We start from the raw sequence: 56840 nt of genomic DNA, 5'->3' as shown, positions 1-56840 counted from the left end.
ACGCACGGAGGCGATGGTCGAGCCCTTCTGGCCGATGGCGACGTAGATGCAGCGGACCTGCTTCTTCGGGTCGCCGGAGCGCCAGTTGTCGCGCTGGTTGATGATCGTGTCGACGGCCAGGGCGGTCTTGCCGGTCTGGCGGTCACCGATGATCAGCTGACGCTGGCCGCGGCCGATCGGGGTCATCGTGTCGACGGCCTTGTAGCCGGTCTCCATCGGCTCGTGCACCGACTTACGGGCCATGACGCCCGGAGCCTGAAGCTCGAGGGCGCGGCGGCCGGACGTCTCGATCTCGCCGAGGCCGTCGATCGGGTTGCCGAGCGGGTCGACGACGCGGCCGAGGTAGCCCTCGCCGACGGCCACGGAGAGGACCTCGCCGGTACGGGAGACCGGCTGACCCTCCTCGATGCCGCTGAACTCACCGAGGACGACGCAGCCGATCTCGCGCTCCTCGAGGTTGAGGGCGAGACCGAGGGTGCCGTCCTCGAACTTCAGCAGTTCGTTGGCCATGGCCGAGGGCAGACCCTCGACCTTCGCGATGCCGTCGCCGGCAAGGGTGACCGTACCGACCTCCTCGCGCGAGGCCGCGTCCGGCTTGTACGACTGGACGAAGTTCTCCAGCGCGTCCCGGATCTCCTCCGGCCGGATCGTGAGCTCCGCCATCTGGGTTCCCTGCTCTCCTTGTTGGGCCCGAAGTTTCAACTTGGGGGTCTGGGGGCGACCCCCAGGAATCCTCTGCACGACCCAACCGGGCCGTAGGTACACGTACTGCTTTGCTTATGAAGTTTGCTGCTAGCTCGCCATGCGGCGGCCGGCGTCCTCGATGCGGTCCGCGATCGAGCCGTTGATGACCTCGTCACCGACCTGCACCCGGATACCGCCGACGACCTCGGGGTCCACGTCCAGATTGAGGTGCATCGGACGGCCGTAGAGCTTCGCCAGGGCGGCACCCAGGCGCTGCTTCTGCGGGTCGCTCAGCGGTACCGCCGTGGTGACCACGGCCACCATGCGATCCCGGCGCTCGGCGGCGAGCTTGGACAGGGACTCCAGTCCCGCTTCCAGGCTACGTCCCCGGGGACGGGTCACAAGGCGCGTCACCAGACGCTCGGTGGTCGCGGCGGACCGGCCGCCGAGCAGGCTGCGCAGCAGCTCGCCCTTGGCGGACACCGTCGCGGCCCGGTTGGTGAGCGCGGCGCGCAGCTCGGTGTTCGAGGAGACGATCCGGCCGAACCGGAACAGCTCGTCCTCGACGTCGTCGAGCGTGCCCGCCTTCTGCGCGGCGGTGTAGTCGGCGACGTTGGCCAGCTGCTCCAGCGCGTCCACCAGGTCGCGCGACTGCGACCAGCGGGAACGCACCATGCCGGACAGCAGGTCGGCGGTGGCCCCGCTGACCTGGCCGCCGATGAGGCGCTGGGCCAGGTCGGCCTTGGCCTCACCGGACTGCGCCGGGTCGGTCAGGACCCGACGCAGCGACACCTCGCGGTCGAGCAGCGCGGTGACGGAGGCCAGCTCGTCGGCGAGCGAGCCGGCGTCCACGGACGTGGAGTCCGTCAGCGCGTCGAGACGCTCGCGTGCGGCCGCCAGGGCCTCGCGGCTCGCTCCGTGCAGCGCTGTCACCGGGCTGCCTCGGCCTTCTCGTCGAGCTCGTCGAGGAAGCGGTCGATCACACGGCTCTGCCGGGCGTGGTCCTCGAGGGACTCACCGACGAGCTTGCCGGCCAGGTCGGTGGCGAGCTTGCCGACGTCCTGGCGCAGCGCGGACGAGGCGGCCTTGCGATCGGCCTCGATCTGCGCGTGACCGGCGGCGATGATCTCCTCACGCTGCCGCTGGCCTTCCGCACGCATCTCGGCGATGAGCGTGGCGCCCTGCTCCTGCGCCTCCTGGCGCAGACGCGCGGCCTCGTGCCGGGCCTCGGCGAGCTGGGCCTTGTACTGCTCAAGGACGCTCTGGGCCTCGGTCTGCGCGGCCTCGGCCTTCTCGATACCGCCCTCGATGGCCTCGCGACGCTCTTCCAGAACCTTGTTGATGGTCGGGAGGAGCTTCTTGGCGAGGAAGCCGAAGACGATGACGAAAGCGATGAGGCCGATGACAACTTCCGGCCACGGCGGGATGAGGGGGTTCTCCTTCTCACCCTCAGCCGCCAGCAAAACCAGGGCGGAGTTCACATCAGTGCCTTTCGTCGACAGGTTCGGTCAGGGCTCGTCTTAGTAGACGAACGGCATGACGAGACCGATCAGGGCGAGCGCCTCACAGAAGGCGAAGCCGAGGATCTGGTTGGCGCGGATCAGGCCGGCCGCCTCGGGCTGGCGGGCAAGGGCCTGGGTGCCGTTACCGAAGATGATGCCAACGCCGACGCCGGGGCCGATGGCCGCAAGACCGTAACCGACGGAACCGAGGTCACCGGTGACAGCAGCAAGGTTGGACATGCCAGTTCTTCCTTCTCTTTACGGACCGGTGGGGGTTGGCCACCGGACGACTTTGGGGTTCTGAAGCGGGGGTGCTCAGTGGTGCTCGGCGAGCGCGCCCTGGATGAAGGTGCAGGTCAGGAGGACGAAGACGTACGCCTGAACTGCCTGGATGAAGAGCTCGAAGGCGGTCATCACGATGACCATCACGAACGAGACGCCGGAGTAGGCGATACCGATGCCGTTCAGCATGTACCAGCTGGCGATGGTGAACAGCAGCAGCAGCGTGTGACCGGCGAACATGTTCGCGAAGAGTCGCACCGCGTGCGTGAACGGGCGGACCAGCAGGTTCGAGAAGAACTCGATGGTCATGGCCAGCGGGAGCACCGGGCCGAGCGACTTGTCGTAGCCGGTGAAGTTCTTGAAGGCACCGACGAAACCGTGCCGCTTGAACGTGAGCGAGACCCAGGTGATGTAGACGATCAGGGCCAGGATCGCGGGGTAGGCGATGATCGACGTCACCGGGAATGCGGCGACCGGAACGATCGACCAGAGGTTCATCATCCAGATGAAGAAGAACAGGGAGACGGCGAGCGGAACGTACTTCTCGCCCTCCTTCTTGCCGATCGTCTCGTAGACGATGCCGCGGCGTACGAAGTCGTAGCCGGCCTCGGCAACCATCTGGAGCTTGCCGGGGACCACCTTCGGCTTGGCGAACGCGGCCCAGAAGAAGCCCACCACGATGATGGAGCCCAGAAGGGCCAGCAGCATCGGCTTGTTGAAGTAGATGCCGTTGCCGTCGGCGTCACCCAAGAGCGGCTCGAACAGGAACGAGTGCAGGCCCGGAGCCGGGAAGCCACACCCGTCGAACAGGTGGCAGTCGGTCTCGAAGGCGAGCACCTGCGTCGGGTCAGCACTCACCGCGGGCTCCTTCGTCGTGGCGCATAGGTACGGCAACCTCGTTGTGTCGGCGCGGCATGCAGCCGCGGTTCGGCACGGGACTGGTGTTACGGATGTGGGGGCGGCTGTGGGGCATCACGCCCTGCGTGTGAGCAGGCGTCAGCTCAGATGCCCGCGCCCGCGATGCCGCAGTTGGCACCGGACGATAGCAGGGTCTCTCATGCGCCTTTATCCCGGCCCTACCTCTCACGACGAGTGCCCCGTCTTTTCGGGCTTGTCGCCGTTCTTGGGGGCGGACGAGTCCGGTTCGACGTAGAGAATCTTGGACTTCATATGGGCACGCGTCTGCGCGGCGATCCAGGCGAGGGTGCCGGCGACGAGCGTGAGAGCGAAGGCCTTGGGGTCGAACAGGGTGGTGTTCTTGAACGCGGCGACGAAGATGAACAGCAGAAGAATCTGTGCCGCGTAGAGCATCAGGCCCATCGCCTGGAACAAGTGCGGAAGCGATTTGGCAGTGCGCTGCAGAACGTAGAGACCGATCCCCATGAAGAGGATCACCACCAGCGTCGCGACGACCGCCCCGACCGCCCCGTCGCCACCGGCGACCACAGCACTGACGACGGCGGCAACAGCGCCGACGGCAGCTGTGGGCACAGCAGCCTGGAGCAGGATCCGGACGTCATTGGACGGCATGGCGGCAACTCCGCTTTCGCAGGGGGGCAGGGGTGTCGTCATGGACGAGCGTAGCCCCGGGTTGAGAGTGATCCTCACGCCAATGGACCGTCGCACCACGGTCCTTCGGCTCTGCCCCGGGTTCTCGTGAACCGTATCACAAACTATTTGATGAGGTCTTTACCTAGATGCTGTGCTCGGTGTCACACATGAGAGTGACAGTGCGCGTCTGTGCAGAAACAGCGCCGCTTTGTCTGGTATTGGGGCGCTTCGCTCCCCCACGACTTGGCAATGCTCTAGTCAGATTCTTACCTTGAGCGTCAGCGCGACGATCCGGCTTTGCGCCGATCCAGGAAGCGCGAACGGGCGCCGAGAGCGGTCGCGCCGTTGACTCCGTTGACCCGGGCTACTCCGGCGGCGACCGGAGTGCGGGGCTCCTCGACGACCGGGACGGCCACCTCGGCCTCCGCCGGCACCGGCTCCGGCTCCCCCACCGCCCTGCGGCGGTAGCGCGGCGGCACGAAGGCCTCGGCCCAGCGCGGGGCGCGCGGGGTGAACCTCGGCAGCAGGAGCAGGGCCAGCCCGATGGCGCTGAGGAAGACGACGCCGAGCACGATCCACATCGACGCCGAGTTCACCGAGTAGGCGAGCGCACCGAACGCGATCAGCGCCGACCAGAAGTACATGATCAGCACCGCGCGGCTGTGCGAGTGCCCGATCTCCAGCAGCCGGTGGTGCAGATGCCCTCGGTCGGCGGCGAACGGCGACTGGCCGCGCCAGGTCCGGCGCACGATGGCCAGGACCAGGTCTGCGGCCGGGATCGCGATGATGGTCAGCGGCATCAGGAGCGGAATATAGGCGGGCACCATCTGGTGCACGGTGGCGCGCTCCGAACCGGAGAACAGGTTCATCCTGTCCGGGTCGATCTGGCCGGTGATGGAGATGGCCGAGGCCGCCAGCACCAGGCCGATGAGCATGGAGCCGGAGTCGCCCATGAAGATCCGCGCCGGGTGCATGTTGTGCGGCAGGAAGCCGATGCACATGCCGATCAGGATCGTCGCGAACAGCGTTGCGGGGGCGGCTTCCTCGATGCCGTAGCCGTACCAGACGCGGTAGGCGTACATGAAGAAGGCCGCGGACGCGATGCACACCATGCCCGCCGCGAGTCCGTCGAGTCCGTCGACGAAGTTGACCGCGTTGATGGTGATGACGACGAGCGCCACCGTCAGCAGGGTGCCCTGCCACTGGGTGAGCGCCACGGTCCCGACGCCCGGGATGGGCAGCCACAGGATCGTCAGACCCTGCATGACCATGACGCCGGCGGCGATCATCTGGCCGCCCAGCTTGATCAGGGCGTCGATCTCGAACTTGTCGTCCAGGACGCCGATCAGCCAGATGAGGGCCGCGCCGGAGAGCAGTGCCCGCGGCTCGTTCGACTTCTCGAAGACCTCGCTGAGATTGCTCAGGTGGTCGGCGACCAGCAAGCCCGCGCACAGGCCGAAGAACATCGCGATCCCGCCGAGCCGCGGAGTGGGCTCCCGGTGCACGTCACGTGCCCGGATCTCCGGCATCGCTCCGGCCACGATCGCGAACTTCCGTACCGGCCCTGTCAGCAGGTACGTCACCGCGGCCGTGATGCAGAGCGTCAGCAGGTATTCACGCACGGGCTTCCCCACAGGTCTCGCTGGCCATCTCAGCCCCACACCCTAGCGACCGTCTCATACGCGACGCATATGTGTGAGGACTTCCGGGTAGCGACGATGGTTGCACGCCTGGCTGTGCACCCGGGTGCGCGTACCCCCGCTCAGCCGGGATACGGCGGAAATCTACCGGCCAGCTCCCGCACTTCTTCACGTGCCTGCTGGTTCTCGACCGCGCCGCGCAGCACCCCCGCGAGCAGGGCGGCGATGTGACCCATCTCCTCTTCTCCCATGCCTTGGGTGGTCACCGCCGCCGTGCCCAGCCTCAGGCCCCGGGCGTCGCCGTGCGGCAGCGCACAGCAGTCCAGGACCATCCCGGCGGCGGCGAGCCGGCCCCGTGCGGTCCGTCCGTCGACGCCGAGCGGCACCGGGTCGGCGGTGATGAGATGCGTGTCCGTGCCGCCCGTGGTGACGACGAGCCCCTCGTCGGCCAGCGCGGCCGCGAGGACCCGCGCATTGGCGACGACCTGATGGGCGTACACGGTGAACGCGGGCGTCGCCGCCTCGCCGAAGGCGACCGCCTTGGCGGCGATGGTGTGCATCTGGGCGCCGCCCTGGGTGAAGGGGAACACGGCCCGGTCGACCCGCTCGGCCAGCTCGTGCCCGCACAGGATCATGCCGCCGCGCGGGCCCCGCAGCACCTTGTGCGTGGTGGCGCAGACGACATCGGCATACGGCACCGGACTGGGCGCCGCTCCCCCGGCGACCAGTCCGATCGGGTGCGCGGCGTCGGCGATCAGATAGGCGCCCACCTCGTCGGCGACGTCGCGGAAGAGGGCGTAGTCGATGTGCCGCGGGTAGGCGATCGACCCGCACACGATCGCCTTGGGCCGGTGCGCACGGGCCATGGCCCGCACCTGGTCGTAGTCGATGAGGCCGGTCTCCGCGTCCACCCCGTAGCCGACGAAGTCGAACCAGCGGCCGGAGAAGTTCGCGGGCGAGCCGTGCGTGAGATGGCCGCCGTGCGGCAGGCCCAGCGCGAGGACCGTGTCGCCGGGCCGCAGCAGGGCCGCGTACGCGGCGAGAACGGCCGAGGACCCCGAGTGGGACTGCACGTTGGCGTGCTCCGCACCGAACAGCGCCTTGGCCCGGTCCACGGCGATCCGCTCGGCGACATCGACGATCTCGCAGCCCCCGTGGTGCCGGGCCCCCGGATAGCCCTCCGCGTACTTGTTGGCGAGCGGCGACCCGAGCGCGGCCAGCACCGCCGCCGACGTGAAGTTCTCGGCGGCGATCAACTGCAACGTCGTCGACTGCCGCTCCAGCTCCCCGAGCAGAATCCCGGCCAGCTCGGGGTCCTGACGGCGCAGGACATCGACCTCTTGGGTAGGGGTGACCGTCATGATGGGCTCCGGGGCGTCGACGGTGACGTAGCACCAATGTAGGCCCGGGACCCCGGAGGCGCTCGGTTGTCACATCCTGGCGGGTACGCCAGTGAGAGCTGTGACCTCGCGTCACGTCCGCGCAGGAACCCCGGTCAAGGCGGTCACCACCGGATCCAGCGCCTGATTTATCTCGTCCCCGATCGACCGGAAGAACGTCAGTGGGGCGCCGTACGGGTCGTAGACCTCGTCCGCCTCGGCCGTGGGGGCCAGGAGCCACCCGCGTAGAGCTGCCGCGGCTCGTACCAACGCCCGTGCACGGGCGACCATCCCGTCCTCCAGGGGAGGCAGGGTCGCCGGGTCGATCGCCTTCACCAGACGGGTGAACTCCTTCAGGGTGAAGGTGCGCAGCCCGGCGGAGTGGCCCATGGAGATGACCTGGGCGCGATGGTCCCGGGTTGCCGTCAGGACCAGGTCGGCGCGGATCACATGGTCGTCGAGCAGTTCCCGGCCGACGAAGCCGGAGGGGTCCGCCCCGAAGTCGGCCAGGACCGCTTCCGCGTTGGCCTCCATGGGCGCGCCCTCATGGCCCCAGGTGCCCGCGCTCTCCACGATCAGCCCGCCCCACAGCGGATCGCCGAGCCGGTCCGCCAGGGCATGACGGGTCAGCCGCTCGGTGATCGGCGAGCGGCACACGTTGCCGGTGCTGACGTGGAGGATGCGGAAGCTGTCCAGTGGAAGCCCGAAGGTCCCCGTCTCTTCCCCGTTCCATATGCCACGCCCCGCGTCAGGGGCTGTCAATTGGCCACCTCGAGGTCGGGTACGACCTTTCGCAGCTCCTCGGCCGAGAGGGCGCCCGCACGCAGGAGCAGCGGCACCTCGCGGGTGACGTCGACGATGGAGGAGGGCACGTTGCCGGGCGTGGGCCCGCCGTCGAGGTAGACGGAGACCGAGTCGCCCAGCATGCCCTGCGCGGCGTCACAGTCCTCCGGCGCCGGGTGGCCGGTGAGGTTCGCCGAGGAGACGGCCATCGGGCCGACCTCGGTGAGCAGTTCGATGGCGACCGGGTGCAACGGCATGCGTACGGCGACCGTGCCCCGGGTGTCCCCGAGGTCCCACTGGAGGGACGGCTGGTGCTTGGCTACCAGCGTCAGCGCGCCCGGCCAGAAGGCGTCGACCAGCTCCCAGGCCATCTCGGAGAAGTCCGTGACGAGGCCGTGCAGGGTGTTCGGGGAGCCGATGAGGACAGGGGTGGGCATGTTGCGGCCCCGCCCCTTGGCCTCGAGCAGGTCGTTGACGGCTTCCGAGGTGAACGCGTCGGCGCCGATGCCGTACACCGTGTCGGTGGGGAGGACCACTAGCTCGCCACGGCGGACGGCGGACGCGGCTTCGCGCAGACCGGTCGTACGGTCCGTCGCGTCGTTGGTGTCGTATCGCCGTGCCATATCTAGCGGGCCTCCTCGTACACGTGCTTCACGTACTTCGGGACAACAGTCTGGGGGGTGGTCACGGCATCGCCTTGCGGGCGGTCGCGAACCGGGGGCGGTTGTTGAGGTCGGGGTGGTCGGCCGCGTCGGCCCAGCCCCGCTCCTCGGTGAAGATCCACGGCACCTGGCCGCCCTGGGTGTCCGCGTGCTCGATGACGACGACGCCACCGGGACGCAGCAGACGGTGGGCCGTGCGCTCGATGCCCCGGATCAGGTCCAGGCCGTCCTCCCCTGAGAACAGGGCGAGTTCGGGATCGTAGTCCCGCGCCTCGGGAGCGACGTACTCCCATTCGGTGAGCGGGATGTACGGCGGGTTGGAGATGACCAGGTCGACCTGGCCGTCGAGGTCCGTGAAGGCGGTCAGGGCGTCGCCCTGGCGCAGGTCGACCCTGGACCCCTGCATGTTCTTGCGGGTCCACTGGAGCGCGTCCTCGGACAGCTCCACGGCGTGCACACGGGAGCGCGGGACCTCCTGGGCGAGGGCGAGCGCGATGGCGCCGGAGCCGGTGCACAGGTCGACGATGAGCGGCTCCACGACATCCATCGCCCGCACTGCGTCTATGGCCCAGCCGACCACCGACTCGGTCTCGGGGCGCGGGACGAACACCCCCGGACCGACCTGGAGTTCCAGATACCGGAAGAAGGCGCGGCCGGTGATGTGCTGGAGCGGTTCGCGGGCCTCGCGGCGGGCGATGACCTCCCAGTACCGGGCGTCGAAGTCGGCGTCCTTCACGGAGTGCAGCTCCCCCCGCTTCACGCCGTGCACGAACGCGGCGAGCTCCTCCGCGTCGTTGCGCGGCGAGGGCACGCCGGCGTCGGCCAGCCGCTGGGTGGCCTGAGCTACCTCAGCGAGCAGCACGCTGCGGGGACTTGAGGGTCGCCCCCCAAATGATGGCTGCACGCATGTCCTCCGGTACTGGTCTTTCTCGTACGTCCTTACGCGGCTGCGAGCTTGGCGGCCGAGTCCGCGTCGACGCAGGCCTGGATCACCGCGTCGAGGTCGCCGTCCAGGACCTGGTCCAGGTTGTAGGCCTTGAAGCCGACGCGGTGGTCCGAGAGACGATTCTCCGGGAAGTTGTACGTACGGATCTTCTCGGAGCGGTCGACGGTGCGGACCTGGCTGCGGCGGGCGTCGGCGGCCTCCTTCTCCGCCTCCTCCTGCGCCGCGGCGAGCAGCCTGGAGCGCAGGATACGCAGTGCCTGCTCCTTGTTCTGAAGCTGGCTCTTCTCGTTCTGGCAGGAGGCGACCACTCCGGTCGGAATGTGCGTGATGCGCACCGCGGAGTCGGTCGTGTTGACGGACTGGCCGCCGGGGCCGGAGGAGCGGTAGACGTCGATGCGGAGGTCGTTCGGGTTGATCTCGACGTCGACCTCCTCGGCCTCGGGCGTCACCAGGACACCGGCGGCCGAGGTGTGGATACGGCCCTGGGACTCGGTGGCGGGCACGCGCTGCACACGGTGCACCCCGCCCTCGTACTTCAGCCGCGCCCAGACACCCTGGCCGGGCTCGGTGGCGCCCTGGCCGCCCTTGGTCTTCACGGCGACCTGGACGTCCTTGTAGCCGCCCAGTTCGGACTCGGTGGCGTCGATGATCTCGGTCTTCCAGCCGATGCGTTCCGCGTACCGCAGGTACATGCGCAGCAGGTCCCCGGCGAACAGGGCCGACTCGTCGCCGCCCGCGCCCGCCTTGATCTCGAGGATCACGTCCTTGTCGTCGCTGGGGTCACGCGGGACGAGGAGGAGCCGCAGCTTCTCCGTCAGTTCCTCGCGCTGCTTCTCCAGCTCCTTGACCTCGGCGGCGAACTCCGGGTCGTCGGCGCCGAGTTCACGGGCCGTCTCGATGTCGTCGCCCATCTGCTTCCAGGAGCGGTACGTGGCGACGATCGGGGTGAGCTCGGCGTAGCGCTTGTTCAGCTTGCGCGCGTTGGCCTGGTCGGCGTGGACCGACGGGTCGGCGAGCCTCGTCTCCAGGTCGGCGTGCTCTGCGACCAGTTCCTCGACGGCCTCGAACATCTTGGGGCTCCTGAATTGCGTACGAAGGGAAGGGCGGGCGACCAAAAACGCCGGTCCCGGCGCGCCGAAGGAAGGGCGCGGCCGTGGACCGGCGAAATGGGGCTCGCTACTTCTTGGAGCCGGCAGCCTTGCCGAAGCGGGCCTCGAAGCGGGCCACACGGCCACCGGTGTCGAGGATCTTCTGCTTGCCCGTGTAGAACGGGTGGCACTCGGAGCAGACCTCGGCACGGACGGTGCCGCTGGAGATCGTGCTGCGGGTGGTGAACGACGCGCCACAGGTGCAGCTGACCTGCGTCTCGACGTACTCGGGGTGGATGTCGCGCTTCAAGGGGGTCTCCTAGTTTCGGGAGGGCGCCGGGTCGCTTCCGCGGGATGCGGGGGCGTGAACCGGGGCCGACGTACCAGTCTGCCAGGACTGGGGCCATCCCCCAAAACGAGGGGTCATGGTGATCTATTCCCGGCAGAGCGCTACGACGTCACCACACCGTTGGCCTGACCCGTTGCCGTGCCCGTCGTCGCCGACTTCGGGATCGGCTTGTCGTTCTTCAAGGCCGTCCACACCTGCCGGGCCTTGGTGTCGTCGACGAGGACGCGGTTGGCGTCGGCCGGGTCGTACTGCACCGGCATCGTGACCATGTTCATGTGCTTCGGGCCGATGCCCTTGAGGCCGTTCGCGAAGGACATGAGGGAGTTCACCGAGCCCAGGTCGGAGTCGGTGGTGACGGCCTTGGTGGCGGTGTCGGCGAGGTCGTACAGCTTCTTCGGGTTGGTGAAGACGCCGACGTCCTTGATCTGCTCGACCAACGCCTTGATGAAGGCCTGCTGGAGCTGGATGCGGCCGAGGTCGGAGCCGTCGCCGACGCCGTGCCGGGTGCGGACCAGGCCGAGTGCCTGCTCGCCGGTGAGTTTGTGGGTGCCGGCCGTCAGCTCCAGGTGGCTCTCGGGGTCGTTGATGGCCTGGCTGGTGGTGACCTTGACGCCGCCGAGCTCGTCGATGAGCTTCTGGAAGCCGCTGAAGTCGACCTCGAGGTAGTGGTCCATGCGGAGGTCGGTGATCGACTCGACGGTCTTCACCGCGCAGGCCGCCCCGCCGGTGGTGTACGCCGAGTTGAACATGACGTCGGTCGCGGCGTCGTGGGTGTCGCCGTCGGTCTCGGTGCACTCGGGGCGGTCGATGAGGGTGTCGCGGGGGATGGACACCACGCTGGCCTTCTTGTGGCCCTTGTAGACGTGCACGATCATCGCGGTGTCGGAGCGGGCGCTGCCGTCGTCGGCACCGCCGCCGAGCTTCTGGTTGCTGCCGGAGCGGGTGTCGGAGCCCAGGACCAGGATGTTCTCGGAGCCGTTGTCGGCCTTGGTGGGCCGGTCGGTGCCGAGGGCCTGGTCGATGTCGACGCTCTTGAGGTTGCCGTTGAGCTTGAAGTACACGTAACCGGCGCCCGTGCCGCCCAGCACCAGGATGCCCCCGGCCACCCAGGCCGTGACGAGCAGTCCCTTGCGGCGGTTGCCACGGGGCTTGCGGCGGCGGCCCTTGGCGCTGTGGCGCGGGCCCGTGCTGCCGGTGCCACCCGGTATACCGGGCTCCGGTGTGCTCTCGGCGGACATGTGCTCCTCGGTTCTTGACGGGTCGGTTACCCCGCGCGTTCAGGGTCAGGCCCGGTCGAAGCGACATGTATCGCTCCATCTTCGCTCCGACCGGTCAGACGGGGAAACCCGGGAAAGGGTTGCACAACGCACTGTGCCCACCGCGTGGTGCGGTGGGCACAGAGTGTGACCGGCAGGGGCTGGACACGCCCCGTTCACCTGCTGTTTCAGCCGAAGACGTCGTACTGCTTGAAGTCCGTCCCGACCGAGACCGGTGTGGCAAAGATCTCGGTGGTCGCCTTGCCGGTTCCCTTGTAGAGATAGAGCTTGCCGCCGGGTGTGCGGGCCAGGAAGTCGGCCTTGCCGTCGCCGTTGACGTCACCGACCGCGTCGAAGGCGTTGTAGCCGCTCCAGGTGCGGACCTTGACCCGGCTGGAGAAGGCGCCCGTGCCGGACTTGCCGGTCCCCTTGTACAGGTACACGTAGCTGTTGCTCTTGCCGCGCGCGATCAGGTCCGTCTTGCCGTCGCCGGTGAAGTCGCCCTGTCCGCGCAGGAAGTTGTACTGGTTCCAGCCGGAGCCGACCTTCACCCGGGCGGCGAAGGTGCCGTTGCCCTTGCCCGGGTAGATCCACAGCACGCCGGCCGAGTCCACCGAGAGCAGGTCGGGCAGGTAGTCGCCGGTGACATCACCGGGGACGACGATGCGGGTGCGGGTCTTCCAGTTGTCGGCGATCTGCTTGGTCGCCCAGGTGCCGCTGGCCTGCACATAGTGCGTCCAGTAGACGTCGCCGGTGCTCGCGACGCGGTACACGAGGTCCTCGTAGCCGTCCCGGTTGAGGTCGGTCTGGAGGACGACGTTGACGCCGGTCCAGTTGCCCCAGGACTGGCGGGCGCCGAACGCCGAGCCGGTGGAGTCCTTCTCATAGCCGGTCCTGGTGGACGAGTTGCGCACCCACAGGTCGGCCTTGTGGTCGCCGCTGAGGTTGCTGTCGTCGACGCGCGGGTAGGCGGCGCCGACGTAGCTGCTGACCTTCGAGAAGACGCTGTACGCGCCCTCGGCCACGCAGTTCGTCACGCCCCAGGAGACGACGCCGACGATGCGGTTGTTCACCACCAGCGGGCCACCGGAGTCGCCGTTGCAGGCGGAGGTGGTGCCGGTGTCGCTGCCGGTGGCGGAGTTGCCCGCGCAGACCATGTGGCCCTTGACGAAGTCGGAGCCGTAGTAGCCGGCGCAGGTGCTGTCGGCCTTGATGGGCAGCGTGGCCGTCTTCAGCGTCTCGGAGATGTCCTCGCTGGTGGAGCTGGTACGGCCCCAGCCGTAGACCTTGGCGCTGGTGCCGGAGGCGTACGAGGCCGTGTCACCGGAGGTCGTCATGCGGATCGGCGTGGCCTTGACCGCGGCCGGCAGCGTGATGACGGCGATGTCGTTGTCGATCGTCGTCGCGTTGTACGACGGGTGGTTCCACTGCCGCCAGGCGGCGCTGACGGTGCCGCCGTGCAGGTCGGTGTTGCCGGCGCTGTCGGTGGTGGGCAGCTGTGCGGTGCCGGTGACGACGGCGCCGTACGCCTTCCAGTTGTAGTTCTTGACGCAGTGCGCCGCCGTGAGGATCTTCGTCGGCGCGACGACGGCCCCGCCGCAGAAGAAGCCGAGGTCGTCGGCCTCACTGGCGGTGCCCTTGTCGTCGTAGTACCAGAGCTGCGCCATCCACGGCGCTGAGGTGATGCTGGTCGTCGTGCCGCCGATGACCTTCGCGTCGACGGTTCCGCTGCCGGTGCTCGCGCTGAGGGACGACTTGCTGGTCGTCCGGCCCGCGGTGTCGTCACCGGCGAGCGCGCCCGCGACACGCTTCTCCAGCTCGGCGAGCGAGGTCGAGGTGGTGGCGGGCTTGACGGTCGGCGTCGGCAGCGCGGTGGCCGCCCCGGCCGTCGAGGTCAGCAGAGCGGTGGCAACGGCGGCGGCCACACCGGCGGCCGCGACGGGAAGGGCGATACGTATACGACGTCTGCGACGGCCGCTTCCGGACAAGGGTGTGGGCAAGGAAGTCCCCCCATAGGACGTGAGCTTGGAAGAGGCACTCGATGCGCCCCTCCCTCTCTGCGCCAAAAGGCCGCCCCCCGTCACTCATGTGACGGGGGGCGGCCTGTGTGACTCGTTTGGCTCAGTCTCCGTTGCCAGGCGTCGGCGTCGTCTTCTGGATCTGCATCAGGAACTCGGCGTTCGACTTCGTCTGCTTCATCTTGTCGAGGAGCAGTTCGACCGCCTGCTGCTGGTCGAGGGCGTGCAGCACCCGGCGCAGCTTCCAGACGATGGCGAGCTCGTCGGGGGCGAGCAGGATCTCTTCCTTACGCGTGCCGGACGCGTCGACGTCCACCGCCGGGAAGATGCGCTTGTCGGCGAGCTTCCGGTCGAGCTTGAGCTCGGCGTTACCCGTGCCCTTGAACTCCTCGAAGATCACCTCGTCCATGCGGGACCCGGTGTCGACGAGCGCGGTGGCCAGGATGGTGAGCGAGCCACCGTCCTCGATGTTCCGCGCCGCACCGAAGAAGCGCTTCGGCGGGTACAGCGCGGTCGAGTCGACACCACCGGACAGGATGCGACCGGAGGCGGGCGCGGCCAGGTTGTACGCACGGCCCAGACGCGTGATCGAGTCGAGCAGCACGACCACGTCGTGGCCCAGCTCGACCAGGCGCTTGGCGCGCTCGATGGCGAGCTCGGCGACCGTGGTGTGGTCCTCGGCGGGGCGGTCGAAGGTCGAGGAGATGACCTCGCCCTTCACCGACCGCTGCATGTCGGTGACCTCTTCCGGACGCTCGTCGACCAGGACGACCATCAGGTGGCACTCGGGGTTGTTGTGCGTGATCGCGTTGGCGATCGCCTGCATGATCATGGTCTTGCCGGTCTTCGGCGGGGCCACGATCAGACCGCGCTGGCCCTTACCGATAGGCGCGACGAGGTCGATGATGCGGGTGGTGAGGATGCCCGGGTCCGTCTCCAGACGGAGGCGGTCCTGCGGGTACAGCGGCGTCAGCTTGTTGAACTCCGGGCGGCCACGCCCGGATTCGGGCGCCATGCCGTTGACGGAGTCGAGACGGACCAGCGCGTTGAACTTCTCGCGGCGCTCGCCGTCCTTGGGCTGACGGACCGCGCCGGTGACGTGGTCGCCCTTGCGCAGGCCGTTCTTGCGGACCTGGGCGAGGGAGACGTACACGTCGTTCGGACCCGGCAGGTAACCCGACGTACGGATGAAGGCGTAGTTGTCGAGGATGTCCAGGATGCCCGCGACGGGGATCAGGACGTCGTCCTCGGCGAGCTGCGGCTCCTGGCCCATTTCGTCGCGGCCACGCCGGCCACGCCGGTCGCGGTAGCGGCCGCGACGGCCACGCCGGCCACCCTCGAAGTCGTCGTCGTCCTGCGGGCCGTTGTCCCGCTGGTCGCGCTGGTCGCGCTGGTCCCGCTGGTCCCGCTGCTGCTGGCGGTCCTGACGGCCGCCGCTCTGCTGCTGGCCCTGCTGCCGCTGGCCGCCCTGGCCCTGCTGGTCGTCGCCCTTGCCGCGGCGGTCGCGGTCACGGCCGCGGTCCCGGCGGTCGCGGCGGCGGCCCTCGCCACCGTCGGCGTCGGACTTGGCGTCGCCCTGCGCCTGCGGGGCGGGCGTCTCGGCCTTGGGCTCGCTCTTCGCCTCGGCGGTGACCGTCTCGGGGCTGCCCGCCTCGGCGGTGGCGCGGCGACGACGGCGCTCGGGCGCATCGTCTCCCCCACGCTCGGCTTCGCTCGTGCGAGCGGGGCCACCGGCCGGCTGGCCGGGAATCTCGATCTGCTGCTGGGCCACGGCCTGCTCGGCCGGAGCCTGGGCCTTCTTCTCGGCCTTCTCGGCGGGAGCGGACTCCTCGCCGGTACGCGCCTTCGAGGTGGCGCGGCGCTTGGGCTTGGTCTCAGTGGCTGCCTCGGCGGACTTGGCCGGGGCACCCCCACCCGCCTGCGCCTCCTTGATGACCTCGATCAGCTGGCTCTTGCGCATACGCGCGGTGCCCTTGATGCCGAGGCCGGATGCGACCTGCTGCAACTCGGCCAGCACCATGCCCTCGAGGCCGGTACCGCGGCGCCGCCGGGAGCCTGCACCGGTGGCAGGCGCGGAGGCGTCCGTGGCGGGCGCGGCAGCGGTCTCCTCGACACGTGCGCCCATCAGATCGGTGGTGTCGCTCACGAAGGGTCCTTCCCTGGAGCGGACGTCGGCCTGTCTGGCTCGGCGACCGGTTGTGCTGTCCGGCTTCGGTCCTTGCTGTGTGGACCGTGCCGGGGCGGTGGTCCGCCAAAGAGGCGGAGGAAATGGGTGATGGCGCTTCCCGGAGCCGTGGCACTGAGTGTCGGTGTCACGAAGCTTGGTCGCACCGATTCCGGAGCGTGCCCGGCCAACCGCTCAATGTCGGCGTACGGCGTACTGCCCGCGTACGACGTACGAAACACAGTGCGGCTTGGGAGGCTCCCGGAAGAATGTCTGTCCCGGACGGGGACACAAAGCACCTCGCCATGGTGGGGTCGGGTGCAGACTTGAGGTTAACACTACCGGATCCAACAAACATTCCCCCTCTCGAAATCCGGCAACCGTGTGTCAGGTCGCAAGCGGCAGCACGCTCGCTCCCTGGGCGTCGAGCTCCAGCCGGTTCGCGGCCCAGCCCTCGCCTGCCAGATCGGCGACCTTGTCGGCGCTGTCGTCATCGGCCAGCGCCAGTACGGTGGGGCCCGCTCCGGAGATCACCGCAGGGATCCCGTCGGCCCTCAGCCGCTCCACCAGCGCCGCGCTCTCCGGCATGGCCGGTGCGCGGTACTCCTGGTGGAGACGGTCCTCGGTGGCGGGCAGCAGCAGCTCGGGGCGCCTGGTGAGGGCCTCGACGAGCAGGGCCGCCCGGCCCGCGTTGGTGGCGGCGTCGACGTGCGGCACGGAGCGCGGGAGGAGGCCGCGCGCGGTCTCGGTGAGCACTGGCTTACCGGGCACGAAAACCACCGGAACGATGGAATCGGCTGGTTCCATCCTGATCGCACGCGCGGAACCCGCCTCCAGCCAGGAGAGCGTGAATCCGCCGAGCAGACAGGCGGCCACGTTGTCGGGGTGACCCTCGATCTCGGTGGCGAGTTCCAGCAGGGCCGGGTCGTCGAGCTTGGAGTCCCCGCCTATGGTCACGGCGCGCGCGGCGACGATACCGGCGCAGATGGCTGCCGACGAGGAGCCGAGGCCGCGGCCGTGCGGAATGCGGTTGGCGCAGACGATCTCAAGTCCGCGCGGCTGGCCGCCGAGCAGATCGAAGGCGGTGCGCAGCGACCGTACGAGAAGGTGGTTTTCGTCACGTGGGAGCGTCTCACCGCCCTCACCCGCGATGTCGATGTGCAGCCCGGAGTCGGCCACCCGGACGACGACGTCGTCGTAGAGCCCCAGCGACAGGCCGAAGGCGTCGAAGCCCGGGCCGAGGTTGGCGCTGGTGGCGGGGACGCGCACCCTGACGGCGGCGGCGCGGAAGGCTGGACCGGCCATCGCTCGATGACTCTCCTTGAGCTGCGTGATTCGTGTTTGTCGAAGACATTCGATGACGTACGAGGAACCCTGCGGGCTGCTCCCGGCCTGGCGGCCGAACGCTTCCGACGCCGTTGTCGGGCCACGGAGACGGCGCGGCACCGTGCCGGTGGCAGGCATATGCGGCGGGCGGGTTCGGTACAGCCTATCGAAGGAAGGTTCTGTGGCGGCATAGGGCGCACAGGAGGCGCACGATGCGTGTCGTAAGCCCCTTGTGCACCCCCTGTCGGGTTCCCCCTTCGGGCCGCTGATCAGGCGAGTGTTGAGGCTCGTGATCAGGGTCGTGATCAAGCTCGCGATCAGGCGAGACCGAGGCGCTCGGCCGCGGTCGCCGCGTCGACCGGAACGGTGACCGGCTGCGGGGCGCCGGCGACGGCCCAGTCGGGGTCCTTCAGACCGTTGCCGGTGACCGTGCAGACGATCCGCTGGCCCGGGTCGACCTTGCCCTGCTCGGCGGCCTTCAGCAGACCGGCCACCGACGCGGCGGACGCGGGCTCGACGAAAACGCCCTCCTGGGCGGCCAACAGCCGGTAGGCGCGCAGGATTTCACGGTCCGTCACCTCGTCGATGAAGCCGCCCGACTCGTCCCGCGCGGCCAGGGCGAACTGCCAGGACGCGGGGTTGCCGATACGGATCGCGGTCGCGATGGTCGACGGGTCCTTGACCACTTCGCCGCGCACGATGGGCGCGGAACCGGAGGCCTGGAAACCCCACATGCGCGGGGTCCGCTTCGAGACTCCGTCGGCGGCGTACTCCTTGTAGCCCTTCCAGTACGCGGTGATGTTGCCCGCGTTGCCCACCGGCAGGACGTGGATGTCGGGGGCGTCGCCCAACATGTCCACGATCTCGAACGCGGCCGTCTTCTGGCCCTCGATCCGCACCGGGTTGACCGAATTGACCAGCGCCACCGGGTAGTTCTCGCTCAGCGCTCGAGCGAGCGTCAAGCAGTCGTCGAAGTTGCCGTCGACCTGGAGGATCTTCGCGCCGTGCACCAGGGCCTGGCCCATCTTGCCGAGCGCGATCTTGCCCTGCGGGACGAGGACGGCCGACACCATGCCCGCCCGTACGGCGTAGGCGGCCGCGGAGGCCGACGTGTTGCCGGTGGAGGCGCAGATGACCGCCTTCGCGCCCTCCTCCTTGGCCTTGGTGATGGCCATGGTCATACCGCGGTCCTTGAAGGACCCGGTGGGGTTCGCGCCCTCCACCTTGAGGTGGACCTCGCAGCCCGTGCGCTCGGAGAGCACCTGCGCGGGCACGAGGGGCGTTCCGCCCTCGCGGAGGGAGACGACCTCCGTGCTGTCGGACACCGGAAGCCGGTCCCGGTACTCCTCGATGATTCCGCGCCACTGGTGGGTCATTGCTGGTTACTCTCCTTCAACCCGCATGATGCTGGCGACACCCCGCACGGTGTCGAGCTTGCGCAACGCCTCGACGGTCCCGCCGAGGGCGGCGTCGGACGCACGATGGGTGACGACGACGAGAGAGGCCTCGCCGTCTCCTTCTTGCCGCCCCTGCTGCCGCACCGTATCGATCGACACCCCGTGCTCGGCGAACACGGTGGCCACCTGGGCGAGAACACCCGGTTTATCGGCGACGTCAAGGCTGATGTGGTAGCGCGTGACGACATCGCCCATGGGCGACACGGGCAGTGCGGCATACGCCGACTCGCCGGGCCCGGTGGCGCCGTTGAGCCGGTTGCGACAGACGGCGACGAGGTCGCCGAGGACGGCGGAGGCGGTCGGGGAACCGCCGGCGCCGGGGCCGTAGAACATCAGCTGCCCGGCGGCGTCCGACTCGACGAACACGGCGTTGTACGCGCCGCGCACGGAGGCGAGCGGGTGGGTCAGCGGAATCATCGCGGGGTGCACGCGCGCGGTGACGGAACCACCGTCCGCGGCCCGCTCGCAGATGGCGAGCAGCTTGATGGTGCAGCCGATCCGCTTGGCCGCGGCGAAGTCGGCGGCGGTGACCTCGGTCATGCCCTCGCGGTGTACGTCGTCGAGACGCACGCGCGTGTGGAAGGCGATTCCGGCGAGGATGGCGGCCTTGGCGGCGGCGTCGAAGCCCTCGACGTCGGCGGTCGGGTCGGCCTCGGCGTATCCCAGGGCGGTGGCCTCGTCGAGGGCCTCCTGGTAGCCGGCGCCCGTGGAGTCCATCTTGTCGAGGATGAAGTTGGTCGTGCCGTTGACGATCCCGAGCACGCGGTTGACCTTGTCGCCGGCGAGGGATTCGCGCAGCGGGCGGATCAGCGGGATGGCACCGGCGACGGCGGCCTCGTAGTAGAGGTCGGCGTCGTGGTCCTCGGCCGCCGCGTGCAGCGCGGCCCCGTCCTGGGCGAGGAGGGCCTTGTTGGCGGAGACGACGGAGGCGCCGTACTCGAAGGCCGTGGTGATGAGCGAACGGGCAGGCTCGATACCGCCGATGACCTCGACGACGACGTCGATGTCTCCGCGCTTCACGAGGGCGGTGGCGTCGGTGGTGACGAGGGCGGGATCGATGCCCTCCCTGACCCTGTCGGGACGGCGGACCGCGACACCCGCAAGCTCCACCGGGGCTCCGATACGGGCGGCGAGGTCGGTGGCGTGCGTCGTCATGATGCGCGCCACCTCTGAGCCGACCACTCCACAGCCCAGCAGCGCCACCTTCAGCGGACGCGTACGCATCATCCGACCTCGTTTCCTCATACCGTCTTCGGTTGGACCAGTCTCACTCACCGGACTGGAGTTTCTATCCATAGTCCGGATCGTGAGACGTCTATTTCATTTTCGCGGGGCCGGATGACAGGAGATCTTCCGTCCCGGCGGCTGTGCCGTTCTACGGTTCTACGGTTCTGCCGATCAGCCGACGTCGAGACGCAGGAGGTCCTCCTCCGTCTCGCGGCGGACGATCACCCGGGCCTCGCCGTCGTTCACGGCGACGACGGGCGGGCGGAGCACGTGGTTGTAGTTGCTGGCCATGGAACGGCAGTACGCGCCGGTCGCCGGCACCGCGATCAGGTCACCCGGTGCCAGGTCGGACGGCAGGAACGCGTCCTTCACGACGATGTCGCCGCTCTCGCAGTGCTTGCCGACGACGCGGGCGAGCATGGGCTCGGCGTCGCTCGTGCGGGAGACCAGGGCGACGCTGTACTCGGCGTCGTACAGGGCCGTGCGGATGTTGTCGGACATGCCGCCGTCGACGGAGACGTAGGTCCGCAGCCCGTCCAGGGGCTTGATGGTGCCGACCTCGTAGAGCGTGAAGGCGGTGGGCCCGACGATGGCGCGCCCGGGCTCGACGGAGATGCGGGGCGTACGCAGCTTGGCGCCCTCGCACTCGCGGGTGACGATCTCGGTAAGGGCCTTGGCGATCTCGTGCGGCTCACGGGGATCGTCGTCACTCGTGTACGCGATACCGAGCCCGCCGCCCAGGTCGATCTCGGGCAGCTCGACACCGTGCTCGTCACGGATGTCCTTGAGCAGCCCGACGACGCGGTGCGCGGCGACCTCGAACCCGGACATGTCGAAGATCTGCGACCCGATGTGCGAGTGGATCCCGATGAGTTCGAGCCCGTCGAGCTGAAGGGCGCGCCGGACGGCCTCGGCGGCCTGACCGCCGGCGAGCGGAATGCCGAACTTCTGGTCCTCGTGGGCGGTGGCGATGAACTCGTGCGTGTGTGCTTCGACGCCGACCGTGATACGGATCTGCACGCGCTGCCGCTTGCCGAGTTCCTGGGCGACATGGGCGACGCGGACGATCTCCTGGAAGGAGTCGAGGACGATACGTCCGACGCCGGCTTCCACGGACCGTCGGATCTCGTCGGTGGACTTGTTGTTGCCGTGGAAGGCGATGCGCTCGGCGGGCATGCCGGCGGAGAGCGCGGTGGCGAGCTCGCCGCCGGAGCAGACGTCGAGGTTGAGCCCCTCCTCGTGCAGCCAGCGCACGATCGCCCGGGACAGGAACGCCTTGCCCGCGTAGAAGACGTCGGCGTCGGCCCCGAAGGCACTGCGCCAGGCACGCGCCCGCGCCCGGAAATCGGCCTCGTCGAGGACGTAGGCGGGGGTGCCGTGCTCTTCGGCGAGGGTCTTCACGTCGACACCCCCGACGGTGACGACGCCGTCGGCGTCACGCCCGACGGTCTGCGCCCACACCTTCGAGTCCAGGGCGTTGAGGTCGGTGGGCGGCGCGGAGTAGTGGCCCTCGGGGAGCACGTCGGCGTGACGGGGCCCGGCGGGATGTGCGGAACGGCTCATTTCGCGTGTTCTTTCAGAGGTATCGGAGGCATGGGAGCTGCCTGAGTGTCAGAGGTGGTCGGGTGCGTCGATACCGAGCAGGGAGAGGCCGCCGGCCAGCACCGCCCCGGCCGCTTCGGCAAGCGCGAGCCGGGCACGATGGGCGGCCGAGGGTTTCTCCTCGCCTACCGGCAGCACGGTGGGCACAAAGGCGAGAACGGCATCGGCGACGGTGACGAGGTGCCGGGCGAGACGGTCGGGGGCGCGGTGATCGGCGGCCGCGGCGAGGATGCGGGGGTGGTCCGCGAGGGCCGCAAGGAGGGGGGCGCCGAAGGGAGGGGCGCCGTCGAGGGTCGGCCCGGGTTCGGCGGTGAACCCGAGATCGGCGGCGTTACGGCTGAGGGCCCTGGTGCGGGCGTACGCATAACGGACACGGAAGAGGGGGTTGTCCTCGCGCTGGACGAGATGCTCGTCGGTGATCCGGGGCCGGTCGTGGGCGGCGGGGTGGAGCAGCGCCCAACGGGCGGCGTCGCGGCCGAGTGGGAGGGGGTTGGTGGGGGCGGGGGCCGGGCGTACGGCGAAGGCAGGCGCTTCGGAGATGCCGAGGGCGTCGACGCGTACGCCGAGGATGTCGGCCCACTCGGGGTCGGGGCGGCTCTCGCATACCGTGCGGACGGAGGCGCCCTGCGAGCGGAGGATGCGGGCGGTGGCGTCCATGACGACGAGGGCGCGGACTTCGTGGGGGGCGTGCAGGTGCAGGAGGGCCCCCGGGTCGGCTGCTCCCCGCTCCCCCTCCACGTACCCATACCGCTTACCGCGCCGCAGGATCTCGTCGACGAGCGCCAAGGATGCGGTGCCCTGCAAGCTGACGTTGAGGAATCCGGGCCCGGTGACGAAAACATCGCTGATGGCGGCCGTGTCGATGAGGTACGGCCGGAGGATCTCGGCGACCCGCAGGGGCGGCTGCCCGGCCGGGCGGGCCAGTTGCAGCGCGATGTTGGTGGCGTAGTCACCACGACCACCAGGACCGGGCGCCGTCACGACCGCCCGCTCCGGCACGGTCACCCTCAGCTCCCCCTCATCGACAGCACGACGCACCGCGCGCAGCACGGTACGTGAGAGCTCGACGGGGGTCACGGGACAAGCGTATGGGAGGAGGGGGGTGGGTATGCGAGCCGGTTTGGGGGAGGGTCCGGGATGTGGACCGGAGTGGGGGTGCGTACGGGGGAAGTGCGGGGCGGGAGTCAGGCACAGCGGGTTACCGTCTCCGCGATCAGCCGCCGGCCCGCCCGGCCCGCTCGGTCTCCCCCACACCGAGGACGTGCCCGAACAGGGTCCCACCCTCCCCCTGCCCTCGCCCGCTCCGCTTCCGCTCGACCAACTGCCGTACGAGCGCTACGAGTTCGGCGGGCTCGAAGGGCTTGGCGAGGAAGGCGTCGACGCCGACGTCAAGGCCGCTTTCGATCTCGTACTGCGTACATGCGCTGATGATGGCGAGCGGCAGATCACGGGTCCGTGGATCGGCACGCAGCCGGGCGGCGGTGCGCAGCCCGTCAAGCCGCGGCATGACGACATCCAGGGTGACCACATCGGGCCTCACCTGATGAACGACATCCAGACACTCGGCACCGTCGGCCGCGGTCACGACCTCGAGACCCTCCAGCTCGAGATTGACCCTGATCAACTGCCGGATGACCTTGTTGTCGTCGACAACAAGCACCCGGCCCGAGGCGCCTGGCACAAGTCGAGAGTAGGTCCGGACCGGCCACCGCGTCCGGGTTTTCCCCACTTCCACCCCCGTCCGGGCGACCTCCACCCCCACGAAAACCGTTCATGAACACCCCGAACAAGCTGGTAGGGTTCTACCCGTCGCCGCGCAACGCGCCCGACACGCCCCCGTAGCTCAGGGGATAGAGCAACGGCCTCCGGAGCCGTGTGCGCAGGTTCGAATCCTGCCGGGGGCACCCTGTATGAGGTGCCCGAAGACCCCGTCATCAGCGGAGACGCTGAGTGCGGGGTCTTCGCGTGTGTGCAGCCGGAAGTCGTTGAAAGCAGCTCCATGACAGTGATCACGTAATGGCGACGTAATGATCTCGACGGGCTTTTGGGCAGGTCACCGGCCACTTTCAGGCTCCCCGAAGGCGACCTTCTAGAGACTCGAGGCAGCAACGAAGGCAGAGAACGTGGGCGTCACGACGCGCCACTTGTACACCACGAGGTTCGTCGAGACATAGCTGCCCACGACCCGGGGATCCGCGGGGTCGGTGCGGTAGTCGAGAGCGAGGGCGACATCATCGCCCAGCACGCGGTTCACCGCGATGAAGAATGCCTGCTCGACGTCCAGCCAGGGCAGTTCGACCGGCGTCTCCCGACTGCTGCCCCACGCCACGTGCAGAAAGGCGGAGTACGGCTCGTCGTCGAAGGTGTCCAGTGACCTGGACTCCCGTTCCATCTGGTCCGTGTTTGCAAGAAGGTCGAGCGGACTCTCGAACCACGGGATCAGCCTCGCCATCCCGGCGTCGCCTGGATGGCGCCACCGGCCCTGATCGAGCAGGGTCATCAGCCGTGCGGGCAAGGTAAGCCCCCGGACCATCACGTGCTCCATGACGGACAGCGTGGCATAGCCGGTGTCGATCTCGACGGCCCTCGGCCAGCCACAACCGATCAGGTACTCAACGCACTTGAGAGCCATGAACTACCTGTCCGGACATGACGAGAGCCCCGGATCTCTCCGGGGCTCGCGTCCATCGACCATGTGGACCATTTCACGTCTCGGGGCGTGGATTACCGAAGCGGGTAGCGCCCACGATCAGCCAGTGAGGCACACGCCGCAGGTCGAGCACCCACGCGGCCCCGGTCTCCAGCGCACCCACGGTCACCCGGAGCAGATGGCCAGGGCCCCGCTGCTTCGGCACCCGAGGAGCGGCCAACGGGTCCCTCGCCGAGGCGACGATCCGTACGACTCCCGGCTTCCAGGAGTTCACGCGCACCGCGTGAACCTGCCAGTCCTCTGCCATGGCAGGGGCAGCCTTGACGAAGTCCTCCGGCACCTGGCCCGGCAGCAGCCGTACCAGCAGCACGAAGCCACCGGAGGTCGGGCGTATGAGACCGCGACGCGGTACCCGCGGCTGAGGCGGAGGAGCCCCGTTGCCGACGAGCCCGGGCACGCCAATCAGCGCCGGCCGACGACTCACGGCGAGCCCGCACCCGGCCATCAACGGCCGCCAGGTCTGCATGACGCGGAAGGCGGTGACCGGGAAGCCGATTAACAGCCACCAGGTCACGCAGTAGCGGCGGCGCAGGGCCGGGCCCGCCAGGAGCAGGCCCGACACCAGCACTACGGCCACCACCAGAACCCAACTCGGCCCGGACTCACCGGCCGAAGTGGTGGAGGCCAGGTTCATCACTGCGCGGCCCCCTTACCCGCCGGGTGATTGGTGGGTTGAGAGGGGCCGACGCCGACCTGTCTCGCTGTCGGCGGTCAACAGCAGTGCAGGTACCTTTGGCCACCGGCCGAAGGAGAAACGTGAAGTACGCAGTCGTGGAGAAGCAGGAGCACGGCACCTACTGGCATGACCCGAGCCCCTACATCGCCAAGCTGTCCGAGATCCTTCCGGCGCTGCCTCCCGGGGCACGAGCCTTTGTTTCGCACCCCGAGCACTACGACTTCTCGGCACCACGCTGCGTGAAGGACCTGAGGCCTCAAGAGCTACCTTCAGCTGCTGATGCCCTGGGCCAGTACGAGCTTCGGTTCACCCGGGCAGGGGATGGGAGCGACGTGCTCACCATCCGCTACAGGGGAGTCAGCAGCGTTCAAGTCACGTCTGACGACGGTGGTCCTGTTGAACTGTCCGACTACAACACCGTGCGCCTGGACGAAGTCCTCCCGCACGAGGCCGGATGCAGCCACAAGCTGAGGCTGACGACCGGAACCGTGCGGATCGAGTGCGCGGACCTCACAGCGAGCTGGGCGCCGATCAGCAGCTAACGGGGCGTGCCCCTTCCGTGCCCGATCGAGTGGGCAACCCCGGGGAACAGCGGTCATTCACAAGCGGAGACCACAGGAACGACCCCCGACCGATTCACCTGGTCAGGGGCCGTTCGTCTGCGGTGGGTGTGGGATTTGAACCCACGGTGACATCGCTGCCACGACGGTTTTCAAGATCGCTCATGGGCTTGACTCGCCCATTGAGATTCCGCCGACCTCGGGGTATGGAGCGCGTCGATCTGGTGAGGATGCCCCTGGTCTTCAAGTCGGCGAAGCTGTGCTCGATCGCCGCGCGCTGGTGGCTGACCAGCCGGTTTGCCTACCTCTGGGCGGTGGTGAGCGGCATGGCACGGGCCGCCTTGCGCCTTGTGATGATCACGGCGGCGACTCAGCGCACCGCCCGACCGGCGAACACGCCCCGAACTCCGCGCTCAGATAGGGCACAACTTCCCAGCACCGAGGGCTGCGCCTAGGCGAGTGGGGCGACCAGCGCGTCGGATTGATTTGCCCGCCGAAGTGCGTCGGCAACGAATCCGCTGGCTTTCAGGTCTTCGACGAGGTCCCGGAGGAACTGGACGGTCTCCGGCTGTCGGGTCGTGGTCGTGCCCACTGCCTGCTGGATCTGCATAAACCGACTCTCGATCAGTCGGACTTCGGGATGCGCCGCGACGAACTTGGTCATGGGCTGCCTGATGCCGGCCGCGACCTCCAGGCCCTGAGCGAGGAACGCGTCGACTCCTTCCTCTCCCCGCACGATGGTCGCGTGCTGAAGAGTACGGGAGAGGAAGAGGTCGTAGGCAGACCCTCGCTTCACGCCGATACGCACCCCCGCGCAGTCAACGTCAGCGGTCGTGGCGAAAGCTGAGTCCTGGCGTACGGCGAACACGCCCTCGATCACGACGTACGGTGCAGTGAAGGCAACTTCGGCCTCACGTGCGGGCTCGATGGCCAGGAAGCACATGTCGGCCTGGCCTGCCGCCATCGCCTCGTACGACTTTCGCGCCGCGTCAAAGCACACGAGTTCCACCGGCATGTCCAGCCGCGTGCCGACCTCACGCGCAATGTCGACGGTAACGCCGGTCGGCGCCGTCGGCGTGCCCTGAGCCAGCACCGGATTCCCCAGATTGATTGAGACCCGCAACGCGCCACTCGGCGCCAGATCCTTGCTGATGGCGGCAGTCACAGTCATGGAGCGGAGTGTAGGACACTCCTTGCGGCCGGATATCGGCGCGTCGGCCGCCACACCCCTGCCACCCAGTGCAAGTCGGTGCCGTTCACTGCTCGCCCAGCTCTCGACAAGGTCCGCATGAATGCTGAGCGCGCCACCTTGGGCGCCTCCAGGGACACGGCCAGCGGGAGCCGGTCGGGGGACGTGGGCGGCGATGGCGACCGAATCGGGTATTTCCGGTCGGCCGGGAACGAGAACGAGAGGCATGCTGAGGTCGGCTGCCGCGTGGGAGGTGCGGCCTGCGCTCGGGCACGTCGGGCTTGCGCAAGCGCTCCTGCAAACGCGAATCCCCCACTGATCGCGGCCCCTGCTTTAACCCCGCCATGACCTCGCTTATGTTGAACGAGGTTGCCGCATCCAGTGCCACAAGGAGCACGATTCGCCGAGAGTCATCCCGACGCCGCCCTCTGCGGTGAGTGGGGCTGGCCTACGGTGGAGCGATGTCTCTCCAATCCGGCGCTTTCGTGCTCAGCTTCCCAAGCTGATGGTTTGGTACCGGCCTCGCCCCGACCGATCGGCGCTGATCGACTGAGCTCATGGCCACAGACCCCAGCGCATACGACAAAGCGATGCCGATCGTGGCAGCCCATCTTGCGAAGATCGAGCGAGCGGTCGACCGGGCCCGTGCCTCACATGCGGGGCAACCGTTCTCGGCAGTCCATCAGGCACTTGCCGAGGCACTGCAAGACGAGGACGCTCAACGTGTCGTGCCCCAGGTCGTAGAGGGGTTGGCGCGCCGGATCTCTGGAGCAGCGACCGAGCCAAGAGGAGCGGCGGGGTGAGTGCCTCACTGCGTGACAACGCCCACGGCCAACGGCGGAAAAGCGCGGACGTCTGCGGATCATCAGAGCAGGCGAGACCTACACCAGCCCGGGCAGCACCCCGCCCAAGTTGCTTCGGCATGAAGAGGTCGTAGGTTTGCCAGCTAGTACGGACGCGAGATCTCATGCTCCTGCAATGCATCGGCGTACCGCGTCAGTAGGCCGTCGAGGCCTGCTGGAAGGAGGGAAGCGGAATCCCGGGCTTCGGCCACATAGCCACGCTCGCACGCCTCCAGCACCTCGGCCAGGCCGCTGCGAAGGATGTGACGGGAGTCGCCCTGTATCAACACCCCGGGGAACTTCCGACCAGGTAGGCGGACCACTGCGCCGTTGCCACCGTCAGTGAACAGATCTGCCTCAACGCGCTCCATCAGACCATCCCACCTGACGTCACCAGCTGACATCAACAACAGCGTACACAGGCGGCCTTGAGCGACCGAGAGCGCAGGAACTGCACGAGCGCCAACGCTCCAGGACGCCGAATGATCGGCGAATGATCGGCGAATTCGCGTACCCGATCTGAGTGACGGGACGACCTGACCGACCGGCACCTCGCCCTGCCCTGCGGGGACTCGGGCTACCGCTTCCCGACGGTGTACGTCAGGTGGGTCACCCGGGGCGATGCGACCGTACGGGACTGGTTCAGGGCGAGGTGAGCAGGGTTCACGTGGTCGAAGAGGCGGATGCCGGTGCCGAGCAGTACGGGGGCGAGGGTGATTGAGAACTCGTCGATCAGGGCGCTGTCCAGGTACTCCTGGATCGTCTCGGCGCCGCCGGCGATGCGGACGTCGCGGTTGCCGGCGGCATCGCGGGCCTGGAGCAGGGCGCTTTCGATGCCGTCGTTGATGAAGTGGAAAGTGGTGCCGCCCGGGCGCTGCCATGGGTCGCGCTTGGTGTGGGTGAGGACGAAGACGGGGGTGTGGAAGGGAGCCTCATCCGGCCATGTCGGCTCGCCGAGGTCGAACATGCGCTTGCCCATGATGCTCGCGCCGGTGCGCTCGTGCGTCGCCCGTGCGATGTCGTTGTCGATGCCTTCCTCGCCGCCCTCGCCGAGCTTGAGGTTCTCGCGGAACCAGCGCTGCGGGAACGCCCACGCCTGTAGTTCAGACCACTGCGTCATCCAGCGCCTGACGCCCGGGTCGTCCTGCTTCTCGGGTGAGAGGGCGTCCTCGGCCGGCACGGGTTCGGGGGCCATGAAGCCGTCGAGCGACATCGTCACGCTGAAGAACACCTTCCCGGGCATCAGGTCTCCGCTCCCCTGGAAGTTGTGTCGTTCCGGCTGGTGTCGTTCCAGCCGGTGTCGTTCCGGGTGAGTTCGGCTACGTACGCCGCCAGGTTGCGCAGCGTTTGCTTGCCGCCCTCGATCGCGTGGTATTTCTCCACGGCCTCGTCTCGGAGTTCCTTGGTGGGGAACACCGTGCGCATCATGATCCGGGTCTCGTCGCCGGTCGGCTCGAAGGTCAGGACCGACTCGAAGGCGTTGGGGTCGTCGCGGGACTCGCCGTGCAGGAGTGCGATCCGCTCCGGTGGGACGATCTCCCGCCAGGTGATCCACTCCTGGTAGTCGGTTCCGTCCGGCCCGTGCATCACGAAGTCCCAGGCCCCGCCGACGCGGAACTCGAAGGACCGCGTGGTGGTGGTGAAGCCGTCCGGTCCCCACCACCGCGACAGGTGGCGGACTTGCGTGAACGCCTCGAACACCAGCTCCCGTGGTGCGCTGATGACCCGGGACATCTCGATCTCGCGGTCCGCGGGCGCGTGGTCGGGCTCGCCGCCGCTACTGGTCGTCGTCATCAGGTGGTTCCTCCTGCCTTGCCTGCTTCAACTCCTGCACGTACTCGTCCAGCCGGTCGAAGCTCTCGCTCCAGAACCGCTCGAAGCCGCCCACCCACTCGTGGATCGGCCGCAGCCCGCGGGCGTCCAGGCCGTACAGCCGCTGCTTGCCCGCCCCGCGGACCCGCACGAGCCCGACCTCGCGGAGGACCCGCAGATGCTTGGACGCCTGCGGCTGGGTCATCCCCAGGTCCCGCGCCAGGTCGGTCACCGGTCGCTCGCCGTACCGCAGCAGCACCAGGATCTCCCGCCGCTGCGGTTCGGCGATCGCGTTGAACGCGTCCGAGGTCGTCGCCGCTCGTGCCATGGCCTCATCGTATGCCTATATCGGAATGAGTCAAGGCCCACCTCGGAACGGCCCTGCGTCAGCCCGTGGACGTGGTGGTGAGGTCGTACAACGTCGTCGAGCCGACCGTCTGCGGGGTGAAGGCCGTTGCCACCCAGGAGGAGATCTGTGAGCCGGTGGTGTCGGCGTCGTCGCGGGCGAAGCCGCCCTCTTGGTCGCCCTGGGTCACGAAGTAGTGGATCTGCCCTTCGGCGACGTACTGCTTGAACCGGGCCAGGGTCGGCGCCGGGTCGGCGCCTCCGAAGCCGCCGATGGGCATGACCGGTTTGCCCGTGGCGAGTTGCAGCCAGGTCTGATTGTCCGAGGCCACGGTCGCCGCCACCCAGGTGTACGCCTGGGCGTCCTTGAGCAGCATGGCCCGTAGCTGAGGTGTGACCGCGTCGATGCCCCCCAACTTGCTGCCGCTGCCGCCCTTCGTCGTGCCGGGTCGGCCTCCTCCAGTGGGACCGCCGTGTCCTTGTTCGTCGGACACCGAGGCGGGGCCGGCGAGCGGGGTCTGCCCGGTGTGTGCCGTGGTGACCGTGGCCCATGTGTAGGAGGCGGGTCCGGCCAGTACGGCCGCCAGGGCCAACCCCGTCGCGCCGACAAGCAGGCGCCTTGGAAGGGGACGGGGAAGAAGTCGCGCGAGCGACATCACTGCCGCCGCCGACAACCCCACGATCAGCACCGGCCAACGCAGTTGAGCGGACCAGCCTTCCGCCCGTCCGAGCAGAATGAATGCCCAGACGGCGGTTGTCGCGACCGTCGCCGCCAGGACTGCCTCCGCCGGGACCGCCGCCGGGGCGCGGCCCCGCAGGCGCCGGAGGAGGACCGTGCCCATGGCGGCCAGCGCCGCGATGTAGGGGGCCAGCGCGACGGTGTAGTACTCGTGGAAGGTCCCGGACATGAAGCTGAAGATCACCGCGGTGCTTACCAGGGCGCCGCCCCAGGCCAGAAAGCCCGCACGTTGCAGGTCGGTCCTGGCCGCCCTGCGGGTGGCCACCAGCGCGGCGACCAGAAGGATCAGTGCTGCGGGCAGCAGCCAGGAGATCTGGCTGCCCAGCGCATCGTCGAACATACGGGTGATGCCGCCGGCCTCGCCTCCGTTGCCGGCCCCTCCCCCTCCGTTCCCGCCGGGCATGCTGCTCGATGAAGCGCCGCCTCCGCCACCTCCGCCTCCCTTGCCCCCGTCGCCGGTGATGCGGCCCAGCCCGTTGTAGCCGAGGGTGAGGTCGAGGAAGCTGTTGTTGGTGGAACCACCCACGTACGGACGGGAGTCGGCGGGCCACAGTTCGACGAGGGCCACCCACCATCCGCTGCTGAGCACGATCGCGGCTCCGGCCAGCAGCACATGGCCGATCCGCCTGGTCAGCGGCTGTGCCGCGCAGACCAGGTAGACCAGCGTCAGCGCGGGCAGGATCAGCCACGCCTGAAGGGTCTTGACCAGGAAGCCGAGACCGAAGCAGACCCCGGTGAGGATCATCCAGCGGACAGCGCGGTGCCCTTCCAGAGCGCGCTGGAAGCAGTACAGCGCGCACACGACGAGCAGGGTCAGCAACGCGTCGGGATTGTTGAAACGGAACATCAGAGCCGCAACCGGGGTCAGCGCAAGCAGCGCGCCGGCCAGCAGCCCGGCGGCCGGTCCGTACAGTCGCCGCACGGCCGCGTACAGCACTCCGACGGTGGCAACGCCCATCAGCGCCTCGGGGGCGAGGATCTGCCAGGAACCGAGTCCGAAGAGGCGTACGGAGATGTCCATGGGCCACAGCGCGAGCGGCGGCTTGTCGACGGTGATCGAATTCCCGGCGTCCGATGCCCCGAAGAAGGCGGCCTTCCAGTTCTCGCCGCCCGCCTGAGCGGCCGCCGCGTAGAACTCGTTCCCGAAGCCCGACGCGCCCAGATCCCAGAAGAAGGCCACCGCCGCGGTGGTCAACAGTGCCCAGAAGGCGCGGCGTTCCCATGGGGGGCTGGCGGCGCGGCTGGTGTCCCCCGCCGTCCGAGGTGGCACCGGTTCCTCAAGGACGGTGGGGTTGAGCGTGGTCATGGGTGGGGCTCCTTGTGGTCCGTGGGGCGGCCTCGGCCGCGGGGTCTTTCGTGGACCGGCTACATACCGAGGCCAGCGAGGGGGGACATCCGCCAGGAGGTGGGGAGCCCCCTTGTCCAACCCGGCACCACACCCGTCCCGGTCAGGCAGGCAGGGCAGGGCCAGGCCCCTCAACGGCGTCTCCGCGGCGGTGACCTGCGGGTGTGCCGCCTGGCCGTCACGATGCACGGCGGACCTCTCAACCCGCTCTCAGCGACCGGCCGTAGCCGACCGCACAAGCACGCACACCAGCGGTCGTGGAGCGCCGCCGACCAGGAAGGACGGCGCGGCTCCCGCGCGGGACGGCAGCTCGGGTCCCTGCCCCGCGCCCGTGCCGCGGGCGTACATCTCACGCGAATCTCAGAATGGGGCGGTGTGATGTCACGGTGACTGCAAGCCGTGCCACGCGTGCCACCCGCGCCGCCACCGCCCCCACGGCGCCTGCGCTGGTCCGCTCCGACGGAACCCGTGTCCGGGTGCTCGTGGTCGATGACGAGCCGGACCTCACCGAGGTGCTGTGCGGCGTGTTGGCCTACGAGGGCTACGACGCACGCCCTGCCGCGGACCGGGCAACGGCGGTGCGGGCCATGGCCGAGTTCCGGCCGGACGCGGTGATCCTCGACGTGATGCTCCCGGACGCCGACGGTTTCACCGTGCTGCGCGAGGTCCGCGCCGAACTCCCCTTGGTCTGCGTGCTGTTCCTCACCGCACGGGACGCGGTGGAGGACCGGATCGCCGGGATCCGGGCAGGCGGCGACGACTACGTCACCAAGCCCTTCAGCCTGGACGAGGTCACCGCCCGGCTGCACGGCCTGCTACGGCGAGCCGGGATGGCGCGCCACAGTGCGGGAGAGACCGCGCTGACCGTGGGCGGTCTGGTACTCGACGAGGAGGCCCATGAAGTGACCCGCGACGGTGAGGTCATCTCCCTGTCGCCCACCGAGTTCGCGCTGCTGCGCCTGTTGATGCACCATCCACGCCAAGTGCTCAGCAAGAACCTGATCCTTGAGCGGATCTGGTCCTACGACTACGGCCACCACGCACACGTCGTCGAGCTGTACATCTCGTATCTGCGCAAGAAGGTGGACGCCGGTCGACCGCCGATGATCCATACCGTGCGCGGCGTCGGCTACGTCCTCAAACCCGCCACCTCATGAACCCGCCGACGCGGTCGCGACCGGACCGGCTGCGAGCTCGTACACCGCGGTACCCCACGCTACGGCCCCACCGGCTACGGCCCCACACGCCACGGTCCCGTACGCTGCGCCCTCGCACCCTGCGCGCCAAACTCACCTGGGGCCTGGTCGCCCTGCTCGCGCTGAGCTGCGCGACCGTCGGTCTGGCCAGCGTGTTCGCCCTGCGCAGTTACCTCACCGGCCAACTCGATCATCAACTCGCCGACTCCGGCTGCCGTTTCCCCTCCTCGCTGCCACAGCCCGAGGACACCCAGCAGGAGACGGTCGCGGACAACGACCACGGAGACACCGGAGACACTGGAGTCGGCGGTCGCGCGGACACACGTGGGCAGGGAATCGGCACCTTCGGCGCACGACTGACCGACGCGAAGATCAGTGACGCTGCCGTCGTCCGGGCCAACCGGAGCACCACCGTCACCCTCGACTCGGCCGACGCAGCGACTCTCAACGGCATCCCGACCGACGGAGGCGCCCACACCGTCACCTTGTCGGCCCTCGGCGACTACCGCGTCTACGCCTGCGTGGGAAAGGACGACGACATCCTGGTCAGCGGCCTGCCGTTGGCGCCGCTCCAGGAGACGGTGCATCGCCTGACCATGGTCTCCGCCGTGGTCTTCGGCGGAGCGTTGGTGATCACCGGAGTGGCAGGTGCCCTTTGGGTACGTCACTCCCTGCACCCTCTGCGCCGGGTGACCGACACCGCGGCGGCCGTCGCGACCCTGAAGCTGGACAGCGGCGAGGTCACCCTGCCGGGCCCGACGGCCGCAGGCGACCCGCACAGCGAGGCCGGACAGGTGGCGGCCGCCCTCGACCGCATGCTCCGCCACGTCCAGGATGCCCTGGCCAAGCGCCACACCAGTGAGGAGCGGCTCCGCAGCTTCGCCGCCGACGCCAGTCATGAGCTGCGTACACCGGTCGCGTCGATCCGCGGCCATGCCGAACTCGCCCTGCGCCACCCCGGCCCGGTCCCCGACATGGTCGAGCGAGCCCTCGATCGAGTGGCCGCCGAGGCGGCACGGATGGGTGCCATGGTCGACGACCTGCTGCTGCTCGCCCGCCTCGACGCCGGTCGCCCGCTCCGACGTGAACCGGTCGACGTGACCCGGCTGGTGATCGACTGCACCGACGACGCCCGAGCGGCGAGCCCCGGCCACCGCTGGGCCCTGGACCTGCCCGAGACGCCGGTCACCGTCACCGGCGACTCCCACCGCCTGGCTCAGGTACTGACGAATCTCCTGGCCAACGCCCGCCTGCACACCCCGGTCGGCACGCTGGTGACAGTCCGCCTGCGGCCACGCGAGGCCGGCGGCCAGTGCGAACTGTCCGGCTGCGAATGGTCCGGCTGCGAACTGTCGGTCACGGACAACGGGCCCGGAATTCCCTCCGAGCTCCGGCAGACCCTCTTCGAACGCTTCACCCGCGCCGACCGCCGGCACCCCGGAAACGGAAATGGGACGGGAACCGCCACCGGGACCGGCGGTGCTGGAGCCGGTCTCGGCCTGTCCATCGCGGCGGCCGTCGTGGCAGCCCACGAGGGCACTCTGACCGTCGAGAGCGTTCCTGGCTCGACGGTGTTCACCGTGTTGCTGCCTGAGATTCCCTTTAAAAACCGGCCGGAGGGGCGGTATCCGGCATGACCTGAGAGGGAATTGAGAAGTCCGCTCGGGAAGGTGAGGGCAGGCAGACCACCGTCAGCTCCCAAGGAGCCCCATGAGCAGCCGCCAAGGCCATGCAGCCTCACCGCCGCGGGCGAATCAGTCCCCAACCGACCTGCCTGCTCGGCATGTTCACGTAGAACACGTCATGGGCACCGTGGTCTCCATCGACCTGCGCAACTGCGCGAAGAAGGAGGCCGCATCGGGTATGGCCGGCGTGGTGCGCTGGCTGCACGAAGTCGACGCTCTCTTCAGCACGTACCGGCCGGACAGTGCCATCTCCCGTATCGGGCGCGGCGAGTTGTCGCCCCGGCACGCGGGCGCCGAGGTGGCATGGGTGCTGGAAAGGTGCGAGGAACTGCGCCGTGACACGGGCGGGTACTTCGACGCCTGGGCGACGGGGGCCCTGGACCCGTCGGCCTTGGTGAAGGGCTGGTCGGTGCAGCGGGCGGCGGATGCGTTGGCGGCCCGGGACCTGACCGATTTCTGTCTGACGGCCGGCGGCGACGTCGTGAGCCGGGGCAGCCGCCAAGGCGGCCTGCCCTGGCGGATCGGGATCCAGCATCCCCGGGACCGCGATGCCCTGGCCGCGGTGGTGCACTCCAGCGGCCTCGCGGTGGCGACCTCGGGAACGTACGAGCGCGGCGCACACATCGTCGACCCGCACACGCGCACCGCCCCCACCGGGCTGTTGTCCGTCACCGTCTGCGGCCCCGACCTGGGCACCGCGGACGCGTACGCGACCGCGGCCTTCGCCATGGGCCGCGAGGCCGCCGACTGGACACTGACCCTCGACGGATACGAGGCCATGACGGTGCTGGACGACGAACGCGTGTATCTCACCCCCGGCTTCCCCCTGGCCGACAGGGCCCACAGGACCCACAGCGCGGAGGAGTCACGATGACCGCGCCCCGCATCTCCCCGCCGCCCCCTCCTCACAAGCCTCCCGTCCGCCCGCTCGACTGGCCCCCGCCGTCCGCTCCCCCGTCGTCAAGACGCCGTATCGTGCAGCTGCACCGCAAGCTGCCCGCCCGCCGCCGCCCACTCGCCGTCGACGCACTGGCCGCGGCCACCGGTCTCGGTCTGGGCATCTCACTCGCGCTGGGCGTCGGCGCCCAGACCGTCGGTGCGCTGCACGCGCCGGGCGGGGTCGCCACCGCGCTCGGCCGCGTCACCGGGATGCTCAGCGGATACGCGATGGTCATCACCGTGCTGCTCTCGGCACGCATCCCGCCGCTGGAACGCGCCCTGGGCCAGGACCGGCTGATCGTCTGGCACCGGCGTCTCGCGCCCTGGGGTCTGTTTCTGCTGCTGGCCCACGCCGTACTGATCACCGTCGGATACGCGCGCGCGGCGAAGACGGGAATCCTTGCGGAGATCGGCCAGTTGCTGTGGACCTACTCGGGCGTGCTGTCGGCGACCGTCGGCAGCGCCCTGCTGCTGGCCGCTGGGGTCACCTCCTATCGGCGGGCTCGGCGCCGGATGAAGTACGAGACCTGGTGGGCCGTTCACCTCTACACGTACCTGGGCCTCGGCCTCTCGTTCGTCCACCAGGTCGACACCGGTGCGCCGTTCGTGGGGCATTCCCTGGCGACGGCGTGGTGGACCTCGTTGTGGGTGGGTGCCCTGCTCGCCGTACTCACCTTCCGGCTGGGCCTCCCCCTGTGGCGATCCGTCCGGCACGACCTGCGCGTCGCGCAGGTGTCGTCGGCGGGGCCGGACATGTGGTCCATCGTGCTCAGCGGGCGGCAGCTGGAGAAACTGCCCGCGGCCGGCGGACAGTTCATGATGTGGCGGTTCCTGCGCCGCGAGCTGTGGTGGCAGGCCCATCCCTACTCACTGTCGGCCACGCCCCAGTCAGGTCATCTCCGGATCACGGTCAAGGAGTTGGGCGACCACAGTACGGTCATCGCCCGGCTTGCCCCGGGCACCAGGGTGGCGTTCGAGGGCCCGTACGGCGTCTTCACCGCGGACGCGCGCCAGTCCCGAAACGTCCTGCTCGTCGGCGCCGGAGTGGGTACGACCCCCATCCGCGCCCTCCTCGACGACCTGCCCCGGGACACCCACGTCGTCGTCCTGCTGCGCGGCAGGCACCCCGAAGACATCGCCCACCTCGACGAGTTCAAGCGTCTCGTCGCCAAGCGCCGAGGCCGACTGCAGCCCCTGACCGGACCACGCGAGGCCGTCCGTCTGGACGCACCCTCCCTGCACACCCTGGTCCCCGACATCGCCGGCCGGGACGTCTTCATCTGCGGCCCCGACGAGTTCACCCGCGCGGTCATCGCCGCCGCCCGTGACGCCGGGGTGCCCGCCCGCCAGATCCACCACGAGGACTTCGCGTTCTGACGTTCTGACGGTGTGACCTTCCGAACGCCCGCACATCCCGCAGCCCCCCTCCCCCCCCCGCCATCTCTGGAGAACCCATGCGACGTGCCCCGATCGTTCTGGTCACGACCGTCATCGGCACCGCCGGCGTGCTGATGTTCAAGCCCCACGAGGTCACCCCGACCGTGGCGTCGTCCTCTTCGTCGACGGCGAGTCAGGACGCGACCGTCTCGAAGAGCGGCTCCACCACCACCGCCACCGGCGCCGCCATCAGCACCCAGTTCGGCAACACCCAGGTTCAGGTCACCATCAAGGGCGGCAGGATCACGGACGTCAAGCCGCTCCAGATCCCCAGCAACGAACCGCAGTCCGTGCAGATCAGCAACGCCGCCGTGCCGACCCTGAGGGAGAGCGCCCTGACCGAGCAGAGCGCCGCGATCGACGCGGTCAGCGGTGCGACCATCACCAGCCAGAGCTACGCCGCATCCCTCCAGTCCGCCCTGGACAAGGCCGGTTTCACAGCCGCGGACGGCTCCACCGCACCCACCACGGCACCCACCGAATCCGAGGAGCACGGGCACGGCGGGGGATTCGGAGATCGCGGCGGATTCGGCGGCTGACCTCGTATGATCACGCCCCCGGCGTCTTCTCGTCCGCGACGAAGCTGCGCACCTCATTGCGTATGCGTGGGCCCCACTTGGTGAGGAGGGCCGTGACCTCCGGTGTGGTCGCATGTTGGTCGAGGGCTTCCTGGGATGCCCACTGTTCGAGCACTGTGACGGATCCGGTCGCCGCGTCCTCCACGCAGAAGGAGATCAGTACGTTCCCCGGATTCGCCGCGGCGAGCGGGTACGACGTCGCCCGGGCCTCGGCGACGAACGTCTCGACGTCCTCGGCGGGGACGAAGACCCGGCCGGCGATGATGAGGGAAGTCCGGGCGTCGTCCTGGGGCTTGTTGAGCGCGTTCATGGTTCTTCCTCGTCCTTTGTGTGCGGTCAGGCGGCGTACTGGTAGGCGGGGTAGGTGAGATAGCCGGCGTCGCCGCCCTGGTAGTACGTGGCCGGGTCGGCGGGCGCGATGGGCAGGTCGGTGCGGAGCCGTTCGACCAGGTCGGGGTTGGCGATGAAGGCGCGGCCGAAGCTGATCAGGTCCGCGCCGAGGCCGAGCCAGTGGTCGGCGGCGGACCGGTCGGCCTGCTTCGGGCCCATCGGGACGGCCGGGTTCACGACGAGGCTGCCGGGCCAAGCGCGGCGCAGGCCGACCAGCACCTCCTCCTCGGCGGTCGCCTCCAGGTGCACGTAGGCGAGGTCGAAGCGGGCGAGTTCGGCGAGCAGGGCCGCGTACAGCTTCGGCACTTCCCTCTCCTCTACGCCCCAGAAGGTGCCGCCGGGCGAGAGCCTGATCGCGGTGCGGGCCGCGCCGACGGCGTCCACCGTGGCGGCGACCGCCTCGACCGCGAAGCGGATGCGATGGGCGATGGGGCCGCCGTAGGAGTCATCGCGCAGGTTGGCGTTGGACGAGAGGAACTGCGAGATCAAGTAGCCGTTCGCGCCGTGCAGTTCGACGCCGTCGAAACCGGCGTCGACGGCGCGCCGGGCGGCCTCGGCGTACGAGCGGGCATGTTCGGGCACCTCGGAGAGGTCCAGGGCGCGGGGTATCGGTGCGGGCTGCGGGCCGGTCGGGGTGAACACGTCGCCCACGGCGGCGACCGCCGACGGTCCGACCGGCTGGAGGCCCGTTGTCTCGGGGTGCGAGACCCGGCCGCCGTGCATGATCTGGGCGAAGATGCGCCCGCCGTTGGCGTGCACGGCTTCGGTGACGGGCCGCCAGGACGCCGTCTGCTCGTCGGTGTACAGGCCCGGGGTGCCCGGGTTGGACTGCCCGACCAGGCTGGGCTGCACCCCCTCGGTGACGATCAGTCCGGCGGTGGCCCGCTGGGCGTAGTAGACCGCCATGGACGGGGTGGCGAGGCTCCCGGGAGCGGCCCGGACCCGCGTCATCGGGGCCATCACGACCCGGTTGGGCAGCTCCAGACCACCGAGGCGATGGCGGTCGAACAGCGTGGTCCTGCCGGTCATGCCGGAACTCCTTCTTACTGGCTCACTGGTCGAAGGCCCGGGAACGGCGGGCCCGACCGGTACGCTAGAACCTGACATCAATGTGAGGGTCAAGTCCTGGGGCGGGGGAACCGTCGGGAGGGTGAGATGCGGATCGGCGAACTCGCGGCGCGGACCGGAGCCAGCGTCCGTTCCCTGCGCTACTACGAGGAGCAGGGACTGCTCACCAGCACCCGCAGCTCCGGCGGGCAGCGGCACTTCACGGAGGGCGACATCGACCGGGTGGACTTCATCCAGCGCCTGTACACGGCGGGGTTGTCCAGCCGCACCATCATGGAACTGATGCCGTGCCGCGACGCGCCCAGCGACGACAACTCCGAGGCCGCGCTGGAACGCATGGCCCAGGAACGCGACCGGCTCTCCGCTCACATCGAGGAACTGCTGAACACCCGCGACTCGCTCGACGGCCTGATCTCCGCGGCCCGGGCCGACAGAGACGCGCGCCGGACCGCCGCATGACGGGCCTTCAGGGAATGGCTCAGGGAACTGACTCAGCAGTCGGAGGCGTCCGGCGGGAGGGCCCCGCAATCACCGGTGCAAGAAGCCACCTGGACAGGGAAAACGCAACTTCGACATGGCCGGCGGAGGCAGCTACCTTCACCTCGCCCCATGCGTACGCAGGCCGCTGAACCGGTCCACACCACGCACCCCCGACCAGGGAGAGACGCATGCCCCATCTCGCGCTGTACACATTCGGCGTCCTGAAGTCACCTCTCGCCGATCCCGCACCTCTCACGCGGGAGTTCCACGAGAGCGGCGGGGCCGTCTACGGGGAAGTCGCCCGGCACCCCGGATATATCGCTCGTGCTGAAGCGACAGATCGCAGCCTGGGTGCACGGACGGATTTCGACTCGGACTGGGGTGAGTGGGGGGAGTTCGCTGTCCCGGCCTGGTACGGGAAGGGCCGCACGGTGGAAACCAGCGCCCTGGCCGCGACCCTCTCACTCTGGACCGACCCGCGATCCGCCTTCGACGCCGTCTACACCGGTCCGCACCGCACGGCACTCAACAGGCGTTACGACTGGTTCGAGAGGACGGGACACCCGGGATACGTGTTCTGGTGGGTCGCCGACGGCACGATACCCACCTGGCAGGACGGGGTTTCCAAGCTGGAACACCTCCACGACCACGGCTCAGCGCCGCACGCCTTCACCTTCCACCACTCGTTCGCCCCGGACGGAACACCGACCAGGATCGCCGGGACCAAAGGCATCGGACCGAAGAGCGACCAGGTTCGCTGACAGGGAAGCCAAGACGCCATCCCCGGTGCGCCCACTGGCGGCGATCTCGCGGACGCCCCCCTGGGCCCCGGTGATGTTCACCAGGGTCTCGATGCCGGTGGCCCGCTAAGACGCGGGACGAGATCGAGTCACGGCGTGCCTTGGGGGAACGGGCCGCCGACGCCGGGCACGGTCTGCGCGCCCTGGTCGGTGCGCATCTGGCCGCCGCCCGTGCCGCCTGGCCCGGCACCGCCGGCTCCGCGGACAGTGTGCTCGCCGTCATGGAGCAGGCCGTCGACGCGTTCGCCGCGGGGTACGAGCGCGCCCAGCTCCTCGCGGTACGTCAGGAAGAGGCCGCCCCGCCGCGAGTTCATCGACGATCTGCTCTACGGCCGCAGCGACCTGGGCCGCCTCGCCGAACGCGCCGAACGCTTCGGTCTGCGCCTCTCGCGCGCCCACGCCGTCGCCGTCGCCCAGGGCCCCACCGACTACGACGAGGGCGATCCGGTGCCCCGGCAGGTGGAGCAGGCGCTCATCGCCCGCTTCGGTGACCGCAGCATCCTGCTCACCACCAAGGACGGCCGGATGCTGTGCATCGCACCGGGCGACCAGGACGACGTACTCACCGACTTCGCCGAGCAGGCCCACGCGGCCACCGACGGCGGACGCGTCGCGATCGGCCGCCCCCAGTCCGGGCCCGGCGGCGTCGTCCACTCCTACGAGGAAGCCCTGGGCGTTCTCGAACTCGCCGACCGCCTCGACCTCCACGAGCCCGTTCTGCGCGCCGCCGACCTGCTCGTCCACCCCGTGCTCACCCGCGACCGCCAGGCCATGGCCGACCTGGTCCTCGGCACCCTCGGCCCGCTCACCGGCGCCGACCCGGCGCACCGCTACATGCTCCAGACCGCGGTGATCGGCGCCCGTCTGCTGGACTGGCCGGCCAAGGACCTCTGACGGGCACCGGCGCGCTCCCCCGGAACAGGCCGTTGCCGCCGCGTATGTTTCGTGTCAATGTCCTGGCCCCCGCCCCGCCCGCGTACGACGCTGGGACCAGGAGCTTCGCTCGCAGATGAGGAGCCTGTCGTGCGCGCACGTGACCTGGCGGTCGAATACGAAACGGTGAGCGTCGACAGTGACGCCCTGGAGGCGGCCCGGCTGATGGCAGAGCACAAGCTGCCGGGCCTGCTGGTGCTCGACGGGCGCGGCGAGCCGAAGGCGATCCTGCCCGCCTCCCAGATGATCAAGGTGCTGGTTCCCACGTATGTGCTGGAGGACCCGACACTCGCCGCGGTCGTCGACGAGAAACACGCCGACCGGCTGTGCCAGGCGCTGGTGGGCCGTCGCGTCGGGGACTGTCTGCCCGGCAAGGCGGCCCCGCCGCCGATCGCGGACCCCGACGACACCGCCCTGGAGGTGGCCGCGCTGATGGCCCAGGTGCGCAGCCCGGTGGTGGCCGTGGTGCAGAAGGCCAAGGCCGGGCCGGGTGGGCGGGGACAAGGGAACGGTCAACTGCTGGGCGTCATCACCGCCTCGCACCTGCTCCATGAGCTCCTCGCCACGGCCGATGCGCCCAGCACCAAGTGACGTGTGTGACGTACGCCACGCATTTCATGCGTGACTTTTTTTCGGGGCGCTGATTGAACGGCGCCTCCCGCCCGTACTCCTTGATGTCAGGTCCGGTCACACCAGGAGGCATTGATGCGCCTGTCGCGCAACAGGGTCGGAACCGTCTTCGTCGGCGGCGCTTTGAGTCTGACCCTCGCCGCACTCGCGTATCCCGCGATGCTCGGGATCAACAACACGACCAGTGCGCCGGATCGGGTCATTGCGAACACCCCCTACGGTCCGCTCACCGAGGCCGACCGGACCTTCGTGGTCGCGGTGCGCGCGGCCGGGCTGTGGGAGTACCCGCTCGGCATGACGGCGATGGAGCGCGGGACGACCGCGGCGATGAAGGAGGCCGGCGAGCACCTGGTCGTCGGGCACTCCCGGCTCGACGCGTTGTGCCGCAAGATCGCGCCCGAGCTGGGCATCACGCTGCCCAACCAGCCCAGCCCGCAGCAGCAGCAGTTCGTGGCGACCTCCCAGGCCGAGACCGGCAAGCAGTTCGACACCACCGCGGTGAACCTCATGCGGACCGCCCATGGGCGGATCTTCCCGGTGGTCGCCGCGACCCGCGCCAACACCAAGAACTCGCTGGTCCGTCAGCTCGCCGACCTGACCAACGACACCGTCCTCGACCACATCTCGGTCCTGGAGAAGACCGAGATGGTCAACTTCGACCAAGCCCTCTTCCAGCAGACCAGCCCGCCGAAGCTCCCCCAGGACCAGACCACCCCGCCGCCGCCCCAGGCGGGCGCACCGATCGTCGCCCTCACGGAGCCCCCGGGACTGGACGTCAACACGTCCGCGCCGACGCCGGCCCCGAGTCCGACCGTGGGATGACGCCCGTCCCCTGGCCGTAGCGCTACCCCCACCCGAAGTACCGCAGCCACACATACCCCATCGCCACCACCACCGTGACGGCCGTGACGACGAGGCCGTACTTGGTGAACTGCCAGAAGGAGATGGGCCGGCGGTTGCGTTCGGCGATGCCGAGCACGACGACGTTGGCCGAGGCGCCGATGGCGGTGGCGTTGCCGCCGAGGTCGGCGCCGAGCGCGAGGGCCCACCACATGACGTGGTCGCTGTCGCCGCCCATGTTCTGGACGAGGTCGCTCGTGATGGGGGCCATGGTGGCGACGTACGGGATGTTGTCGACGACCCCCGACAGGACGGCGGACGCGCCCAGCATGGTCATGGAGCCGGCGAGTTCGTTCGTGCCGATCACGCCGGCCAGCGCCTTCGACACCTCGTCGACGACGCCGGTGTCGATCAGCCCGCCGATCATCACGAACAGGCCCGCGAAGAAGGCCAGCGTGGGCCATTCGACCTCGGCGAGGACATCGCCGGTCTCGACCGCGGACACCGCGACGAGCAGTCCGGCGCCGAGCAGGGCGACGATGCTGGGCTCGTAGTGCAGTACGGGGTGCAGGACGAACCCGGCGACCACCAGGGCGAGTACGACGAGGCCCTGGATCAGCAGCCGCGGGTCCCTGATGGCCTCCCGCTCCTCCAGCTCCATGATCTCGGCGGCGCGGTCCTCGTCGTACACGAAGGACTTGCGGAACAGCCATCGGCAGAGCAGCAGCAGGAGCAGTATCAGGACCGCGGACAGCGGGGCGAGGTGGATCAGGAAGTCGTTGAAGGTCAGGCCGGCCCGGCTGGCGATGATGATGTTGGGCGGGTCGCCGACCAGGGTCGCCGTGCCGCCGATGTTGGACGCGAACACCTCGGCGATCAGGAACGGGGCGGCGGGCAGGGCGAGTCGTTCGCAGACCAGCAGGGTCACCGGGGCGATGAGGAGGACCGTGGTGACGTTGTCGAGCAGGGCCGAGGCGAAGCCGGTGATGACGACGAGCATGGCCATCACCCGGTAGGGACGGGCGCGGGCCCGCTTCACCGCCCAGATCGCCAGGTACTCGAACATGCCGGTCTTCTTCAGCACGCCGACGATCATCATCATGCCCATCAGCAGGAAGATGACGTTCCAGTCGATGCCGGAGTCCTCGGAGTAGAACGCCGTGACATCGTCGGTCGCGCCGATCGCCAGCATCAGGCCGGCGCCGCCGAGGGCCACCGCGACCCGGTGGATCTTCTCGCTGATGATCAGGGAGTACGCGCCGACGAACACGACGAGCGCCGCCCAGCCGTGCCAGTCGTTCACGGGATCGCCGGAGATCCGCAGTCGGGCATCGGGTCGGGCATCGCCACGCGCGTCATACCAGGGCACCACCGATCGGAAGACAGACCGCTCCTGTACTCGCCGACCAGACTTCCCGGCACACCGCAGCGCACCCTACCGACTCTTGACGCTTCTTTGACACCCTGCCCGTGCGCGGCCGAAGCCCCTCGCTCACCCGGACCAGGCGCCGTACCGGGTGATGACGGTGTACGGCCCGACGTCCTGGCGCAGGAAGCGCTGCGGCGGGAAGAACTCCACGGGGAAGACGACCTGCGCGGACCGGGTCACCGGGACACGCGGGAAGTTGTGGCGATGCAGGAAGAGGCCGTAGCCGGTGTCGGTCTGCCGCAGGACGAACACGTCCGGCGCCGGAAAGGGACCTGAGTCGAGCCGTCGCGCGAAGTCGTCCGCGTCCCGGGCGGCGAGCCAGTGGCGTACCTCCCGGTTGCGCTTCTCGTGCAGGGCCTGGGGGTTGGAGTAGCCGGGCGTCATGGCCAGGTACGTCCAGTAGGGCTCGACGGACAGCAGCCGGTGATGGTCCGTCAGGAGGATGAGGTCGCTCGGCCGCTTGCCGGTGCCGCGGGCGATCGCACGGACCAGGGGGCGGATCCAGAGGTCCTCGGTGCCGGGGTTCTTCACGCGCGCCGTGCGGGACGGGGCGGTGCCGTCGTCCAGCGGGTAGCTCTGGCGGTAGGCCAGGTCGACCTCCCGGCCCAGGGCGCTCTGTGCGTTCTGGGCGGCGGCTACGGCGAAGACCGCCGCGAGGACGGCCACGGTCCGGGTGACGGTCCGGGCGTGCGCGGGGCGGCGGTTGCGCACGGTCCTCACCAGGTCCCAGAGGGCGAGGACGCCCGCGCAGTACAGGGCCGCGAGCAGTACCGGGTGGACGCGGAAGGAGAGGAGCGTGGTGCCTGCCACGATGGCCAGCTGCGACAGCACGCACCAGGCGTAGCATCCGGCGACCAGCGCGAGCAGGCCCGCTGCCACTGGCTGGGTCCGGCAGCGGACGACCAGCCAACCGGTCCCGGCCAGGCACAGCAGTCCGCCCGGGCCGATCTCCGTCATCGGCAGCAGATACGTCAGCTGCTGGTACGGCAGGAACTTCAGCGCCGTCGTGGACGGCGATCCGCCGGCTGCGTGTCCGGCCAGTTCGTACGGCAGCAGGACCACGGCCCCCGACGGAGCCGCCGCGATCCCGGCCAACACGACCCGTGCCAGCAGGGTGCGCCGGCGCCGGGGCCTGCGCAGGAGCAGGACCACCACCATGGCGGTGAGCGTGAACACCCAGAAGGCGGCGAGCATCGTGTACGTCAGCACCGCCGCGCCCACCGCGACGCCGAACGCCAGCAGCGGCCACGGGCGGACGGCCGGGTCTCGCAGCAGCTTCGACGCGATCACGGTGAGCGGCACCAGCGCCGAGCCGACCAGCCAGGCATACGGCTCGCGGACGCCGAGGGACGGCTCGACGAACGCGGCCATCGCGGTCGCCGCCGCCAGTGACACGGCGATCCGTGCGGGCACCAGCAGCCGCCACAGCGCCAGCGCCACCGCCGCGGCGAGCGCGGTCGACGTGATGGACAGCGGCTTGAAGGCGGCCCACGAGTCCCAGCCCAGTTGCGCGGCGATCCGGCCGCCGGTCCAGAACCAGCCGGGCGGGTACAGCGGCGGCAGGTCCCGGTAGGCGAAGTCGGCCAGGGCGGGCGACTCCGTGAAGCGCGTGAGGTACTCGACGCGGAACTGGTTGTCCGAGGCGAGCCCGCCGAGGAACCAGCGGGTGCCGTGCAGCGGGACGGCGACGAGGAGGGTGGGCAGCGCTGCGACCAGCGCATAGCCCGACCAGTGGACCAGCCCGCGTACGGCCATGCCGCCCCGTCCGGACCACAGCGCCGACAGCACGAGGAGGGCCACCACTGCCGCGGTGCCCGCCGTCGTCAGAACGGTCGGCAGCAGGGACGGCTCGGGCAGCGGCAGCCTCGGTACGGCGTACTGGATACCGAGGCTCACCGACAGCGCGATACCCGTCCCGAGGACGAGTTCTACGGCGAAGCCACCCGCGGTGGGCCGTCGCCGCCCCGTCCGCGGCGGTGCGGTGGACGGGGCGGGACGCCGCGCCGATCCCTGCCCGCCGATCCGCGGCGCAACCGCCGTCACGGCCCCTCCGTCCTGCGATTCCTCACCCCACCCCTGCCGAGCACCCACCGAAGCACCGCCCCCCGATCCCTGACCCCGATCCTGACGAGCGGTCACCGGCCCACCGCCCGCCGCACCCTGCGTGCCGCGCGGGCGAGGGTCGCGCGGTTTCGGTGGATGAATGGGGTCTTCGCCAGGGGCAGGAGCAGCCACGGGGCCGGGAGGCGGCCCGGTAGGTGGAGTCGGGTCAGGCGGAGCAGGCCCATGTACCGGTCGGCGACGGTTCTGGCGTGGGCGGCCGACAGCAGGTCCTCGGCGGTGGGGCGGAGGTGGGCGTAGGCGATGGGCTGCATGCAGAACGCGACGGTGGCGACCAGCCGCTGGACCTCGGCACGTGCCTCGACGGCCCCGGGCCCGGGCAGCATGCTGTCGGCGATCACCAGCGGGATGCGGTTGCTGTTCTCGTACGGTTTCAGGCGGCGCAGGACCAGCTCCGTGCCGACGCGTACGGCGGGGATCCCGTACACCGTGCCGGCGGTGAACAGGGCGGTGGAGAAGCAGCCGAGGACGACGTCCGGGCGCAGGCGTTCGTAGAGGACCTCGGCGAGGACCGGGAGGTCGACGACGTGCAGGGGGACGCCGGCGCGGGCGGCTTCTTCACGGAGGGCGTCGGCGTGCCGGCGGGGTGCGCTGGGGTGCGGCTTGAAGAGGATCGCCTCGGCTCCGCCCCGTACCGCCTCGCGCAGCATGTCGGCGTGCAGGGCGTCCTCCTCGGCGGCGCTGAGGATGCCCGCCTCGGCCAGGTACTGGCCCAGCAACAGGGCGCCGCCCTGGGGCAGTTCACGGACCGCCTCCAGCTCGTCCTTGGCCGCGTCGGTCAGAACGGCGAGCGTGCGGCGCAGGGCGTCGGGGGGCAGCGGGTGGTGCTCGGCGGTGGGGCACTCGTCCAGCAGGTGCGGGCGCAGGCCGGGGACCAGCGCCGGGTAGACGAACCGGCCGACGCGGCGCAGGACCTGCTGTTCCAGGCGGGTGCGCAGGGGGCCGTAGCTCATCAGGCCGTCGGCGTAGACGTGCAGGGTCGCGTCGGCGAAGACGCGGGCCAGGGTGAGCGAGGGCGGGGACTGGACGGACTCGGCGACCAGTTCGACGTGGGTGTCGGGGGCGATGCCCCAGGAGCGGCGCAGCGCCTGCTCGAACAGCCGGCGGTCCTCGGGGCGGGGCGACCAGACCGAGGGGTGGTTGGGGAAGATCGTGTCGTTCCAGGAGACGACCGCGTCGAAGTACGTCGCCAGGTGGGCGAAGCCGGGCAGTTCCTGCCACGGGGGCTGGGCCTCGGGGACGTTGGTGTTGGTGGACGTCACCAGGAGCCGCCTGCCGCCTTCGGCGAGCGGCAGCAGGCCCTGGGCGACGGCCGCGCAGACGGTGGCGAGGCCGTAGAGCGTGGAGGTTTCGACGAGCTGGACCGGCACGGGATCACAGGGCTCCGTGGGAACGGGGACGTTCATCGGGGGCACGCGGTCTTCCTCGGACGGTAGAGGGCGGTCAGGTCGGATCGGCGCGGTGCGTCCATGGCGTCGAGGACCTCGCCGAGCAGGTCCTGCGGCAGGGACGCGGCCAGGGCCCGGTACCGCCCGGGGAACTGTCTGGCCACCCGCTTGTCGAGCCGGTCGGTCCGCTTGAGGTGGAAGTGCGTCAGACCGAGCAGCGTCCGTACGGCCTTGCGGTGCACGCTGCGGACCGTGCAGTGGGCGACGGCCTCCTCGATGATCCGCTGCGAGGCCGGGAGGAAGTCGAGCTGCCGGTCGTCACCGACGCTGGTGAGGGAGCCGCCGACGTCCCTGCGGTAGAAGAGACCGGCGAGGCCCACCACCGCGAACGACCGGGTGTGCAGATGCAGCCGCCAGTTCCACAGCCGGTCCTCGCAGGTCCGCAGCGAGGTGTCGAAGTACAGCAGCCCGTTGTCCCGCAGTCCGCTGCGGAAGCCGCCCGACCACGCGTTGACGTAGTCGGCCATGGTCTCGCGGTTCTCCTCGCCGATGCCCTCGACCGACGGGATCGGCACTCCGCGCCTGCTCTCCGGCGCCCTTTGCAGCGTGCGCTTCCTGCCCTGGGCGCGCAGATGGTCGACGCGGACGAAGTCGACGCCGAGCCGGGTGCAGGCGTCGGCGAGCCGCGGGTAGTAGCCGGGCGCCAGCCAGTCGTCGCCGTCGAGGAACGTGACGTACTCGCCGCGTGCCATGTCGATCCCGGTGTTGCGGGCGGCGGAGGCGCCCCGGTTCTCCGGGTGGACGATGAGCCGGCTGTTGGGGAGGCGGGCCACCGCCTGTTCGAGCAGGGCGCGGGAGCCGTCGGTGGAGCGGTCGTCGACGAAGACGTACTCGATGTCCGGGGCGGTGTTCCTGCGCAGCGAGCCCAGGCAGTCGGGGAGATAGGCGGCGACGTTGTGGCTGATGACCACGGAGGTGAGTTTCATGGGGCTCCCGGTGGGTCGTCGGCCGGTCAGCAGCTCTTCGCCTTCCGTACGGCGTCGTGCCCGCCGTCCGCCTGAGCGACCACCCGGGCGACACCGGACCGGGACCCGAGGGAGGCCTCGGCAGCGTCGATCAGCTGGAAGGTGTTCGCCGGCTCACCGTCGTGGTCGATGCCGATCGCGCCGCGGACGTGGACCGGCCGGCCGGGGCCCGCCGTACGCGAACCGGGCCGGCGGAGGCGGGAGTTGGCGCTCATGGCGGGGGCACTCCTCGTGGGTTGGGGGGAGGGCGGGAGGGGGGCGTCGAGGAGCGGGGCCAGTGCGCGGGCGCGGGCGAGGTCGTGCGGGTCGTCGATCTCCAGCAGGTCCTGGGGGCGGTCCCGGTGGCGCGGGCGGAACGACTTGGCGTGATCGACGCCACATCCGCCGTCGGCGTCCCGCCGGACGAGAAAGGGGCAGGTGCACTGCACGAGCAGGACGACGTCCGTCACCTCGCGCACCACCGGCGGCACGCCCTTGGAGCCGCCACGCGCGGGGATCACCGCGAGCACGGATGTCATGGGAGCTCCTTGATTCAAGGGGAGTACTGCTCTCAAACGGCCACCGAAGTGAGGGGGTTACCTCGACTGAGGCATTCGGGGGACCGGGCGGGCCTGGAACCCGGCCGGTGATCGTTAGCGCTTGTGACGTTCCACACAGATCGGCATAAGTCCCGGCGAACAACCCACGCGATTTCGCGGCAAGTTGAGGAGAAACCGACCCGGAGTCACGTTTGCAAGACGCAAGAAACGGGGCAAGTTCCCCGTTCAACCATGGCATTTCAGACATTCATCCAGTTCACTCGGGACGGCTCGACGCCAGACAGTTCGGACCAACGGAGCGTGTACCCATATGTCCCATTCGCCCGGGACGTCGGAAGTCCCCATCGATCCCCACACAGTTACGGCCGCCGAGGTCATCCCCGGCGACCTCGTCGCCCTCTCCCCGCAGCACGCGGAACAGCAGCGGTGGTACGTCGTGCTGCACACGCTGCCCGAGTCGCCGGAGACGATCCGGCTGGCGCTGCGGCCACCGCTCGGCGGCACCGACCACGACGAAGTCCTCGGCCGGGACCGGCAGGTGACCGTCGCCTGCCGGCGCGTGGACGTCGACGCGGTGCCCCGTCTGTCCTCGCCGCGGCTCGACGCCGTCGAGTTCCGGGACGGCGACCGGGTGAGCACACTGCGGGCCGTCGACCCACGGGCCGCCGAGGTGACGTACGTACGGCGCTGGGGTGTCTGGCACCGGGATCTCGACGCGGCCACGGGCGGAACCGCGTCCGACGCCGAGGTGCGACGGTGGGCCGGGGAGGCCGACGGTGCGGGGCATGTCGTACGGCATCACCCGCGGCCGGCGGCGGAGGCATCCGTCCCCGGGCCGCGGCGGGTCGTCGTGACCGGGCTCGGGGCGGTCACGCCGCTGGGTGTCGGGGTGGGCGAGCTGTGGCGGGGGCTGCTCGACGGACGGCACGGGATACGGGAACTGGACGGCGAGGAGTTCGCGGAGCTGCCCGTGCGGGTCGCCGGGACGGTGCCGGTGGATCCGGCCGGCCTGCTGCCCCGGCCGGCGGCGCGGCGGATGAACCGAGCCGCGCAGTTCGCGGTGCTGGCCGCGCGGGAGGCGTGGGCGGACGCCGGGTTCACCGAGGGCGGCACCCGGGAGAGCGGGGTCGATCCCGAGCGGGTCGGGGTGAGCCTCGGCGCCATCCTCGGCGACGCCTCCGTGCTCGTCGGCGGCGACCGGAAACTGCGGGAGAAGGGGCCGCGCGGGGTCTCGCCGCTCACCACACCGATGACTGTGCCCTCGCAGGCCGCCTCCCAGGTCTCCCTCGATCTGCACATCACCGGCGAGGCCCGCACCGTGACCAGCGCGTGCGCGTCCGGGACCGAGGCGATCGGACAGGCGATCGACCGAATACGGTACGGCCGCGTCGACATCGCCCTCGCGGGCGGCGCCGAAGCGGTCGTCACGCCGGCGATCATGGCGTCCTTCGCCGCGATGCGGGCGCTGGCCGCGGGAGACGTGGCCGACGGGTCGCCGTCGCGGCCGTTCGCCAAGGACCGGGACGGGTTCGTGAACGGCGAGGGGGCGGGGCTGCTCGTCCTGGAGTCGGAGGAGCACGCCCGGGCCCGCGGGGCGCGGATCTACTGCGAGGCCGCGGGGTGGGGGCTGTCCGCCGACGCCCACCACATGGCCGCACCCGACCCGTCCGGGGGCGGGGTCGCGCTCGCGCTGCGGCGGGCGGTGCGGGACGCGGGCGGGCATGTCGTCGACGTCGTGCACGTGAATGCGCACGCGACCGCCACGGTGGACGGCGACCTCGCCGAGGCAGGCGCGCTGGACGCCGTGCTGGGGCAGCGGTCCGTGCCGGTCACCGCCCTGAAGGGACACCTCGGACACCTCCAGGGCGCCGCGGGCGGGGTCGAGGCCGTGGCCGCCGCGCTCACGCTGCACCACGGGGTGGTGCCGCCGACGGTGGGGTGCGCGGAGGTGGACGACGCGATCGGGCTGGATGTCGTACGGGGTGCGCCGCGGGAGCTGCCTCGGGACGGGGATCTGGTGCTGAGCAATTCGTTCGGGTTCGGGGGGCACAACGCGGTGCTGGCGCTGCGCAGGGTGCCGTAAGGGCCGTCGGCGGCGAGACTCGACGTATGGCGCCCATCACCGAGGTAGAAGGGCGGCGCGTCGCGCTCAGCAATCTGGAGAAGGTGCTGTACCCGGACGCCGGGTTCACCAAAGGCGAGGTACTGCACTACTACGCGACCACCGCCGACGTAATGCTGCCGCATCTGCGCGACCGGCCCGTGTCGTTCCTGCGGTACCCGGACGGGCCCGACGGCCAGGTGTTCTTCACCAAGAACGTGCCGCCGGGCACCCCCGAGTGGGTCACCACCGCCGAGGTGCCCAGGGTGGAAGGGCCGGCCCGGATGGTGTTCGTGCAGGATCTGGCGAGTCTGATGTGGGCCGCCAACCTCGTCACCGAGTTCCACACCCCGCAGTGGCTGATCGGGGCGCCCGGCGAGGCGGACCGGCTGGTGCTCGACCTCGATCCGGGGTCGCCGGCGACGGTCGTGGAGTGCTGCGAGGTCGCCCTGTGGCTACGGGACCGGCTCGCGGCGGACGGGATCGAGGCCTACCCGAAGACGTCCGGGGCGAAGGGGCTGCATCTGCTGGCGGCCGTGCGGCGCGCGTCGTCCGAGGCGGTGTCCGAGTACGCCAAGGAGCTCGCCGTGGAGGCGGAGCGGGCGTTGCCGCGGCTGGTCGTGCACCGGATGACGAAGAGCCTGCGGCCCGGCAAGGTGTTCGTCGACTGGAGCCAGAACGCTTCGCGGAAGACCACGGCCACGCCCTACACACTGCGGGCGCGGGCCCAGCCGCTGGTGTCGGCGCCGGTGACGTGGGACGAGGTCGCGCAGTGCGGGGCGCCTGGGGGGCTGGCCTTCACTGCGGCCGACCTCGGGCCACGGTTGCAGGATTATGGCGATCTGATGGCGCCGTTGCTCGATGCGGTGCACGCCGGCGCGTTGCCGTAGTGGAGGTATGCGGTTCGTTCGTCCGCGGGCCGGTGGGGGCTGGTCGCGCCCCGCGGCGGAGCCGCATATCGATACAGCCCCGCGCCCCTTTCAGGGGCGTGATGCCGCCGTCGGCTTCATCGGTTCCGTTCAGACTCGCTGCCACGTGTGGCGGTCCCTGGCCATTGCGTGCAGGGCCTCCACGTCTGCCGGTTTGAGGATGCCGCCGAGTCGGGTGAGGCCGTCGATTTCCGTGTCCTGGAGGATGCGGACCGCGCGGAGAGGGGCGGTGATCCTGACGTCCGCCGGGCCGGCCAGGGCAAGGACCGGATGGACCTCGGCGGTCAGTGCGTAGGAGGCGCGGTCGGCGTCGGCGCGGACGCGGCGGAGCAGGGGGCCGGGGTCGCGACGGCCCAGGGTGACCATGGGGTCGGCGATCAGCACCCGCTGCTTGCGGGCGTACACGGTGTGGATCGCGAAGAGGCCGCCGGGGCCGATCGCCAGATGGTGGACGCGGTCGCCGCCGGGCAGCGGGACCGAGTGCAGGGCGTGCCAGCCCGCGCCGTCCAGCCGGTCCAGGGCCTCCCCCACCGCCTGTTCGGCGGACAGGGCCCGGCGGCGCGGGTCGGCGCGGAGCCGGTGGGCCGGTCCCGGGTCCCGGTCCAGGGCGATCTGGAGGGACTCGCCGGGGCGGTTGGGCGCCAGGTCGTCGTCCGGGTGGAGGGAGAGCCGGGCCAGCTCGGCGGGGGTCGGCACCGGGGGCGGGCCGACCGTGACGGGGCCGGTCAGGAAGGGTCCGAGGGCTTCGAGTACGCCCTCTCTGTGGTCGTCTGTCAGCAGGTTCACCCGGGCCGCCTCACGGTCGTACCAGGCGACGTTGCGCCCGTCCGTGAGACATACGTACAGCCGCTCCTGGCCTTGGCGCCAGGTCGGTATGACGCGCAGTCGGCTCATGCACCATCACCCCACGACCATGGGAACAGGCGGGGTGCTCCAGGGGCAAGAACCCGGTTACCTTTGGGATGAGTTGGCCGGGGCTTGGGGAGGCTCGTTTGCGGACCCGCAGGAACCAACCCGACGTACCCGCTCCGGGCAGCCCGTGGAGCGAGATCGTGCCCGGTCTGTGGATGGGCGGGCACGAGTTCAAGGGCAGCTCCGGGCAGGTCGAGTTCGTCGTCGTCCATGATCAGTTCGATCTCGTGCAGACCCTCCTCCGGCTGCCCGGGCACGGGCCGGATCCGGGCGTCGAGCACCATGTGTGGCCGATTCCGGACGGTCCGCTGGACGGAACGCAGCTCGCCGGCGTGATGCGGCTCGCCCAGGCCGCGAGCGAGGCGCTGGACGCGGGCCGCAGCGTCCTCGTCCGCTGCTACCACGGGTACAACCGCTCGGGGCTGGTGGTCGCGCACACCCTGGTCCGGCGGGGCTGCTCCACCGAGGAGGCGATCCGGCTGATCCGCACCCGCCGCTCCCCCTGGGCGCTGCACAATGAACTGTTCGTCGAGTACCTGCGGGCGGGGCTGTCGACGGCCCGTCTGCTGGAGGAGCTGGCCGAATAAGCTCGGTCTGTCGGCCGTACGGCCTCCGCACGCAAAAAGGACTTCCCCGCGAATAAGGTGTACGGGGCCCCGATCATCCAGAGCTACAGGAGTGCCGTGCCCCTCAGCCGCCCCGCGCGTGCCGCCGCCGTTGTCGCCCTGCTCGCGGCCACCACCGCGGCCTGCGGCGACGCCGGCGGGTTGCAGGGCGCGGGCCCGACCCCGACCGCGGTCAGCCCGGCCCGGCTGTGGCCCGATCTGCCGCCGGCGTCCTCCCCCGCCTACGAGATCGGCGAGGTGGAGAACGAGGTGATCAAGGGGATCTCCGTGAAGGGCGGCGACATCCGCAAGGTCGATCCGGTCGCGATCGTCCGGGCCGAGATCGCCACGAGCCCGGGCGACTACGAAGGCGGCAAGGCGCAGTTCCACGAGACGGGCGACCGGATGGCCGACTGCGCGGAGGGCGGGGACCGGGCCAAATGCCCGGTCCTGCGGCCGTACTACCGCGATCTGACCGGCGACGGGCGGGTCGATCTGACGCTGGGCTTCCGGCAACTGCCGGGCACCCTGACGGCCGTACGCGTCTACACGGTCACAAAGGGGCGGCTGGTGCGGGTCATGAGCTGGGAGGACGCGATGAGCGCGGTCGAGCTGGCCGGACGGTCCGTGATCATCCGCTCGCCGTCCGAGGTCGCCGGGTACGAGTACCGCCTCCAGTGGACCTGGGACGCGAACCAGCACACGATGCTGCTCACCCATGACGAGATGCTGCGCACCGGCATCGGCACGGGCACCGGCAAAGCGACGGCACGGCCGTCGGCATCTGCATCGGCATCGGCATCGGCATCGGCATCGGGTGCAGCTTCGCCTTCGGCATCGGCTTCCGCGTCGGCGAGTCCTCGATGAGGCTCGGGCTTCCCCGCTGGGCCGGGACGCTCGCCGTGAAGGCCGCCGTGTTCATCACGGTGATGTGCTGCACGCTGGCCGCGCTGCTGGGCGTCCTCGTGCATGTGTCCGTGTCGAACGAGACGGTCGGGCAGGCCCGTGAACTCGCGCTGTCCCGGCTGGACGAGGCGACCACGGCGTTCGAGTCCGGGGACAGGCTGATGTCGGGCATGGGCGTCGACCCGGACGGGCTGCCCGAGTCGCTGCGGGAGCTGGCGGCGTCCGGCGAACGCGGCACGATGGTCGCCGACCACGACGGCCGCCCGACGATGTGGGCGGCGGGTCCGGCCGGCGGCGGGCGGGCTCTTGCCGTGGAGGTCGACTACTCGCAGCAGTCGCGCACCATCAACGACCTCGGCAGGGCGATCATCTGGTCCTCGGCGCTGGCGATCGGGGTGACGCTGCTGGTGGGCGCGTTCGCGGTGACCCGGGTGACGCGCCGGCTGCACACGACCGCACGGGTGGCCCGGCGGATCAGCGGCGGCGACCTGGACGCGCGCGTCGACGACCCCCGTACGAAGGATCCGACGCGCCCTCAGGACGAGGTGGCCTCCGTCGCCGCCGCGCTGGACTCCATGGCGGCGTCACTCCAGGGCAAGCTGCTGAGCGAGCAGCGGTTCACCGCGGATGTGGCGCACGAGCTGCGCACTCCGCTGACCGGACTGCACGCGGCCGCCGAACTGCTCCCGCCGGGACGGCCGACCGAACTGGTCCGGGACCGGGTGGCGGCGCTGCGGACGCTGACCGAGGACCTGCTGGAGATCTCCCGGCTCGACACCGGGCGGGAGCGGCTCGACGTGGACACCGAGCAGTTGGCGGCGTTGGCCGAGCGGGTGGTGCGGGCGGCGGGGAACCACACCGAGGTGAGGGTCGTACGGGACGCGACGGTGGAGACGGACCGGCGGCGTCTGGAGCGGGTGCTCGGCAATCTGATCGCCAACGCCCACCGGCATGGACGCCCGCCGTTCGTCGTCACGGTGAACGGGCCTGTTGTCAGCGTCCGGGATCACGGGGACGGCTATCCGCTGTACCTGGTGGAGCACGGGCCGCAGCGGTTCCGTACCGAAGGTGGCGCCAAGGGGCACGGGTTGGGGCTGACGATTGCGCTCGGGCAGGCGGAGGTGCTGGGCGCTCGGCTGACGTTCGGGAACGCGGAGGAGGGCGGGGCCGTCGCGACGCTGGTCCTTCGGTAGGCGGGGGGCTACGAGCTCGGTGCTGCGGGTTGTCTGCCGGCTGCGGGTTGTGGGGGCTGGTAGCGCCCACGCGGCGGAGCCGCATATCGATACAGCGCCGCCCCTGAGCGCGCTGCGCGCGCCCGGACTCACCTGTAGCGTGCGCTGCTCCTATGGCCCATCAGCTCGCGCGACTGCCCCACCCCGCTCCTAATGTGGCGATTAGTCAGCTTTGCTCGCCCCATTCATGGAGGTACCCGCCATGTCTCTGCGTATCCGCATCGTCCGTCGGCTCGCCATAACTGCTGCTGTCGCCGCCCTCGCCACCGCGACCGTCGTCTCGCCCGCGATTGCGGACGACGACTTCGGCAGCGGTAGCGGTTCGGGGGTCGGCAGTGGTGACTCGGAATTCGGCCGTGGTGACGGGTTCGACGAATTCGGCGGGCGGGGGGATCAACGCGATCCGCGCCGCTACCGGGGCGTCGTGGCGGTCGACAGACTGGTTCTGCGCAGCGCGCCGACCCGTGGCAGTCGGCCGATCCGGTCGGTCTACCGCGGTGACGTCGTGTCCATCTTCTGCAAGTCACCGGGCCAGAACATCCT

The 56840-nt window shown here is 69.9% G+C and carries 54 protein-coding genes, 1 tRNA gene and 2 pseudogenes (2 of these 57 only partly in view); 19 read left to right on the top strand and 38 right to left on the bottom strand.

The annotated features are described in order from the left end of the window. From atpA to ACIHFB_RS29490, 22 genes are all read right to left on the bottom strand, one after another. Nucleotides 1-663: the 5' portion of a F0F1 ATP synthase subunit alpha gene (atpA, locus tag ACIHFB_RS29595; RefSeq protein ID WP_400128580.1), read on the bottom strand. It extends 927 nt beyond the left edge of the window; 663 of the gene's 1590 nt are visible here — the first part of the coding sequence; it begins with the start codon at nucleotides 661-663; its stop codon lies beyond the left edge, outside the window. 129 nt (nucleotides 664-792) lie between these two features. Then, a complete protein-coding gene (locus tag ACIHFB_RS29590; RefSeq protein WP_365284042.1) occupies nucleotides 793-1608 on the bottom strand; it encodes a F0F1 ATP synthase subunit delta in 816 nt (271 codons plus the stop codon). A gap of 5 nt (nucleotides 1609-1613) precedes the next feature. Next, complete coding sequence (locus ACIHFB_RS29585; RefSeq protein WP_365283715.1) at nucleotides 1614-2165, bottom strand: F0F1 ATP synthase subunit B; 552 nt, start codon at nucleotides 2163-2165, stop codon at nucleotides 1614-1616. Between the two features lie 39 nt (nucleotides 2166-2204). Beyond that, on the bottom strand, nucleotides 2205-2426 hold the full coding sequence (atpE, locus tag ACIHFB_RS29580) for an ATP synthase F0 subunit C (RefSeq protein ID WP_004925497.1): 222 nt from the start codon (nucleotides 2424-2426) through the stop codon (nucleotides 2205-2207). A gap of 75 nt (nucleotides 2427-2501) precedes the next feature. Continuing rightward, nucleotides 2502-3326 carry a F0F1 ATP synthase subunit A gene (atpB, locus tag ACIHFB_RS29575; RefSeq protein ID WP_365283718.1) on the bottom strand — a complete coding sequence of 275 codons (825 nt, stop codon included), beginning with the start codon at nucleotides 3324-3326 and terminating at the stop codon, nucleotides 2502-2504. A gap of 225 nt (nucleotides 3327-3551) precedes the next feature. After that, nucleotides 3552-3998, bottom strand: a complete 447-nt coding sequence (locus tag ACIHFB_RS29570; protein ID WP_365283720.1) for a hypothetical protein — start codon at nucleotides 3996-3998, stop codon at nucleotides 3552-3554. Nucleotides 3999-4297: 299 nt separating this feature from the next. Beyond that, entirely contained in the window at nucleotides 4298-5641 is a 1344-nt protein-coding gene (locus ACIHFB_RS29565; RefSeq protein ID WP_365283721.1) for an MraY family glycosyltransferase, read from the bottom strand. A 140-nt stretch (nucleotides 5642-5781) separates the two neighbouring features. Next, nucleotides 5782-7020, bottom strand: a complete 1239-nt coding sequence (glyA, locus tag ACIHFB_RS29560; protein WP_365283723.1) for a serine hydroxymethyltransferase — start codon at nucleotides 7018-7020, stop codon at nucleotides 5782-5784. Between the two features lie 111 nt (nucleotides 7021-7131). Continuing rightward, entirely contained in the window at nucleotides 7132-7800 is a 669-nt protein-coding gene (locus tag ACIHFB_RS29555; protein ID WP_365283724.1) for a protein-tyrosine-phosphatase, read from the bottom strand. After that, nucleotides 7797-8444 (bottom strand): L-threonylcarbamoyladenylate synthase, encoded by a 648-nt coding sequence (locus tag ACIHFB_RS29550; protein WP_365283726.1) that lies wholly within the window; start codon nucleotides 8442-8444, stop codon nucleotides 7797-7799. The genes ACIHFB_RS29555 and ACIHFB_RS29550 overlap by 4 nt, the downstream gene beginning before the upstream one ends. 61 nt (nucleotides 8445-8505) lie before the next feature. Then, the gene (gene prmC / locus ACIHFB_RS29545) at nucleotides 8506-9345 is read right to left on the bottom strand and encodes a peptide chain release factor N(5)-glutamine methyltransferase (protein WP_365283728.1); all 840 of its coding nucleotides are present in this window, start codon (nucleotides 9343-9345) and stop codon (nucleotides 8506-8508) included. 77 nt (nucleotides 9346-9422) lie between these two features. Beyond that, nucleotides 9423-10499, bottom strand: a complete 1077-nt coding sequence (prfA, locus tag ACIHFB_RS29540; protein ID WP_365283729.1) for a peptide chain release factor 1 — start codon at nucleotides 10497-10499, stop codon at nucleotides 9423-9425. A 106-nt stretch (nucleotides 10500-10605) separates the two neighbouring features. Continuing rightward, a complete protein-coding gene (gene rpmE, locus ACIHFB_RS29535; RefSeq protein WP_016438250.1) occupies nucleotides 10606-10827 on the bottom strand; it encodes a 50S ribosomal protein L31 in 222 nt (73 codons plus the stop codon). Nucleotides 10828-10967: 140 nt separating this feature from the next. Further along, entirely contained in the window at nucleotides 10968-12104 is a 1137-nt protein-coding gene (locus tag ACIHFB_RS29530; protein ID WP_365283732.1) for an LCP family protein, read from the bottom strand. A 206-nt stretch (nucleotides 12105-12310) separates the two neighbouring features. Further along, complete coding sequence (locus ACIHFB_RS29525) at nucleotides 12311-14122, bottom strand: trypsin-like serine protease (protein WP_400128575.1); 1812 nt, start codon at nucleotides 14120-14122, stop codon at nucleotides 12311-12313. A gap of 121 nt (nucleotides 14123-14243) precedes the next feature. Continuing rightward, nucleotides 14244-16286 (bottom strand): transcription termination factor Rho, encoded by a 2043-nt coding sequence (gene rho, locus ACIHFB_RS29520; RefSeq protein ID WP_400128573.1) that lies wholly within the window; start codon nucleotides 16284-16286, stop codon nucleotides 14244-14246. 405 nt (nucleotides 16287-16691) lie between these two features. Further along, nucleotides 16692-17609, bottom strand: coding sequence for a homoserine kinase (gene thrB / locus ACIHFB_RS29515; RefSeq protein WP_365283737.1), 918 nt, complete (start codon nucleotides 17607-17609; stop codon nucleotides 16692-16694). 338 nt (nucleotides 17610-17947) lie between these two features. Further along, nucleotides 17948-19006 carry a threonine synthase gene (gene thrC, locus ACIHFB_RS29510; RefSeq protein ID WP_365283739.1) on the bottom strand — a complete coding sequence of 353 codons (1059 nt, stop codon included), beginning with the start codon at nucleotides 19004-19006 and terminating at the stop codon, nucleotides 17948-17950. A 6-nt stretch (nucleotides 19007-19012) separates the two neighbouring features. Then, on the bottom strand, nucleotides 19013-20311 hold the full coding sequence (locus ACIHFB_RS29505; RefSeq protein WP_365284044.1) for a homoserine dehydrogenase: 1299 nt from the start codon (nucleotides 20309-20311) through the stop codon (nucleotides 19013-19015). A 174-nt stretch (nucleotides 20312-20485) separates the two neighbouring features. Continuing rightward, nucleotides 20486-21877: a diaminopimelate decarboxylase gene (lysA, locus tag ACIHFB_RS29500; protein WP_400128570.1), complete on the bottom strand. Its 1392-nt coding sequence runs from the start codon at nucleotides 21875-21877 to the stop codon at nucleotides 20486-20488. A gap of 48 nt (nucleotides 21878-21925) precedes the next feature. Next, nucleotides 21926-22993 carry an ArgS-related anticodon-binding protein NrtL gene (gene nrtL, locus ACIHFB_RS29495; protein ID WP_400128568.1) on the bottom strand — a complete coding sequence of 356 codons (1068 nt, stop codon included), beginning with the start codon at nucleotides 22991-22993 and terminating at the stop codon, nucleotides 21926-21928. A 136-nt stretch (nucleotides 22994-23129) separates the two neighbouring features. Then, entirely contained in the window at nucleotides 23130-23597 is a 468-nt protein-coding gene (locus ACIHFB_RS29490) for a response regulator (protein ID WP_365283745.1), read from the bottom strand. A gap of 151 nt (nucleotides 23598-23748) precedes the next feature. On the opposite strand from ACIHFB_RS29490, the gene ACIHFB_RS29485 reads away from it, so the two are divergent. After that, nucleotides 23749-23820: transfer RNA gene (locus ACIHFB_RS29485), tRNA-Arg, on the top strand. A gap of 185 nt (nucleotides 23821-24005) precedes the next feature. On the opposite strand, the gene ACIHFB_RS29480 is transcribed toward ACIHFB_RS29485, so the two are convergent. Both ACIHFB_RS29480 and ACIHFB_RS29475 read right to left on the bottom strand, forming a co-directional pair. Further along, nucleotides 24006-24548: a hypothetical protein gene (locus ACIHFB_RS29480; protein ID WP_400128566.1), complete on the bottom strand. Its 543-nt coding sequence runs from the start codon at nucleotides 24546-24548 to the stop codon at nucleotides 24006-24008. A 73-nt stretch (nucleotides 24549-24621) separates the two neighbouring features. After that, nucleotides 24622-25260, bottom strand: a complete 639-nt coding sequence (locus ACIHFB_RS29475; protein WP_400128564.1) for a hypothetical protein — start codon at nucleotides 25258-25260, stop codon at nucleotides 24622-24624. 122 nt (nucleotides 25261-25382) lie between these two features. Here ACIHFB_RS29475 and ACIHFB_RS29470 point away from each other — a divergent pair, with 122 nt between their 5' ends. Together ACIHFB_RS29470 and ACIHFB_RS29465 are read left to right on the top strand one after the other, a co-directional pair. Further along, a complete protein-coding gene (locus tag ACIHFB_RS29470) occupies nucleotides 25383-25844 on the top strand; it encodes a hypothetical protein (protein ID WP_365283769.1) in 462 nt (153 codons plus the stop codon). A gap of 242 nt (nucleotides 25845-26086) precedes the next feature. After that, complete coding sequence (locus tag ACIHFB_RS29465) at nucleotides 26087-26317, top strand: hypothetical protein (RefSeq protein WP_365283771.1); 231 nt, start codon at nucleotides 26087-26089, stop codon at nucleotides 26315-26317. On the opposite strand, the gene ACIHFB_RS29460 is transcribed toward ACIHFB_RS29465, so the two are convergent. The 6 genes from ACIHFB_RS29460 to ACIHFB_RS29435 form a co-directional block, all read right to left on the bottom strand. After that, nucleotides 26314-27033: a transporter substrate-binding domain-containing protein gene (locus ACIHFB_RS29460; protein ID WP_365283773.1), complete on the bottom strand. Its 720-nt coding sequence runs from the start codon at nucleotides 27031-27033 to the stop codon at nucleotides 26314-26316. The genes ACIHFB_RS29465 and ACIHFB_RS29460 overlap by 4 nt on opposite strands. Before the next feature lie 964 nt (nucleotides 27034-27997). Next, complete coding sequence (locus ACIHFB_RS29455) at nucleotides 27998-28264, bottom strand: DUF6959 family protein (RefSeq protein ID WP_400128719.1); 267 nt, start codon at nucleotides 28262-28264, stop codon at nucleotides 27998-28000. 206 nt (nucleotides 28265-28470) lie between these two features. Next, on the bottom strand, nucleotides 28471-29136 hold the full coding sequence (locus ACIHFB_RS29450) for a dihydrofolate reductase family protein (RefSeq protein ID WP_365283775.1): 666 nt from the start codon (nucleotides 29134-29136) through the stop codon (nucleotides 28471-28473). Then, complete coding sequence (locus ACIHFB_RS29445; protein WP_365283777.1) at nucleotides 29136-29687, bottom strand: SRPBCC family protein; 552 nt, start codon at nucleotides 29685-29687, stop codon at nucleotides 29136-29138. The genes ACIHFB_RS29450 and ACIHFB_RS29445 overlap by 1 nt, the downstream gene beginning before the upstream one ends. Next, nucleotides 29671-30033 carry an ArsR/SmtB family transcription factor gene (locus ACIHFB_RS29440; protein WP_400128560.1) on the bottom strand — a complete coding sequence of 121 codons (363 nt, stop codon included), beginning with the start codon at nucleotides 30031-30033 and terminating at the stop codon, nucleotides 29671-29673. Before ACIHFB_RS29440 ends, ACIHFB_RS29445 begins: the two co-directional genes overlap by 17 nt. Nucleotides 30034-30091: 58 nt before the next feature. Beyond that, on the bottom strand, nucleotides 30092-32095 hold the full coding sequence (locus ACIHFB_RS29435) for a glycosyltransferase family 39 protein (RefSeq protein ID WP_365283781.1): 2004 nt from the start codon (nucleotides 32093-32095) through the stop codon (nucleotides 30092-30094). Nucleotides 32096-32520: 425 nt separating this feature from the next. Here ACIHFB_RS29435 and ACIHFB_RS29430 point away from each other — a divergent pair, with 425 nt between their 5' ends. The 5 genes from ACIHFB_RS29430 to ACIHFB_RS29410 all read left to right on the top strand — a co-directional run bounded on the left by ACIHFB_RS29430 (nucleotide 32521) and on the right by ACIHFB_RS29410 (nucleotide 37930). Next, nucleotides 32521-33291 (top strand): response regulator transcription factor, encoded by a 771-nt coding sequence (locus ACIHFB_RS29430; protein WP_365283783.1) that lies wholly within the window; start codon nucleotides 32521-32523, stop codon nucleotides 33289-33291. Beyond that, complete coding sequence (locus ACIHFB_RS29425) at nucleotides 33288-34967, top strand: sensor histidine kinase (RefSeq protein WP_400128558.1); 1680 nt, start codon at nucleotides 33288-33290, stop codon at nucleotides 34965-34967. Before ACIHFB_RS29430 ends, ACIHFB_RS29425 begins: the two co-directional genes overlap by 4 nt. A gap of 166 nt (nucleotides 34968-35133) precedes the next feature. After that, a complete protein-coding gene (locus ACIHFB_RS29420; protein WP_365283787.1) occupies nucleotides 35134-35889 on the top strand; it encodes an FAD:protein FMN transferase in 756 nt (251 codons plus the stop codon). Continuing rightward, entirely contained in the window at nucleotides 35886-37331 is a 1446-nt protein-coding gene (locus ACIHFB_RS29415) for a ferredoxin reductase family protein (protein ID WP_365283789.1), read from the top strand. Before ACIHFB_RS29420 ends, ACIHFB_RS29415 begins: the two co-directional genes overlap by 4 nt. A gap of 77 nt (nucleotides 37332-37408) precedes the next feature. Beyond that, nucleotides 37409-37930, top strand: a complete 522-nt coding sequence (locus tag ACIHFB_RS29410; protein WP_365283791.1) for an FMN-binding protein — start codon at nucleotides 37409-37411, stop codon at nucleotides 37928-37930. Nucleotides 37931-37940: 10 nt separating this feature from the next. Here ACIHFB_RS29410 and ACIHFB_RS29405 read toward each other — a convergent pair whose 3' ends face one another. Further along, a complete protein-coding gene (locus ACIHFB_RS29405) occupies nucleotides 37941-38279 on the bottom strand; it encodes a putative quinol monooxygenase (RefSeq protein WP_400128554.1) in 339 nt (112 codons plus the stop codon). Between the two features lie 26 nt (nucleotides 38280-38305). Next, nucleotides 38306-39388 carry an alkene reductase gene (locus tag ACIHFB_RS29400; protein WP_400128552.1) on the bottom strand — a complete coding sequence of 361 codons (1083 nt, stop codon included), beginning with the start codon at nucleotides 39386-39388 and terminating at the stop codon, nucleotides 38306-38308. Nucleotides 39389-39514: 126 nt separating this feature from the next. Here ACIHFB_RS29400 and ACIHFB_RS29395 point away from each other — a divergent pair, with 126 nt between their 5' ends. The 5 genes and pseudogenes from ACIHFB_RS29395 (at nucleotide 39515) to ACIHFB_RS29375 (ending at nucleotide 43092) form a co-directional block, all read left to right on the top strand. Continuing rightward, a complete protein-coding gene (locus ACIHFB_RS29395; protein ID WP_365283795.1) occupies nucleotides 39515-39886 on the top strand; it encodes a MerR family transcriptional regulator in 372 nt (123 codons plus the stop codon). Nucleotides 39887-40095: 209 nt separating this feature from the next. Beyond that, nucleotides 40096-40668, top strand: a complete 573-nt coding sequence (locus tag ACIHFB_RS29390) for a DUF3291 domain-containing protein (protein ID WP_400128550.1) — start codon at nucleotides 40096-40098, stop codon at nucleotides 40666-40668. 110 nt (nucleotides 40669-40778) lie between these two features. After that, nucleotides 40779-41601: pseudogene (locus ACIHFB_RS29385) on the top strand (PucR family transcriptional regulator); the annotation flags it as partial. A gap of 129 nt (nucleotides 41602-41730) precedes the next feature. Continuing rightward, the gene (locus ACIHFB_RS29380; protein ID WP_365283799.1) at nucleotides 41731-42231 is read left to right on the top strand and encodes a CBS domain-containing protein; all 501 of its coding nucleotides are present in this window, start codon (nucleotides 41731-41733) and stop codon (nucleotides 42229-42231) included. A gap of 114 nt (nucleotides 42232-42345) precedes the next feature. Further along, on the top strand, nucleotides 42346-43092 hold the full coding sequence (locus ACIHFB_RS29375; protein WP_365283801.1) for a DUF4142 domain-containing protein: 747 nt from the start codon (nucleotides 42346-42348) through the stop codon (nucleotides 43090-43092). A 22-nt stretch (nucleotides 43093-43114) separates the two neighbouring features. Here the strand turns inward: ACIHFB_RS29375 and ACIHFB_RS29370 are convergent, their stop codons facing one another. The 5 genes and pseudogenes from ACIHFB_RS29370 to ACIHFB_RS29350 all read right to left on the bottom strand — a co-directional run. Next, complete coding sequence (locus ACIHFB_RS29370) at nucleotides 43115-44413, bottom strand: SLC13 family permease (protein WP_400128718.1); 1299 nt, start codon at nucleotides 44411-44413, stop codon at nucleotides 43115-43117. Between the two features lie 189 nt (nucleotides 44414-44602). Continuing rightward, entirely contained in the window at nucleotides 44603-46582 is a 1980-nt protein-coding gene (locus tag ACIHFB_RS29365) for an arabinofuranosyltransferase (RefSeq protein ID WP_400128547.1), read from the bottom strand. Nucleotides 46583-46674: 92 nt separating this feature from the next. After that, a complete protein-coding gene (locus ACIHFB_RS29360; protein WP_365284046.1) occupies nucleotides 46675-48066 on the bottom strand; it encodes a polysialyltransferase family glycosyltransferase in 1392 nt (463 codons plus the stop codon). Then, on the bottom strand, nucleotides 48063-49034 hold the full coding sequence (locus tag ACIHFB_RS29355) for a glycosyltransferase family 2 protein (protein WP_365283807.1): 972 nt from the start codon (nucleotides 49032-49034) through the stop codon (nucleotides 48063-48065). The genes ACIHFB_RS29360 and ACIHFB_RS29355 overlap by 4 nt, the downstream gene beginning before the upstream one ends. A gap of 281 nt (nucleotides 49035-49315) precedes the next feature. Beyond that, nucleotides 49316-49516: pseudogene (locus tag ACIHFB_RS29350) on the bottom strand (hypothetical protein); the annotation flags it as partial. Between the two features lie 406 nt (nucleotides 49517-49922). On the opposite strand from ACIHFB_RS29350, the gene ACIHFB_RS29345 reads away from it, so the two are divergent. Both ACIHFB_RS29345 and ligD read left to right on the top strand, forming a co-directional pair. Beyond that, nucleotides 49923-51695: a beta-ketoacyl-[acyl-carrier-protein] synthase family protein gene (locus ACIHFB_RS29345; RefSeq protein WP_400128544.1), complete on the top strand. Its 1773-nt coding sequence runs from the start codon at nucleotides 49923-49925 to the stop codon at nucleotides 51693-51695. Nucleotides 51696-51721: 26 nt separating this feature from the next. Next, the gene (ligD, locus tag ACIHFB_RS29340; RefSeq protein ID WP_365283812.1) at nucleotides 51722-52603 is read left to right on the top strand and encodes a non-homologous end-joining DNA ligase; all 882 of its coding nucleotides are present in this window, start codon (nucleotides 51722-51724) and stop codon (nucleotides 52601-52603) included. A gap of 129 nt (nucleotides 52604-52732) precedes the next feature. Here ligD and ACIHFB_RS29335 read toward each other — a convergent pair whose 3' ends face one another. Beyond that, nucleotides 52733-53536 (bottom strand): nuclease-related domain-containing protein, encoded by an 804-nt coding sequence (locus ACIHFB_RS29335; protein WP_365283814.1) that lies wholly within the window; start codon nucleotides 53534-53536, stop codon nucleotides 52733-52735. Between the two features lie 98 nt (nucleotides 53537-53634). Between ACIHFB_RS29335 and ACIHFB_RS29330 the strand changes: the two genes are divergently transcribed. The 4 genes from ACIHFB_RS29330 to ACIHFB_RS29315 all read left to right on the top strand — a co-directional run. After that, nucleotides 53635-54141, top strand: coding sequence for a dual specificity protein phosphatase family protein (locus ACIHFB_RS29330; protein ID WP_365283816.1), 507 nt, complete (start codon nucleotides 53635-53637; stop codon nucleotides 54139-54141). Between the two features lie 96 nt (nucleotides 54142-54237). Next, nucleotides 54238-55026, top strand: a complete 789-nt coding sequence (locus ACIHFB_RS29325) for a hypothetical protein (RefSeq protein ID WP_400128541.1) — start codon at nucleotides 54238-54240, stop codon at nucleotides 55024-55026. After that, nucleotides 55023-56258 carry an ATP-binding protein gene (locus tag ACIHFB_RS29320; protein ID WP_400128539.1) on the top strand — a complete coding sequence of 412 codons (1236 nt, stop codon included), beginning with the start codon at nucleotides 55023-55025 and terminating at the stop codon, nucleotides 56256-56258. The genes ACIHFB_RS29325 and ACIHFB_RS29320 overlap by 4 nt, the downstream gene beginning before the upstream one ends. Nucleotides 56259-56499: 241 nt before the next feature. Further along, nucleotides 56500-56840, top strand: partial view of an SH3 domain-containing protein gene (locus ACIHFB_RS29315; protein ID WP_400128537.1) — the 5' portion only. Its footprint extends 97 nt past the window's final position; 341 of the gene's 438 nt are visible here — the first part of the coding sequence; its start codon is at nucleotides 56500-56502; the stop codon falls past the right edge of the window.

It is taken from the genome of Streptomyces sp. NPDC051963, assembly GCF_044593495.1.
GTDB lineage: Bacteria > Actinomycetota > Actinomycetes > Streptomycetales > Streptomycetaceae > Streptomyces.
This window is presented reverse-complemented; position numbering and strand designations above follow the sequence as displayed.

Bases quoted from the DNA above. Each gene is read 5' to 3' on its own strand.
- atpE (WP_004925497.1), bottom strand. From the start codon at position 2,426: ATGTCCAACCTTGCTGCTGTCACCGGTGACCTCGGTTCCGTCGGTTAC.
- ACIHFB_RS29570 (WP_365283720.1), bottom strand. From the start codon at position 3,998: ATGCCGTCCAATGACGTCCGGATCCTGCTCCAGGCTGCTGTGCCCACA.
- glyA (WP_365283723.1), bottom strand. From the start codon at position 7,020: ATGACGGTCACCCCTACCCAAGAGGTCGATGTCCTGCGCCGTCAGGAC.
- ACIHFB_RS29550 (WP_365283726.1), bottom strand. From the start codon at position 8,444: ATGGCACGGCGATACGACACCAACGACGCGACGGACCGTACGACCGGT.
- prfA (WP_365283729.1), bottom strand. From the start codon at position 10,499: ATGTTCGAGGCCGTCGAGGAACTGGTCGCAGAGCACGCCGACCTGGAG.
- ACIHFB_RS29530 (WP_365283732.1), bottom strand. From the start codon at position 12,104: ATGTCCGCCGAGAGCACACCGGAGCCCGGTATACCGGGTGGCACCGGC.
- thrB (WP_365283737.1), bottom strand. From the start codon at position 17,609: ATGGCCGGTCCAGCCTTCCGCGCCGCCGCCGTCAGGGTGCGCGTCCCC.
- thrC (WP_365283739.1), bottom strand. From the start codon at position 19,006: ATGACCCACCAGTGGCGCGGAATCATCGAGGAGTACCGGGACCGGCTT.
- ACIHFB_RS29505 (WP_365284044.1), bottom strand. From the start codon at position 20,311: ATGCGTACGCGTCCGCTGAAGGTGGCGCTGCTGGGCTGTGGAGTGGTC.
- lysA (WP_400128570.1), bottom strand. From the start codon at position 21,877: ATGAGCCGTTCCGCACATCCCGCCGGGCCCCGTCACGCCGACGTGCTC.
- ACIHFB_RS29480 (WP_400128566.1), bottom strand. From the start codon at position 24,548: ATGGCTCTCAAGTGCGTTGAGTACCTGATCGGTTGTGGCTGGCCGAGG.
- ACIHFB_RS29475 (WP_400128564.1), bottom strand. From the start codon at position 25,260: ATGAACCTGGCCTCCACCACTTCGGCCGGTGAGTCCGGGCCGAGTTGG.
- ACIHFB_RS29460 (WP_365283773.1), bottom strand. From the start codon at position 27,033: ATGACTGTGACTGCCGCCATCAGCAAGGATCTGGCGCCGAGTGGCGCG.
- ACIHFB_RS29455 (WP_400128719.1), bottom strand. From the start codon at position 28,264: ATGGAGCGCGTTGAGGCAGATCTGTTCACTGACGGTGGCAACGGCGCA.
- ACIHFB_RS29450 (WP_365283775.1), bottom strand. From the start codon at position 29,136: ATGCCCGGGAAGGTGTTCTTCAGCGTGACGATGTCGCTCGACGGCTTC.
- ACIHFB_RS29445 (WP_365283777.1), bottom strand. From the start codon at position 29,687: ATGACGACGACCAGTAGCGGCGGCGAGCCCGACCACGCGCCCGCGGAC.
- ACIHFB_RS29440 (WP_400128560.1), bottom strand. From the start codon at position 30,033: ATGGCACGAGCGGCGACGACCTCGGACGCGTTCAACGCGATCGCCGAA.
- ACIHFB_RS29435 (WP_365283781.1), bottom strand. From the start codon at position 32,095: ATGACCACGCTCAACCCCACCGTCCTTGAGGAACCGGTGCCACCTCGG.
- ACIHFB_RS29425 (WP_400128558.1), top strand. From the start codon at position 33,288: ATGAACCCGCCGACGCGGTCGCGACCGGACCGGCTGCGAGCTCGTACA.
- ACIHFB_RS29420 (WP_365283787.1), top strand. From the start codon at position 35,134: ATGGGCACCGTGGTCTCCATCGACCTGCGCAACTGCGCGAAGAAGGAG.
- ACIHFB_RS29415 (WP_365283789.1), top strand. From the start codon at position 35,886: ATGACCGCGCCCCGCATCTCCCCGCCGCCCCCTCCTCACAAGCCTCCC.
- ACIHFB_RS29410 (WP_365283791.1), top strand. From the start codon at position 37,409: ATGCGACGTGCCCCGATCGTTCTGGTCACGACCGTCATCGGCACCGCC.
- ACIHFB_RS29405 (WP_400128554.1), bottom strand. From the start codon at position 38,279: ATGAACGCGCTCAACAAGCCCCAGGACGACGCCCGGACTTCCCTCATC.
- ACIHFB_RS29400 (WP_400128552.1), bottom strand. From the start codon at position 39,388: ATGACCGGCAGGACCACGCTGTTCGACCGCCATCGCCTCGGTGGTCTG.
- ACIHFB_RS29395 (WP_365283795.1), top strand. From the start codon at position 39,515: ATGCGGATCGGCGAACTCGCGGCGCGGACCGGAGCCAGCGTCCGTTCC.
- ACIHFB_RS29390 (WP_400128550.1), top strand. From the start codon at position 40,096: ATGCCCCATCTCGCGCTGTACACATTCGGCGTCCTGAAGTCACCTCTC.
- ACIHFB_RS29375 (WP_365283801.1), top strand. From the start codon at position 42,346: ATGCGCCTGTCGCGCAACAGGGTCGGAACCGTCTTCGTCGGCGGCGCT.
- ACIHFB_RS29360 (WP_365284046.1), bottom strand. From the start codon at position 48,066: ATGAACGTCCCCGTTCCCACGGAGCCCTGTGATCCCGTGCCGGTCCAG.
- ACIHFB_RS29355 (WP_365283807.1), bottom strand. From the start codon at position 49,034: ATGAAACTCACCTCCGTGGTCATCAGCCACAACGTCGCCGCCTATCTC.
- ACIHFB_RS29345 (WP_400128544.1), top strand. From the start codon at position 49,923: ATGTCCCATTCGCCCGGGACGTCGGAAGTCCCCATCGATCCCCACACA.
- ligD (WP_365283812.1), top strand. From the start codon at position 51,722: ATGGCGCCCATCACCGAGGTAGAAGGGCGGCGCGTCGCGCTCAGCAAT.
- ACIHFB_RS29335 (WP_365283814.1), bottom strand. From the start codon at position 53,536: ATGAGCCGACTGCGCGTCATACCGACCTGGCGCCAAGGCCAGGAGCGG.
- ACIHFB_RS29320 (WP_400128539.1), top strand. From the start codon at position 55,023: ATGAGGCTCGGGCTTCCCCGCTGGGCCGGGACGCTCGCCGTGAAGGCC.